The following is a 55754-nucleotide window of genomic DNA, read 5'->3' as shown; positions in this document are numbered from 1 at the left end:
GGCGACTCCTTCCGCCTGGCCGTACTCGCCGGTTGCCGCATCCGCGACCCCGAGCTGGTGCAGTTCCACCCGTCCGGTCTCATCGCGCCCGAAAACGCGGCGGGCACGCTCGTCTCCGAGGCGGCGCGGGGCGAGGGCGGGATCCTGCGCAACCGGCTCGGCGAGCGGTTCATGGCGCGTTACGACCCTGAGCGGATGGAGCTGTCCACGCGCGACCGGGTCGCGCTGGCCGCCTACACGGAGATCAAGGAGGGGCGTGGGACCCCGGACGGCGGCGTGTGGCTGGACGTGTCACACCTGCCGCGCGAGACGATCATGAAGCGGCTGCCGCGCGTCTACCAGACGCTCATGGAACTGCAGATGCTCGACATCACCAGGGAGCCGATCGAGATCGCGCCGACCGCGCACTACTCGATGGGCGGTGTCTGGGTACGGCCCGCAGACCACGGCACCGGGGTCGACGGGCTCTACGCGATCGGGGAGGCCGCCAGCGGTCTGCACGGCGCCAACCGCCTGGGCGGCAACTCCCTCATCGAGCTCCTCGTCTTCGGCCGCATCGTCGGCCAGGCGGTGGCGGAGTATTCCGCGGGTCTCGACGCCCAGCGCCGCTCCGCCGAGACGCTCGCCGCGGCGCGGGAGGAAGTGGACGAGCTCCTGTCTGCCGACGGCCCGGAGAACGTGCGGTCGCTGCAGCGAGCGCTCCGCGACATCATGACGGAGCACGCCGGAGTGGTACGCGACGAGGGCGGCCTGCGAAAAGGCCTCGCCGAACTGGCCGCGGTCGAGGCGCGCATCAGCGGGATAGGCGTGCACCCGGACATCGCCGGCTTCCAGGACCTGGCGCACGCCTTCGACCTGAAGTCCGCGGTGCTCGCCGCGCAGGCAACCATCGAAGCCGCGATCGAGCGCCGCGAGACCCGCGGCTGCCACAACCGCTCCGACTACCCGGAACTCGACCCCGCGCTGCGGGTCAACCTCGTGTGGTCCGGTCCCGGGTCTGTGGAGCGGGAGGAGATCCCGCCGATTCCCGCCGAGATCGCGGCGCTCATGCGCGAGGTCTCGACCGCGGGAAAGCTCGTCGAGTAGCCGGATCTTGTCACAAGTGCCGGGGCTGTCCTGTCTTAGCTGCCTACGCACTCGCTGCCCGCCAGGGCGAGCGCTTCGCCCGCCTGTTCGCCACCGGCCAGATCACCGTCCGGCTGACCCACGCGGTCAGCAGGCCGGCCGTACATCCCTTGGAGGAGACATGAGCACCCCGAACGGTGAGAACGAGTTCCTGTACGAGCTCCACGTCGAGGTCGAGGAGGAGCTGAGCATCGCCGAGGCCAGCCACCCGGAGGAGGAGATGGAGCGGCCGGTCACCGAGTGGCTGTACGACCCGACGGACGTCGAGCGCGAGGAGATCGGCCTGCGGGTGCTGCGCGACGCGATCGAAGTACTGGAGGACGGCTCGCGGCGGGGAGACGACGTTGCCTGAGCCGCGGATCGACACGCTCGCCAGCCTCCGCGAGCACCTGCAGTGGGCGATCGAGCTGGAGCACGCGACGCTGCCGCCGTACCTGACGGCGCTGTACTCCCTCGACTCCGAGCGCAACCCGGCGGCGGTGGAGGTGGTGAGCAGCGTCTTCGTGGAGGAGATGCTGCACCTGGCGCTGGCGGCGAACCTGCTCAACGCGGTCGGTGGACGGCCGCTCCTGGACACGCCGGGGATGCTCCCGCCGCATCCTCGGCGGTTGCCGCACAGCGAGTTGGAGGTGGCGCTGCTCCCGTTCGGGCCGCAGGCGCTGGAGATGTTCCTGCGCCTGGAGCAGCCCGCGCCGCCGAGCGCGCCGCCGGAGGACGACGGCTACGAGACGATCGGCCAGTTCTACGCGGCGATCGAGCAGGGGCTGCGCTACCTGTGCGAAACGCTCGGCGAGAAGGAGGTCTTCTGCGGCGACCCGGCCCGGCAGGTGGGTGGCGCCCACTTCCGGCACACCGGCGGCGGGCTGATCGAGGTCGTCGACCTGGCCTCGGCGCTCGCCGCGCTGGAAGAGATCGTCGAGCAGGGGGAGGGCACCGCCCGCAGCGAGGTCTGGGACGGCGACCAGGACGAGGTCGCCCACTACTACCGCTTCATGGAGCTGAAGCTCGGCCGCCGCTACCGGCGCGGGGACACCCCCGAGTCCGGGCCCACCGGCGAGAAGATCTCGGTGGATCTCACCGGGGTGTCCCCCGTGACGCCCAACCCCGCGAACCGCGTCGCGCAGGAGGAGTTCAACCACACCTACTGCGCGATCCTGCACCTGCTGGAGCTGGCCTTCAACGGCAGCCCGCGAATGCTGGCCGTCGCCACCGGCGAGATGTACGCGCTCAAGGCCCAAGCGCGGGAGCTGATGCGGCAGGGCGGCCCCACGTTCGAGTACGTCACGCCGGAGCTGCGCCGCTGGAGCACCGGTGACCAGCAGCGCGTCGTCGTGCTCCGCGACGGCCCGTACGTCGTGTACGGCCGCATCCCCCTGCGGCGCAAGCGGAAGATCGTCTCCGCCGAGCAGAAGAACGCGCTCACCTGGAAGACCGGCGAGCCGCTGGAGACCGAGGAGACCTACGCGCTGTGCCGCTGCGGCCATTCGAGCGCCAAGCCGTTCTGCGACGGGACTCACGCCGTGATCGGCTTCGACGGCAGCGAGGCCACGCCGATGCGGCCCTACCAGGAGCTGCAGCACGTGCACGACGGCGTCGGCATCTCCGCGCAGCGGGTGGGCGAGCTGTGCATCCACGCCGCCTTCTGCATCGGCAGGACCAGGCCCATCGCCAAGATGCTCGACGACACCGCCGACAGCGACGTGCGCTCGAACATCATGGGCCGCATCGATCACTGCCCCTCCGGCTCCTACAGCTACGCCCTCGAACGCGGCGGTGAGACGATCGAAGCCGACCTCCCGCGCGCCATCTCAGTGCTGGAGGAGGAGGACGGGCTGGCCAGCGCCCTGTGGGTGACCGGCGGCATACCCGTCACCCGGTCGGATGGCCGGCCTCTGGAGACCAGGAACCGGATGACGCTGTGCCGTTGCGGCCACTCCGGCAACAAACCGCTGTGCGACGGCACCCACCGCGAGATCGGCTTCCACGAGTGAACAACCAGAAAGGCAATCCCATGAACCAGCCCGTCATCCTCCTCGTCCACGGCGCCTTCGCCGAGTCGGCCAGCTGGAACCGCGTGATCCAGCGCCTGCACAGCAACCAGCTCACCGCGGTCGCCGTGGCCAACCCGCTGCGCGGCGTCGAGGAGGACGCCACCTACCTGTGCGATGTCATCGCCGGCATCGGCGCTCCCGTGGTCCTGGTCGGCCACTCCTACGGCGGCATGGTGATCAGCCAGGCCGCGGCGGGCAACCCGGCCGTACGCTCCCTGGTGTACGTCGCGGCCTTCGCCCCCGAGCCCGGCGAGAGCGCACTGCTGCTGTCGAGCAAGTTCGAGGGCAGCACGCTCGGGCAGGCGCTGCTGCCGTACCCGGTGGCCACGGGCGGCAACGAGTTCCGTATCGATCCCGCCAAGTTCCACCACCAGTTCTGCGCCGACCTCGACGCCGAGGAGGCCGGGCTGATGGCGGCGACCCAGCGGCCGGTGACCGAGCGGGCCCTCTCCGACGGCCTCGCCGTCGATCAGGCGCCCTGGCACACCATCCCGTCCTGGTTCGTGCACGGCGACCAGGACCTCAACATCCCGGCCGCCGCGCTGCGCTTCATGGCCGAGCGGGCGGGCTCACGCGGCACCCGCGAGGTCGCCGGCGCCTCGCACGCGGTCGCCGCCTCCCAGCCCGACGCCGTGACCGCGACCATCCTCGACGCCGCCGACCACGCGCGAGGCTGACGCGGCCCTGCCCAGGTCGGCGGGTGAATCGATATGGGGAACATGAACGCGGAATCCCTGGACCGGGCGGCGTCCGTCTTCGTCGGGCTGCGCCCTCGGCTGTTCGGCATCGCCTACCGGATGCTCGGCAGCGCCGCCGAAGCCGAGGACATCGTCCAGGAGGTGTGGCTGCGCTGGCAGGACACCGACCGCGAGACCATCGAGAACCCGCCGGCCTTCCTGGCGCTGGTCACCACCCGGCTGGCCATCAACCTGGCCCAGTCGGCGCGCGTGCGGCGCGAGTCCTACATCGGCCCCTGGCTGCCGGAACCCGTCGACACCAGCCTCGATCCCACCGTTGGCGCGGAACGCGGCGAAGCGCTGGAGCTGGCCTTCCTGCTGCTGATGGAGAGGCTCAACCCCACCGAGCGCGCCGCGTACGTCCTGCGCGAGGCCTTCGACTACCCCTACCCGCAGATCGCGGAGATCCTCCGGCTCACCCCGGTCAACGTCAGGCAGATCGTGAGCCGCGCCCGCAGGCGCCTGACCGCCGTACGGCACGAGCCCATCGACAGGCTCGAGCACCGGCGCCTGCTCGAGACCTTCCTCGACGCCGCCCAGACGGGAAACGTCGGAGCCTTGGAGGAGCTCTTCGCCGCCGACGTCGTCAGCTCCTCCGACGGCGACGGCATCAGGGGATCGTCGAAGTTCCCCGTGCTGGGCAGCGAGCGGGTGGCCAGGTTCGTGGCCGCGTTCGCGCCCAGGTTCTGGCCGGGCACCGCCATCACGTGGGTCGAGATGAACGGCCTGCCAGGCGTGCTCGTCAACCGGGACGGCAGCGGCGTCGCCCTGCTCGCCGTCGAGGCCTCCAGGGAGGGGATCCACCACCTGCTGTGGATACTCAACCCGACCAAGATCGAAGCCTTCGAGCGGTCTCGTAGCCGCTTTGTCACAACGTAACGGGCTGTCCGGTCTTACCTGCCAACACCGAAGGAGGCGGCAGACCATGACCGAGGCGGGCGCCGAGTCGCTGGCGGAGATGCTCGACGAACGGCAGCACCTGCTCGAGATCGCCCTGTGGATGTTCGGCTCGGACACCACGGCCGACCACATCGTCCAGGAGACCTATCGCCGCTGGTACGCCCTCGACCAGGAGGAACGCGCCGCCATCGCGGCGCCGCGCGCCTGGCTGACGCGGACAGCGGGAAGCATCTGCCTGGAGCTCCTCGCCGACCCCGCCCCCGACCACGTGCCCGGCGGCCCGGTGACCCCGGCCCAACCCGTGCCGGGTCCGACCTCGCACCAGGCCGGGTATGGCCAGGCGATGCTCGCCAGGCACGACCGGGTGGCTCGCAGGTTCGCCGCGGCCTGCCAGGCGGGCGACACCGAGGCGCTGCGGGAGGTCCTGGCCGCCGACGCGATCGTCGTCAGCGATGGCGGCGGCAAGGTACGCGTCGCCGTACGGCCGGCCTACGGCGTGGACGCGGTCGCACAGGTTGTCACGGCGCTGCTGATCGACCAGCCCGGAACCGATCTGGCCATCGGATCGGTGAACGGCAGGGCAGGGCTCGTGCTGCGGCGGGCGGGCAAGGCCGTGGCGGTGGTCAGCGTGAGCGTGGCCGGAGCCGAGGTCACGGCGGTGTGGATCGTCCTCAACCCCGACAAACTCCAGCGTTGGCACTGAAAGGCATACCGGTGAACGACCAGATCCTGTCCACGGACCACGACTACAGCGGGGCGGAGTTCAAGCCGCTCTACTCCACACGCGTCGCCGTGACCGGCGGCAGCTCCTCCCACGGGCGGGCCAGCGGCCAGGCCAGGTCCGCCGACGGCACCCTCTCTCTGGAGCTGCGGATGCCCGACGAGCTCGGCGGCGACAACCCGGGGCCGAACCCCGAGCAGCTCTTCGCCGCCGGATACGCCGCCTGCTTCCATGGCGCGCTCAGCCTGCTGGCCAGGCGGCACCTGCTCGACCCGGCCACGATCTCGGTGGAGGCCACCGTGGCCTTCGGCCGCGATCCCGCCGACGGCGGCTACCAGCTGCGCGCCGACCTCGTCGTGAACTGGCCGGGCGTGGAACCGGCGACGGCCGCCCCGCTGCTGGAGCAGGCGACCGCGCTGTGCCCGTACGCGAAGATGACCCGGCAGGGCATCCCCGCCGGCATCAGCCTCGCCTCCTGACCCTGCCTCACCCGGCCCGCCGTTCGCGGGCGGCGCGGATGCGGCGGCGCTCCTCGGAGGTGGCGCCGCCCCACATCCCGTCCGCCTCGCCGGTTTCGACGGCCCAGGTCAGGCACTGCACTCGCACCGGGCAGCCCTGGCAGATCCGCCGGGCGAGCGCGAGGTGCCAGGCGGGCAGGCCCTCCCAGGAGAACGGGAAGAAGAGCTCGGGGTCGCTGTCGAGGCAGGCCCCGCGGTCCGCCCAGCGCAGGGGCGTGATGGGTGCTGTGTTCATGGTCGCCACCTGGGTCTCGGATGCCAAAAGGACCGGCCCGCGCGGCGCGGGCCGGTCCTGTCTGCGTCAGCGGGTACGGCGGTCAGCTTCGAGGATGGCGTCGGTGACGGCGCCGGGGTGACTGACCGAGATCGCGTGCGAGGACTTCACCTCGACGACGTGAGCCTTGGCCCGCTTGGCCATCCACCGCTGGCCGTTGGGATCGATGGCCTTGTCCTGGGTGGTGATGATCGCCCAGCTGGGGATCTTCTTCCACGCCGGGGAGCCGGACGTGCCGGAGTAGGCGGCCACGCCGAAGGGCCGCTGCTCGGCGGCCATCCTGCGGGCCTGGGACAGCGGCAGGTCAGCCGCGAACACCTTGGGGAAGCTGGCCTGCTTGATGTACAGGTCGACGCCCTTGCCCGCGGTGTCGGTGTAGGGACGCTGGTCCAGCGTGGCCGGGCCGAGCAGGCTGCCCGGGTATTTCTTGGGGTCCAGCACGGTCTGCGTGCTCTCGCCCTTGTCCAGCAGGAACGCCGCCACGTACACCAGCGCCTTGACGTTGGAGGCCTGCCGGGCGGCGTTGGTGATCACGCTGCCGCCGTAGGAGTGGCCGACCAGGATCACCTCGCCGCGCACGTTCCTGACGACGCCGGCGATGTAGGCGGCGTCACCCGACAGGCTGCGCAGCGGGTTGGCGGGCGCGATCACCGGGTACCCGCGCCGCTGCAGCTGGGCGACGACCCCGTCCCAGCTGCCGGCGTCGGCGAAGGCGCCGTGGACGAGCACCACCGTGGGCAGGCGGCGCGCGGAGCTGTCGGCCATGGCCGGGGTGGTGGACACCGCGACGGCGGCCAGGCCGAGAGCGGCGGCGGTACCCCGCCAGGCGGTCGATCGACGAAGCATGAGAAACCCTTTCGACAAGGAAATCAGGGCCAACGGCCGATTTGCGTGCTCCACCGTTCCAGCCGCGATCGTCAGGGACATCGCACGAAGACTTGAGATCACCCTCCCGGCTTCGCACCTGGCGGCGGCGGGGGCTTCATGCCGAATGTCAAGCATCCATGCGATGTCGCCGGATCTCGCCCGGCGTTTGCTGGGGTCTCCGACTGACGCTGACTCTCGCTGGAGAAACGATGATGACCGTCTGCCAACGCCACCGGGACAAGGGCGAGTCGATGTTCGTCACCACTCGCCCCCGGTTGTTCGCCATCGCCTACCGCTTTCTCGGTGACGTGGGCGAGGCCGAGGACGTGGTGCAGGAGACCTGGCTCAGGTGGGAGCGCGCCGACCGCTCGATCGTCGTCAACCCGCCCGCGTTCCTCGCGATGATCACCACCAGGCTCGCCCTGAACGTCGCCCAGTCCGCCAGGAAGCGCCGCGAGACGTACGCGGGTCCCTGGCTGGTCGAGTGGGGCGACAGCAGCGCGGGGCTGGAGACGGCGGCCGAGCAGCACGAGGCCGTCGACCTGGCGGTCCGGCTGCTGCTGGAGAAGCTGACGCCCGCGGAACGCGCCGCCTACATCCTGCGCAAGGCCTTCGACTACCCCTACCGGCGCATCTCCGAGGTCCTGCACCTGGCCGAGGCCCACGCCCGCCAGCTCGTACGGCGCGCCCACGAACGCCTGTCCTCCGACCGCAGCCGGCCGGTGGACGCCACCACGCGCCGGCAGCTCGTGCAGGCCTTCCTCGACGCGGCGCGCACCGGCGACCTCGGCGACCTGGAAGGGCTGCTCGCCGCCGACATCCCGCTGAGGAAGACCGCATGAGCGCCGTCGACGCCGTACGGCAGGGCTACGGCACCCCGCAGGAACGACCGATCACCCACGCGGACGCCGACGAGCTGCGGGACGCCGCCGCGGTGCTCGAGGGCAGGGCGGGGACCACCATCACCCGCCGTTCGCCAGGAATCGCAGCAGCGTGCGGTTGAAGCGCAGGGGGTGAGTGGCCTGGCAGACGTGCGGCGCGCCCTGGATGACCTCCAGGGCGCCGCCCCCGACCAGCTCACCGGTGGCGGCCAGCGGGGCGATCTCGTCGTGCCCGCCGTGGATGACCAGCGCGGGCACGTCCATGGCGACCTCGCCGCGCAGGTCGCTGCGCGCCAGTGTGGCCAGCCCGGCTCCGAGCGCCCGCGGCGAGGCGGCCGCGGCCTGGGTGCGGTAGTGGTCGAGGTGCTGCTCGCTCAGCAGCACGTGCCCGTCGGCGCGGAACATCCGGGTGACGTACGCGTCGACCATGGCGAACCGGTCGGAGCTCAGCCGTGTCTCCAGCCGGTCGAACTCGGTGGCGCTCCACGGGCCCTGCGGGTTGTCGTAGGACCGGTAAAGGTACGGCAGCGCCGCCCCCGCCAGCACGACCCGGCCGATCCCGGCGGCGCCGTACCTGCTGAGGTAGCGGACGATCTCCGCGGCCCCCATGCCGACGCCCACCAGCGCGGGCTCCTCCAGGTCCAGCCGTTCCAGCACGGCGCGCAGGTCGTCGGCCAGGGTGTCGTAGTCATAGCCGTCCCATGGGCGGGAGGAGTCGCCGAAACCCCTGCGGTCGTAGGCGATCACCCGGTATCCGGTCTCCACCAGCGCGGGCAGTTGTGCCGCCCACATGTGCCTGGACAGGGGCCAGTCGTGCAGCAGGACGACGGGGCGGCCTTCGCCGTAGTCCTCGTAGCAGAGCTCGACCGGGTTGCGGCCGTCTTCGCCGATGGGCAGGTAGGCCATGAGGCCGTCTCTTCCTTTCCGATGGGTCGCGGTTCAGCCGTCGTGCTCGACGACCAGCCGGGTCAGCTCCACGCGCGAGTTGACGTCCAGCTTGGTGTAGGCATGCCGGAGATGGGTGTTGACGGTGTGCGGCGACAAGAACAGCCGCTCGGCTACCTGCCGGTTGGTGGCGCCCTGGGCGACCAGCCGGACCACCTGCAGCTCTGCGGCGGTCAGGCTGTCCCAGCCGCGGGTGGCGCCGGATTTGCGGCCGCGGCGGCGGATCCCGGCCTCGCGCAGGCGCTGCCGTACGCGGGCCGCGTCGCGCTGGGCGCCGGCCTGCTCGTACAGCTCCAGCGCGGTCTCCAGGTGGCTGACGGCCGCCCGCCGGTCCGTGGCCGCGAGCGCGCGGCCGGAGTCCTCAAGCGCCGAGGCCCGTACGATCGGCCGCGGGAAACCGGCGAACGTCTCGGCGGCCCGGGAGAGCAGCGTCGCGTCGCCGTCGAGCAGGCCGCGGGCGTGCTCGGCGACGGCGGTGAGGAAGGGGAAGTCCGGGTTGCGCCCGGCCCTGTCCTCGGCCACGCGTACCATGTCCGCGGCGGCCTTGCGCTCGCCGGCGCGCAGTGCGATGCGGACGAACACCACGTCGTCGGCCGAGTCCACCGGGGTGCTCGCGGCCGCGCCGCCCGGCACCGCCGCCCGCGCGTACGCCATGGCGCGGGCCGGGTCGTTCTCGCCGTCGGCCGCCAGCGCGAGCATCCAGGCGCCCGTCCTGGCCACCGACGGGGCCTCGTCGCCCGCCATCCTGCCGCCGTCGGCGACCAGGCGGGCGATGCCGGGCTGGTCGCCGGTGTACAGCGCGGCCCTGCCCAGGGCGTAGCCGGCGGTCAGGTCGGCGGCGTTGCCCGCCCCCTGGCTCTCCAACACGGCCTCGGCCTCGGCGCGGGCGTCGGCGAGCCGTCCCGCGTCGAGCAGGATGCGGGCGCGGTACATCGACCACAGGTTGACGATCGCCGACTGTCCGTGCTCGCGCGCCCTGCGCAGCCCGAGGTCGATCTCCTCCAACCCGCGCAGCGACTCGCCCGCAGAACTCCACAGGAAGCTCTGCCAGGAAGGCTCGGGGATCCACAGCGAGTGCACGATGCCCGCGTCGTCGGCCAGCCGTACGGCCTCGTCCTGGCGGTCGAAGGCGTGCCGCCAGTTCGTGCGGTGGGAGGCGAGGCTGGCCTCCACCGCGATCGCGGTGGCCTCGATGGCGCGGTTGCCGCAGGAGGCGGCGGCGCGCAGCGCGGGACCGACCACGCGGCCGGTCTCCACGGTGTCGCCGGCCACGATCAGCGCGAGGGCCTGGAGGGTGAGCAGCCGCGCCCTGGTCGTCGGCGACAGCCCGGGCAGGGCCAGCGCAAGGCGGCACTGCCTGACGGCCTCGGCGAAGGAGCGCTGGCTCGACACCCTGGCCAGGCTGAGCCGTACCTGTGCCTCGGCTTCCGGATCCAGCAGCCCGACCAGGGCGTCGTCGGCCACCGACTGCGCCTCCAGGTCGTGGCCGTTCAGCCAGAGCAGGATGATCCTCTCCGCGATCAGCGCCGGGCGGTCGGGGTGGCCGGCCGGGGTCAGCTCCAGGGCGCGGGCGCTCAGCGTGACCGCAGTGGCCGGTGCGGTGGGCGCCAGGTCGGTGGCGGCCCTGCGCAGCAGCGAGACGGCCTCGTGGTCGCCCGGCTGGGCGACCTTGGCCAGGTCGGTGGCCACCTCCATGACCGCCGCGCCGCGCCGCAGGCGCACGTCGACGGCCTGGCGGCGGACCAGGTTCTTGAACGCGGCGGGCACGCTGATCCTGACGGCCTCGCGGACCAGCTCGTTGCGGAGCGCGAGCCGCCCGCCGGTGTCGGTCAGCAGGTCGGCGCCCACCGCCTCCTGCAGCGGGCCCATCAGCTCGACGGGCGAGCACTTCAGCAGCTCGGCCAGGACCTCGACGTCGACGTCGCGGCCGAGCATGGCGGTGAAGCGGACACTGTCGCGGGCCAGCTGCGAGAGCTGGTCCAGCCGGTGCCTGACGGAGGAGCGGAAGCGCATGGGGATGCGCCCGGCGGCGCGCAGGTGCGCCATGCCGTTCCTGACGGTGACGGCGCCCTCCTCGCGGATCCCGTTCAGCAGCTCCACCAGGAGCAGCGGGCGACCGTCCGCCTTGCGGGCCAGTTCGAGCAGCGCGGGCTCGGCCACAGCCTGCAGGACGTCCTGGGCCAGGAGCGCCACGGCCTCCGTCGACAGCGGCCGCAGCACGATCCGCTCCACCTGCCAGGCGCGCGCCGGGCCGCCCTGGTACGGCTCGCGCCCGGCCAGCACCCACAGGATGGGCGCCCCGGACAGGCGGGCGGGCAGCGTGCGCAGCGCGCTGCGGGTGGCGGCGTCGCACCACTGCAGGTCGTCCATGACGATCACCAGGGGTGTCTCGGCCGCCGTCCGCGCCAGCTCGAGCTGCAGCTCCCGCAGCAGCCAGAACCGGTGGTCCTCCGCCTGGCTCAACGCCAGCAGCTGCGCCCGCGCCACCAGCGGCGCGGGGCCGGACAGCAGCGCGTCAAGCAGCGAGGCCAGCGGGAAGGCCGGCCCGTCGGGCACGCCCGCGCCCGCGTGGACGCGCAGCCCCGCGGCAGTGGCCAGGTCGGCGATCTCGGCCAGCAGCCGCGACTTGCCCGCGCCCGGCGCGCCCTCGATCAGTACGGCGCCGCCCTGCCCTCGCCGCAGGGCGTGCAGCCGGTCACGCATGATCAGCAGCTCGGATTCTCTGCCGCGCAGCGGCAGCACGGAGAACTGCAGGTCCTCGGAAAGCTCGGAGATGCCCGCTGTGGCTGTGCCGGTGCGGCTCATGCGCTCGTCCTTTCCGTGGAGGGCCAGCTTCCACATCTGTCAGTTCCGGAGGGGGCGCGTAGATCAATGGAAGCAAGTAGTTCAGTTTTGGACGAGGCAGAACGACAGGCAGAAGTAGCCGGTTCCGCCTCCCACCTGACGGAGGTGGTGAGGCTGCTGGAGGCGTCGGGAGACCCGCGGCGCGTCGCCGAGGCGGCCAAGGAACCCGGAGCAGCTGGCCGTACCATGAAAGATCGCACGATCGTGTGATGTGTCGCGTCGCCCCCGGATGGCACGGTGTCATCGCCCGCCTCCCGCCGGGGGAGGCCGACCTCGGGGTCACGTATGGCTGTCTGGTTCGTCACGGGCGCGGCGCGCGGCATCGGCCACGAGGTCGCCCGCGAGGCGCTCAGGCGCGGGCACCGGGTGGTCGCCACCGGCCGTGACCTGACGACTGTCGCGGACGCCTTCGCCGGGGCCATCGGCGAGGTGCTCCCGCTCGAGCTGGACCCCTCCCACCCGGAGCCGGCCGTCGAGCAGGCGATGCGCCGCTTCGGCCGGATCGACGTGCTCGTCCACGACGCGGCCAGGACCGCCCGCGTCCCGCTGCGGGAGACGACGGACGCGCAGGCACGCGCCCTCTTCGACGCCAACGTGGTCGGGATGCTCGCCGTGACCCGCGCGGTGCTGCCGGTGCTCACCGCGCAGCAGACCGGGCGGATCGTCGCGGTCGGGTCGGCGGCAGGCTTCTCCACCCCGGCGGGCTCTGGCCTGTACGGCGCGACGATGGCGGCCGTCGAGGCGCTGTGCGAGGCGCTACGCGCGGAGATGGACGACACCGGCGTCTGCGTGACCGTCGTCGAGCTCGGCCACTTCAGCAGGTTGCCTGCGGCCTTCGACCGCGGCACGCTCCCGCCAGGGGATCCGCGCAAGGCGGCCGCCGCGATCGTCGACCTGCTGGACGTCGACGACTCCCCGCTGCGGCTCCAGCTCGGCGCCGACGCCGTCGCCCGCGTCGAGGCCAAGCTCGAACGGGTGGCCCAGGAGCTCGACCAGTGGCGGCCGGTCTCGTTCAGCACCGGCGCCGATGAGTACCTTCCCGGGCAGAACGGCCACCGGCCAACGGAAGGCATGTGACACCTACGACGCCCATCGGAGGGCAGCTTGAATGCTCGCGAAACGGAGGCCGGCACCGCGTCGGAGTACGGCCGGTACCGGCTGCGCGGGCGGCAGTCGGAGGTAGCCGCCCTCCGGGTCCGCCTGGCCGCGCTGTCGCGCGGGCGGGGCGCGACCGTGCTCATCCAGGGCAGCCCGGGCATCGGCAAGACCCGCATGCTCGCCGAGGCACGCCACATGGCCGAGGAGGCGCGGCTCCGCGTCATCCACGGCGGGGGCGACCCTGACGCCCAGACCATCCCCTTCGGCGCGCTGCTGGGCGCGCTGCACTCCGGTGGGGAGCGGATCCTCCCCGCTCCTGCGACCTCCGCCGGGCGCTACTGGCTGCTGCAGGAACTCCAGGAGTACCTGGAACGCGCCGCGCTCGCCGCGCCGCTGGTGATCGCCATCGACGACCTCCAGTGGTGCGACGAGGGCACCCTGCTGGCCCTGCGTACCCTGCCGCAGCGCCTGTCCCCGCACCCCATCACCTGGATCCTGGCCGCCAGGACCGGGCCGCTCACCCCCAACGCGCGCGCCACGATCTCCGCGCTGAACCTGCCCGGCGGCCACCTGCTCACGCTGGCCCCGCTGGCGGGCAAGGCCGTCGCGGCGATGACCGGCGACCTGCTCGCGGCCACCCCCGACCCCGGCATCGTGGAGCTCGCGCAGCAGGCCGATGGCCGCCCGCTGCTGATCAACGAGCTGATCAACGGCGTGCTCGACGAGGGGGCGGTCACCGTCACCGACGGCGTCGCGCGGCTGACCCACCGGCGCCTGCCCCTGCGCTTCCACGCCTCCATCCAGCACCGCTTGGAGCAGGTCTCCCCGGCCGCCAGGAAGGCCGCGCAGATCGCCTCGGTCCTGGGCAGGACCGTCTCCCTCGACCAGCTCGCCGAGCTCACCGGCGAATCCGTCGTCACGCTGCTCGGACCGCTGGAGGAGCTGCTCCTGGCCGACCTGCTGGCCGAGACCGACGGCGCGCTGATGTTCAGCCACGACCTGATCCGTGAGGCGATCCGGGCGGCGCTGCCCGCGACGCTCCGCAAGGCGCTCCGCCGCCAGGCCGTGGACCTGCGGCTGGCCCAGGGGATGCCGGTCGTGCGGATCGCCGCCGATCTCGCGGAGACCGCCGAGCCCGGCGACGGCGCCGCCGTAGGGCTGCTCCGCCAGGCCGCCCGCGACCTGGCGATCGTCACGCCGTCGGCCGCCGTGGAGATGAGCCGCCGCGCGATCGAGCTGTCGGCCCTCGACCCGGTGCGCCAGGCGGGCCTCATCGCCGAGTCGCTGCCGCTCTTCACCAGGACGGGCCGCGCGGGCGAGGCCCTGGCACTGGCCGAGACCGCGCTGCGCCGGCCGCTGCCCGTCGACGTCGAGGCGGGCATCCGGCTGGGCCTGGCGCTCGTGGCCGGCCAGCAGTCCTTCACCGAAGCCGTACGGCACAGCCGCGCCGGAATCGCGCTGCCCGGGTTGCCGCCTCGCACCCGGGCCCCGCTGATGTCCCTGCTCGCCTTCAACCTCGCGCTCATCGATGCCGAGGAGATCGCCGAGGCCGAAGGCCTGCTCCCCGACGCGCTCGCCACCGCCGACCAGGTCGCCGATCTGGCCTCGCGCGCCACGCTGCTGGGCGTGAGCTCGATCGTGGCCGAGCACAGGCTCGACGTCCACCGCGCGCTCGACCTGGCCGGCCAGGCGGTCGCCGCCTCGAGCGACGCCCGCTACGCCGATGTGCTGTGGCTGCCGGGCGTCTGGAGGTCCCTCCTGCTCAGCTTGCTGGGGCGGGTGGAGGAGGCGCTGGCCCAGGCCGACGACGGCGTGCGCAGGGCCAGGCACCATGGCCAGGCCGACCAGCTGCGGCTGTGGTGCATGGCGCGCTGCCGCATCTACCTGGACGCGGGCAGGCTCGGCGACGCCAGGGCCGAGGCGGAGGCGGTCCTGGCCATGTCCGACGAACTCGGGCCCGGCAACTTCGATGACATCACGGCCCGCTACGTCCTCGGCCGTGTCGCCCTGCACACCGGCGACCCTGCCGAGCTCGCGCGCGGCGAGGAGTTCGCCGCGTCCATCATGCGGGTCGAGGCCGGGCAGATCCGGCGGGCGGGCGCCTGGCTCGCCGCCCAGGCCGCCGCGGAGGGCGGCGACCAGGCGCGGGCCATGGAGCTGACAACCGAGGCCGTCGGATCCTACCACCGGCCCGCCTCCGCGCTGTCCTGTCCGGCGGACCCGGCCGACGAGGTCGCCCTCGTCCGCCTGGCGCTGCGGGCGGGGGATCGCGACCGGGCGGTCCTGGTCACCGAGTTCGCCGAGACCCGCCACCGCCTCAACGCCGACATCCCCGTCTTCGCGGCCACCGCGCTGCACGCCCGCGCCCTCGTGGACGGCGACGACGTCCTGCTCGACCGCGCCGTCGAGCTGTACGGGGACATCCCGCGGCCGCTCGTGCTCGCGGCGGCGCTGGAGGACACCGGCACGGTCGGCCACCTGGACACCGCCCTGCGGCTCTACGAGCAGGCCGAGGCCGAGCACGACGCCACCCGCGTCCGCGACCGCCTCAAGGGCCTGGGCGAGCGCCGCTCGCGTGCGGTGTCCGGCAGGCCGACCGCGGGCTGGGACAGCCTGACCGCCTCCGAGCTGCAGATCGTCAGGCTCGTCGCGGGCGGCGCCACCAACAAGCAGGTCGCCGATCGGCTCTACCTGTCGCCGCACACGGTCAGCACGCACCTCTGGCACGCCTTCACCAAGCTCGGGATCAGCTCGCGCGTCGAGCTCACCAGGCTCGTCCTCGAACACGAGGCCGCCTGTCACAAGTAAGGGGGGCTGCCCTGTCTTAGCTGTCGACGGGGCGCACACGAGCGCCCCCGAAGGCAGAAGGGGGCCGACAGTGAAAATCGTAGTGATCGGCGGGACCGGGCTCATCGGGTCGAAGCTGGTGAAGAAGCTGGGCGAGCACGGCCACGAGGCCGTGGCCGCGTCGCCGAACACCGGCGTCAACACGCTGACCGGCGAGGGCCTGGCCGAGGTGCTGAAGGGCGCCCAAGTCGTGATCGACGTGTCGAACTCGCCCTCCTTCGAGCGCGAGGCCGTCATGAAGTTCTTCCAGACCGCCACCGGCAACCTGCTGGCGGCCGAGGCGGCCGCGGGCGTGGGCCACCACGTGGCGGTGTCGATCGTGGGGACCGAGCGGATGCCGGAGAACGGCTACTTCGCGGCGAAGATCGCTCAGGAGAAGTTGATCGAGAAGTCGGGCATCCCGTTCTCGCTGGTGCACTCGACCCAGTTCTTCGAGTTCGCCCGCGGCATCGCCGACGAGGCCACCGTCGACGGCAAGGTGCACATCGCGCCGGTGCTGTTCCAGCCGATCGCGGGTGACGACGTGGCCCAGGCGGTCGGCAGGACCGCGGTGGGGGCGCCGCTGAACGGCCGGATCGAGATCGCGGGACCGACACAGTACAAGATGGACGAGTTCTTCCGCAGGGCGCTGGCCGCCTGGGGCGACTCCCGCAGGGTCGTCACCGACCCGCTGGCGCGCTACTTCGGCAGCGTGCTGGGCGAGCGCTCGCTGGTGCCGGGTGATGGTGCGCAGTTGGGCACCATCACCTATCGCGACTGGCTCGACCAGTCCACCGCGAAGTAGGGGCCGCGCCATGGACAAGCCGCGATCGAACGCGTGGCAGACCGCGCTGACCGTGCTGCAGGAGGCGCAGCCCCCGTTCATCCCCGAGGGCGCGCACGCGATGACGGTGGTGATCGAGTACCCGCCCGGAGACCCGGGCGCGCCTCCGCACCGCCACCCCGGTCCCGCCTTCGGCGTCGTGCTCGAGGGCGAGATGCTGATGGAGCTGGAAGGAGAGCCCGAGCGGGTGATCCGTGCCGGCGAGGCGTTCTGGGAGCCGGGTGGAGACGTCATCCACTACCAGGACGGTAACAACCGCGACGACGTCCCGGTACGGTTCACGGTCACCATGCTGTGCGAGCCGGGCAAACCGATGTTCACGCTGGTGGAAGAGGCCGAGCTGGCCCAGCGCAAGGACCGCCGCGCGCCGCGCCCGTCCTGAACCCGGCGAAGTACCCGCAGCGTGACGGCACCGGCTGCCGTCATCGCTGCCTGATCCCAGGATCGAACCAGGCTGCCGGCCCAAGCCTGCCGAGCCGGGCAGTGCCGTACGAGCGGCGCAGGATCTGTTCGACACCACCTACAGCACCCTGCTGAACCTGCTGGAGCAGGCCTTCAACGGCGACCCGAAGCGGCTCACGGACGCCACCCGCACCATGTTCACGCTCAGGGCCCAGGCGCAGGCCCTGATGGCGCTGTCCGGCGGCGCCGGTCCCACCTTCGCCTACGTGCCGCGCGAAGCACGTAGCTGACCCATAGCGAAAGAAGGCACATCATGAACAAGCACATCCTCGAGCCCGCCGCCTGGGAGCTGGCGCAGGCCACCTCGAAGCCGCCGTTCCTGTACGAGCTCGGCCCCGAGGGCGCCCGCAAGGTGCTCGACGACCTGCAGGCCGCCCCGATCGCCAAGCCGGACGTGGACGACAAGTGGATCGTCGTCCCCGCCGCGGTCGGCAACGTGCGGGTGCGGATCGTCAAGCCGGTCGGCTCGACGGGCACGCTCCCCGTCGTCCTGTACGTGCACGGCGGCGGCTGGGTCATCGGCAACGCGGGCACCCACGACCGGCTCGTGCGCGAGCTCGCTGTCGGTGCGGGCGCGGCCGTCGTCTTCGTCGAGTACGACCGCTCGCCCGAGGCCCGCTACCCGGTGGCCCTCGAGCAGGCTTACGCCACCGCCCACTGGATCGCCAAGTTCGGCGCCGAGGAAGGGCTGGACCCCTCCCGGCTGGCCGTCGCGGGCGACTCGGTCGGCGGCAACATGACCGCGGCGCTGACCATCCTGGCCAAGCAGCGCGGCGACGTCAGGTTCGTGCACCAGTCGCTGTACTACCCGGTCACCGACGCCGGCCAGGACACCGACAGCTACCGCGAGTTCTCCGACGGGCCGTACCTTACGGCCAAGGCGATGGCCTGGTTCTGGGACGCCTACACCACCGACCCCGCCCAGCGCGCCGAGATCACCGCCTCGCCGCTGCGCGCCTCCCTGGCCGACCTCGAGGGCCTGCCGCCCGCGTTCGTCATCGTCGACGAGAACGACGTGCTGCGTGACGAGGGCGAGGCCTACGCCCGCAAGCTGATCGCGGCCGGGGTGCCCACCTCCAGCGTGCGCTACAACGGCACGCTGCACGACTTCATGATGCTCAACCCCGTCCGCGCCACCGGGGCCACCAGCGCCGCCATGGCCCAGGCCATCGACGTCCTCAAGACCGCCTTGCGGTGAGAATCGGCGCCGGTGTCGTCGACTACGCGCTGATCTTCGTCTACTTCGCGGTGGTCCTGCTCGTCGTCCTCGGCTTCCGGCTGCCTCAATCGACGCTGCCCCGCGACTCCGCGGCTCTGAGCGACGGGTTTCAGGTGGGTGGGGTCCAGGCCAGGAGGTCGTCCAGCGGGCCGGTCAGGAGGTGCGGGGCAAATTGCCAGGTCAGCGCTACGCCGAGATCGCGCAGCCGTACGGCCAGCGGGTTGCGCAGCCGTACGACGCGGCAGATCGCGGCGGACTGGGCCACCACCTTGGCGGTGCGTGCCAACCGGGCGGCGGTGTAGGAGGCCAGGCCATGCTCTTCGCCTGCGACATGGGCCAGCACGACGGCGTCCTCGATCGCCTGGCAGGCGCCCTGGCCCATGTTGGGCGTCATGGCGTGGGCCGCGTCGCCGAGCACCGCGATTCTGCCCCGGTGCATGGCGGGAAGCGGGGTAGGCAGGTAGTAGACGTCGTTCCTGATGATGTTCGCCGGCGGAGTGGCGGCCACGAGGGCGGGGATGGGCGCGTGCCAGTCGCCGAACAGGCGCAGCAGTTCCGCCCGCTGGTCGCCCCCGCCGCCGCCGGCAGGAACGGCGTCGGTGCCGTAGCAGTAGGCCAGCCCGTCGGCGAGCGCCATGTAGCCGAACACCTTGCCGTCGCCCCATGTCTCGAAGGTCTGGCCCGGCACGCCGTGGCCGGGGACGAGCATCCGCCAGGCGGTGATGCCGGCGTAGCGGGGTCCCGGGTGACTGGGGAACAGGGCTGCCCGGATGGGGGAGTGGATCCCGTCGGCGGCCACCACCAGATCGGCTGTCACCTCGTCCTGTTCCTCCTGGCCGGTCCGGAAGGTCACGCGGCCGGTGTCGGGATCGGCGCCGGTGACCGTGGTGTTCAGCCGGATCGTGCCCGGCTTGAGGCGTGCCGCCAGCGCCTCCACCAGGTCGGCGCGGCGTAGGAGCACCACCGGGTCGCCGTGCCCGGCGGCGGCCTCCTCGGTCATCCGCACCAACCAGCGTCCGCTGGCGGCGCGCCGTACACCTCCGACACCGCGGATCGCCGACAGCGCCCGTACCTGATCGCCGACGCCGAGCACATTCAGTGCCTTGAGCGCGTTGGCGAAGACGGACAGTCCCGAGCCCACAGGTTCGATGGACGGCGCGCGCTCGAACGACGTCACGTCCCATCCTCGCTGCTGGAGCGCCACCGCAGCCGCCAGCCCGCCGATCCCCGCCCCGATCACCACAGCGTGCGCCATGACCTCTCCTTACTACGAACGTAGTTAGATCTACTATGATCGTAGTATCACAACGAAAGGGGCGCCATGAAATCGCAACGTGCCGAACTGGTCGCCGATACGGCCATCACCGTGCTGGCCGAGCGTGGCGTCCACGGCCTGACCCACCGCACCGTGGACGAGACTGCCGGACTCGCTCCAGGCTCCGCCTCCAACGTGGCCCGCACCCGACTGGCGTTGCTGGAGCTGGCCCTGGAACGGCTCGCCGAACTCGACACGGTGGCGTTCGGGTTCGGCGCGGAGCCTGTGGTGCCGGAGGGGATAGCCACAGCGGCGGTGCTCGACATGTTCGCCGCGATGACCGCCAGGACGCTTCGCGTCCGGCTCACGTCCGAGCGTCGCCAGAGCATCGCCCGCCTTGAGCTGGCGATGGAGGCCACTCGGCACCCGGGCCTGCGCGAGCTTTACGACGCGGTGGGCCGCCGGCTCCGCGATCCGGTGGTGGCGATGTTCACGGCGCTCGGCTCACCGGATCCGGCACGGCACGGCCAGCAGGCGGTGGCGTTCCTGGAAGGTGTGATGTTCGACGCCCTGGCCGGGGCTGGGACCGAGCCGGCCGAGGAGGGCATCCGGCTGGGAGTCCGGGAACTGTTCAGGGGCATGCTGGGCCAGTAGACCGGGGCTGCTGCTGCCGCTGATGGTGCAGGATGTGGCCTATCATCCCCAAGTGTATTTTGAGCTGCTGGGACCGGTACGTTGCCTGCGAGGCGAGGAGGAACTCGACCTGGGCTCCCCTCAGCAACGCCTGACCCTGGCCGCCCTGCTCCTGGCCGGAGGCCGCGTGGTCGGCCTGGAGCAGCTGATCGACATTGTGTGGGCCGACGAGCCGCCCAAGTCCGCGGTGAACGTCGTGCGGCAGTATCTCTCCCGGCTGCGCGCGATCCTGGGCACCGAGATGATCGAGTCGGTTGCGGGCGGATACAGATGCACCGGCACCACCGATGTGGCGGACTTCCACCGGTTGCTGAGCGAGGCCGCGCAGGCGCCGGTGGCCGAGGCCCACACGCTGCTGCATCGGGCGCTGGAGTGCTGGCGCGGCGAGCCGCTCGCAGGTCTGCCCGGCGCCTGGGCGCAGGGACAGCGCGTACGGCTGGCCGAGACGCGCCTGGTCGCCCTGGAGTCCAGGGCCGATGCCGACCTGGAACTGGGCCGGCACGCCGAGGTGATCGCCGAGCTGAGCACGCTGCACGCCGCGCACCCGATGCGCGAGCGGCTGTCCGGCCAGCTCATGCTGGCACTCAAACGGGCCGGACGGCCGGCCGAGGCCATCGCCGTCTACACCGACACCCGCCTGCTGCTGGCCGAGGAGTTCGGTGTGGACCCGTCCGCCGAACTGGCCGCGGTCTACCAGCAGATCATCGCCGATCGGCCGATCATCGCCGCGGGAGCCGCCGGGCCTCGCCCGGCGCAGTTGCCGGCGGGTGTTCCCGACTTCACGGGCAAGCGCGATGTCGTCCGGGATCTGGTGGAACGGCTGCAGGTGGGCACGGGCACGATGCCGGTCGTAGGGGTGTCGGGCCCAGGCGGGATCGGCAAGAGCACGTTGGCGATCCACGTGGCGCATGCCGTACGCAAGAACTTCCCTGACGGTCAGCTGTATGCCAACCTCCGCAGCGGGGACCTCGCCCCGCAGGAGGTGCTGGCCGGTTTCCTGAGGGCGCTCGGCTGCGCCGATCGTCAGATTCCGCCTGCCCTGCCGGAGCGGGCGGCGCTGTTGCGGTCCCTGCTCGCCGACAAGCGGGTGCTGGTCGTGCTCGACGACGTCGCCGACTCCGGCCAGGTCGAGCCGCTGCTACCGGGCTCGGCGACCTGCGCCGTGATCATCACCAGCCGCGTGCGACCGGCAGGCATTGCCGGTGCCCAGCTGACGATCCTTGACCTGCTGCCGGCCGATGAGGGACTACAGCTGCTCGAACGCGTCACCGGCCCGGCGCGGGTGATGGCCGAGCCGCGGGCCGCGGCCGACCTGGTTCAGGCGTGTGGCGGATTGCCGCTGGCGGTGCGGATCGTGGCTTCCCGGCTGGCTGCCCGGCCGAGCATGCGGCTGGAATCTCTGGCGGTACGGCTGGCCGACGCGCAACGCCGCATCAACGAGCTCAAGGCCGGGCAGGAGACGGTGGCCTCCTGTTTCGCGCTCGGCTACGAGCCGCTGCCCCCGGAGCAGGCCAGGGCGTTCCGGCTGCTGGCGCTGGCCGAGGGGCCGGACCTGCCGGTCGAAGCGGCGGCCGCGGTGCTCGGCGTCGCCCTTGTCGAGGCCGAGGAGGTGTGCGAAGCCCTGGTGGATGTGAGCCTGCTGGAGACCAGCGCGCCGGGCCGCTACCGCTATCACGACCTGCTGCGCCTGTACGGCAGGAGCCTTGCCGCCGACGACGAGCAAGCGGCCGCGTCGCAGCGGCTCTTCGAGCACTACATGGCCGGCATTCGCGGCGTGTGCCGGGTGGTGCTGCCGGGCTTCGTGCACCCCACCGGGGCGGGTCGCCCTGAGCTGAGCTTCTCCGGAGCGCCGTCGGCCCGCGCCTGGATGCGGGCCGAGCAGGCCAACGTGGCCGCCACGATCGCGGGCTCCGGCCGCGAGGGTCTGCTGGGCGAGGTTCCCCTGCTCGCCGAGGTGACCGGGTTCGCCGAGGTCGAGGACGTCATCTTCCTGCCCGCGGTGCTGCTCGCGATGGGCCTGGGCGCGCAGCGCATGGCGGCGACGGACGAGGCGATCGCCCTGTTGTCCGAGGCGCTCGCACAGGTCGACGCCCATGTGCATCCCAAGATGAGCGCGATGATCCACGCCCTGCTCGCCATGGCGCTGGCCGATGACGGCTCCATCACCGACGCCCGGCGCCACGTCGAGCAGGGACTGAAGTTCGGCAGGCTGGCGGGCGACCCGCACAGCCTCGGAGTCAACCAGATGGCGCAGGGGATCGTGTGCTTCCGCGCGGGCGAGCTGGACCAGGCAGCCGAGCACCTGCTGGCCAGCGCCGAGACCTATCGCCTGGGCGGCCTGCCGCTGCGCGTCGCCTGGCCCGCGAACCGGCTGATGCTCGTCTACCTGGCGGCCGGCCGGCCCAAGGACGCCGTGGCCGTCGGCGAGGAGGCGGTACCCCTGGCCGAAGCCATGCACGACCCCCTGCTGGCCGGGATCATGCTGGCCCGGCTGGGCCAGGCATGGGAGGAACTCGGCGACACCCAGCAGGCGCGGCGCCGCCGTACCGAAGCAGCCACCGTCCTGCTGCCCTACCAGCTCATGGACTGACCCCGGCGCGCCCGCCCTACGGCGTGTTTCCCTGCTCGGCCGCGTTCCACAGGACGGATATCGGCGTGCCCTCCGGTGTCGATCGGTTCTCGAATTCGTCGAGGAGGGCGTCGATCCGCTGGTCGAGTTCCGTGCGGGCCTCGGCGTCGAGGTGCAGGATCGCGCGTCGGGTGTGCTGGTTGGGGGGCGGGCCGTTCTCGACGAGTTCAGCGCGGTGGGCATCGACGATGGCCAGGTCGATCTGACCGGTCAGTTGGTCCGCATCTGTACCGAGGTCGAGACGCCAGGTTGCACCGGTGGCGCGGTAGGGGCGTTCCCATGCTCCATGGTCGCCCTGACGGGGTGGCTCGACGATGAGGAAGCCGGCGTCGGTGAGGGCTCGCACTCGGCGCAGCAGTGTGGCCGGCGAGACGCCGAGCCGCTGTGCGAGCTGCTGGTTTGTCTGTGATTTCTCCAGGCAGAGGCGCAGAATGCGCCAGCTCAGCGGGTGTGTCAGAGCGCGCAGGTCTTGCGGGGTCGCCCGCCGGCGCGGTTCCGGTTCGGCCATCGACAGCGTTGGTTCAGCCATTGACAGCAGTATAACCGATGTTCATTATTGGCATCGATTTCACTTTGTGGAAGCAATCGCAAAGGGCGGTGGCATGTCGATCGAGGACATCAAGGACTACGTGGCGCGTAACCGGGTGCGGCACGAACAGGAGCTGGCCGACTGGATCGGGGTGCCGAGCGTCAGTGCCACCGGGGAGGGCATGCCGGAGGCAGCCGAGCACGCCAAGGGATTGCTGGCCGCAAGCGGCCTGGCGCCGCGGATCGTCGAGACGGGCGGGTGGCCGCTGGTGGTCGGTCACGCGCCGGGTCCCGAGGGCAGCCCGCACGTGGTGATCTACGGGCACTACGACGTGCAGCCCGCTGGTCCGCTCGAGCAGTGGGACAGCCCGCCGTTCGAGGCCGCGATCCGTGATGGCCGGATGTATGGGCGCGGCACAGGCGACAACAAGGGGCAGCATTTCGCACAGCTGCTCGCCGTGCGCGCGCTGCGCGCGAGCAAGGAGGGGCTGCCCTGCTCGGTGACGGTCCTCCTCGACGGTGAGGAGGAAATCGGCAGTCCGCACCTCGCGGCCACGCTCGCAGGGATGCGCACGGACCTCGACGCGGACGTCGCGGTGTGGAGCGACGGGCCGGTTCACGACAGCTACGAGCCGACGGTATTGCTCGGCGTACGCGGTGCGGTGAGTTTCGAGATCACGGTCCGGGGCGCGGATACCGCGTTGCATTCGGGGAACTGGGGCAACGTCGCGGCCAACCCGGCGTGGGAGCTGGTGTGGCTGCTGTCAACGATGCGGGCACCCGATGGCCGCATCCTCGTCGAGGGCTACGACGCCGGCACCACCGGGTTGACCACGGCCGAGCGTGCGGCACTCGACGCGCTGCCCGTGGCCCCGCAGGAACTGCTCGCCGGGATCGGGCTCGACCGCATGGACCCGTACGGCGATGCCGGGGTCAACGAGCGGTTGGCGTTGCCCACCTTCAGCATCAACTCGCTCACGTGCCTGGACAATCAGGAGCACCGGTCGGTGATCCCGTCGGTCGCTGTCGCCCGTTGCGACATGCGGCTCGCCACCGGCCAACGGGCCGCCACGGTCGTCGATGCGGTGCGCAAGCACGTGGCCGCCCGGCTTCCGCACGCCGAGGTCGTCTTCAAGGCCATGATGGAGCCCTCGCGTACCTTGCCGGACGCGCCCTATGCGCAGGCGGTGCTCGACGGGGTGAACGCCACGGCGGACAAGCCGGCGCTGTTCGCGCCCGCGATGGGAGGCAGCCTGCCGATCGCGGGCATCACCGACGGGCTCGGACTACCCTGCTATGGCATTCCGCTGGCCAACGTCGACGAGCGCAACCACGCTCCCAACGAGAACTTCGAACTCGCCCGATTCCATGACGGCATCGTGACCGCGGCCGCGGTCCTGCGCAGCATCGGTGGTGCAATATGACCAGCAAGTGGCGGCCCGTGGCCGCAGCATCAGTCGGGAACGCGCTGGAATGGCTCAGCTTCACTGCGTACACCCTGGCTGCCAGCACCATCGCGAAGCAATTCTTTCCCAGCCAGGATGAGAAGAGCTCGCTGCTCCTGGCATTCGGCACCGTCGCACTGGCCTATGTCGTCCGCCCGGTCGGCGCGCTCGTGCTCGGCGCCTACGCCGACCGCGCGGGCCGGATGCCCGCGCTGATGGCCTCCATCCGCATCATGGTGCTCGCCACGGTGGTTATCACGTTCCTGCCCAGCTACAACACGATCGGTATCGCCGCACCGATCGGCATGGTGCTCGCGATGCTGCTGCAAGGCTTCTCCGCGGGCGGAGAGTTCGGCAGCGCCACCGGCTATCTCGTCGAGCAGAACGCCAACCGGCGCGGCTTCATGGCCAGCTGGCAGGGCGCCAGCCAGGCCTTCGCCACAGTTCTGGCCACCCTGCTGCTCGCGATCACCAGCGGCACCCTGACTGGCGCGCAGTTCGAGGCGTGGGGCTGGCGAGTTCCCTTCGCGTTCGGTCTGCTGCTCGGCCCTGTCGGCTATTACATCCGCAAGAACCTCAGTGAGACACCGGAGTTCAGCCAGGCGCGCCGCACTGACCAGCTGAAGCAGCCCGTCGCACAGACACTGCGCTCACACAAGGCCAGGATGGCGCTCTGCATCGGGATCCTCGCAGTGTCCACTGCCTACTCCTATCTGATCACCTACATGCCGACGTACGCCATCCGGCAATACGGTCTGCCCGCGTCGACCAGCTTCACCACTGTCATCATCACCGGCTCCGTCATGGTGCTGATCGCTCCGCTCGCCGGCCACGTCTCCGACATCATCGGCCGCACCAAGATGCTCACCATCGCGGCGGCGGGCATCGCCGTCTCCGGCATCCCGCTGTTCCTGCTCTTCCGAGCCGCGCCGAGTTTTGCCACGATGGCCATCGTCATGACGCTGATGGGGCTGATCAAGCCCTGGTACACCGGCCCCCTCGCCGCCCGCATGGCCGAACTCTTCCCGACCACGGCCCGGGGAACCGGCCTGTCCATCAGCTACAACGTGGGCGCCATCATCTTCGGCGGCCTCACACCGGTCGCCGTCACCTGGTTGCTCGCAACCCTCGACACGCCCCTCGCACCCGCGTTCTGGCTCGTCGCGCTCGCCGCGCTCTCGTTCGTCGCCGTGCTGGCCAGTAACCGCTATGTCCACACGACAAGCCAGATCGATCCGACAAGCCAGCACGAAAAGGTGTGAAGGCACCTCTGGTCCGCAGGTCGTCCGGAGGCGCTTCCGGCTTACCGAAACGCCTGCGACGCCGACCGTGCTCGGTGACCCCCGGCCGGGTGTTCCGGCGGGGGTCACTCGGCAGCATCAGCGCAGCCGAGCCTCATGCTGAGCAAGACCTCGCGACGCCTGTCCGGAGCGTCGCGATTGCGGGTGTCGAGATCGCGCGCCGCGCCGCACCCGTTACCCGCACCGATCGACGATCCGACCGCATCGCCGGCCTCTACGTGCGACCAGGCGTCGTCGGAGGTCATGTCCGTGAGAGGTCCTGGTCCGGAGCGGGCCGGAACCCTGAGCACAGGACGCGCAGCCACACGATCCTGTCGTCGGCGATCGCGTAGTAGGCCTGCTGCTCGACCAGGTAGCGGGTGGACCCTGTGCGGACCTGCAAGCGATAGGCCAGGTGTTCGCGGTCGCCCATGGAGTCGGTGGCGACGTGGAGGAGCCGTTCGATGTGGTCGTCGGGTTCGAACCAGCGCCCGAGAATGATCTGATCGACGACCTCGTCGGCGCGGCCGGAGTCCCAATGGGTTCCGGGGGTGAGAGCCTTGAAATCGACCGAATCGCCGAGCAGGGCTCGCAGCGCGTCACGGTCCTTGGCGGCCAGGGCTTGGGCGAACTTCTCGCCGAGTGCGTGCCCTGTCACCGGCCGTTCTCCTCTGCCTGGAAGGTCACGGGGCGGCCGTGTTCCTTCCAGACCTTGAGGCCGCCGTCGAGGTGAGCGACGTCGGTGTAGCCGAGATCCTGCAACGACAGGGCGGCCAGTGCGGAACGGCCGCCGGACGCGCAGTACAGGATGGTCGTGGCGGCGGGATCGAACTCGGGCCGGTGGTAGGGGCTGGCCGGGTCGGCCCAGAACTCCAGCATGCCGCGCGGGGCGTGGACAGAGCCCGGGACGCTGCCGTCGCGCTCGACCTCGCCGGGTTCCCGCAGATCGATCAGGGTCACCGTGCCGGACTCCAGGGCCTGGGCCACCTCGGTGACCGACAGGTTCCGAACCTGCGCTCGAGCATGGGCGACCATATCGGTGACGGAGTTCCCCATAAGACGTCCTTTCTGTGCGACTCCCGACATCACACAACAACCTCCAAGCGAGCACATCCGTGCTCAGTACGGAACTTTTCTGGGGGTGAACAGGGCATGGTGGACGCTGTGATACCAGCGGCATTGCGAGAGGCAGGGGTCACAAAGCGGGAGGCGGAGGTCTTCTGGCTGGTCGGCGAGCGCCTGGCGAACCTGGAGATCGCCGACCGGCTCGGGCTGTCGGAGCGGACCGTGGAAAGCCACGTGTCGTCCCTGCTGCGCAAGCTCCACCGTCCGACCAGGAGGGACCTGATCGAAGTCGCGGCGCGGCTCCGGAACCGAGTTCACGCTCTGCCCAGGCCGCTGTCGTCGTTCGTCGGCAGGGAGCGCGAGCTCCGCGACCTCGGCAGTCTGGTCGTCGATGCACGTCTGGTGACCCTGACGGGGCCCGCGGGCGTCGGCAAGACGCGCCTCGCTCTGCGATTGGCCCACGAGGCCGCCGGGTTGCCGCCCGCGGTGCTGGTCGATCTCGCCTCGGTCCCGCCCGGCGGGCCCATCGACCGCGCGTTCGCCGACGCCCTCGGCACCGGCTCTGACGGTAGGGCCTTGGGCCCGCAGATCATCGCCGCGGTCCGAGCGCGTGCGTGCTGGCTGCTGGTCGACAATTGCGAGCACGTCACCGACGCCGTCGCTGTCCTGCTGGCCCACCTGCTACCGGCGGCACAGGGCCTGCGCGTGCTGGCGACCAGCCACGGGCCGCTGGGCGTGGACGGCGAGGTCGTCTATCACCTTCCCCCGCTGCCGGTTCCCGATGCGGCAGCCGAGCCCGGCGAGATCCTGGACTGCGCTGCCGTACAGCTGTTCACCGACCGCGCCGACGCCGTGGCTCCCGGCCTCACCATCACATCAGCCGATGCGGCAGCGATCGCGATGATCTGCCGTCGCCTGGACGGATTACCGCTGGCCATCGAACTGGCCGCGGCCCGCACCCGGTTCGCCTCGCCCGCCGAACTGCTGCGTCTCCTCGACAACCGCTTCACGCTACTCACCGACGCGCCGCGTCCTCATCGCCACCGCACCCTCGAGCAGGCCCTGCGATGGAGCTACGACCTCCTGGACGACGACGAGCGCCTCCTGCTGGACCGCTGCTCGGTCTTCCCCAGCGAGTTCGACTACGACACCGCGCTCCGTGTGGTGGCGACACCGCCGCTCACCGACCTCACCCGGGTCTTCCCCCGGCTGCTGGACCGCTCGATGATCTCCACCCGCCGCCAAGGCGGGACCACGCGGTACCGGCTGCTCGACAGCATCCGCCAGTTCGCCCACCACCGGCTGGCCGAACGGCAAGAGTACGAGCAGATCCAGGACCAGCACACCCGCTACCACCTGACGTACGCCGTAGCCCTCGTTCCCGAACTGAAGGGAGGAAACCAGACAGCGGCCCTGCGCTGGTTCACCGACCACTGGACCGATCTGCGCGCAGCGATGCACCGCTCCCTCGACTCCGGCGACACCGCCGCCGCGTGGGAATTCCTCGCCGGCGTCGGCACCGCATGGGAGACCCTCGGGGCACGCGGCGAACTGTTCCCCTGGCTGGACGCGCTCCTCGACCGGCCACTCCCAGAAGGCCCGGCGGGTGTACGCGCCGCGACCACCTCCTGCCTTCTGCTCTGCTACCAGGACATCGACCGGGCGCTTGAACTAGCGGGCTGGGCGGCGGAACACGCGGTGACCGAGGAAGAACAGGCATTGGCGGCACTGGCGACCGGATGCGCGACCATCCACCGCCGCGACAGCGCCGCCGCGGCCACAGCACTCCACAGCGCGGCCGCCGCGTTCGAGCGGCTCAGCGACCACTGGCACCGCGCTCTGGCGTTGTCCGCTCTCGGCAATATCGCAGCCGACACCGCGACAGCGGTCGACCATCACAGCACCGCAGCAGCCCTGTTCGGACAGCTCGGCGACCGTGTGAAACGCGCCAACTGCCTCAACCACCTCGTCAGCAGGCTCATCCGCGACGGCCTTCGCCTCGAAGAAGCCGAAACCCTCCTCGACGAGGCCCACGACCTGGCGCTGCAAACCGGAAACGACCACGAACGCCTGCACGCCGAACTCCACCGGGCGACCCTCACCCAGCTCCGCGTCGACCAGGCCGCGGCACAGTCCCTCTTCGCCGGCCTTCTCCCTGAATTCCACCGCATTGGAGATCTCCGCTGCGAGACCCGCTGCCTCTTGGGTCTCGGCCGCGCCGCCGCCCGCAGTCACCACCAGCGTGCGCGGCGCCATCTGCTCAAGGGCCTCGACATCGCGATCGCCGTCAACGATCACCAACTGATCGTTGACGCCCTGCTGCTGCTCGCCGAGACCGAACACGCCGCCGGACACCCCGACCGATCAGCCCAGCTGCTAGGAGCAGCCACACTCGCCGAGCCCCGCGCAGCAGACGACGACAGGCTCCTGCTCGCGCTCCGCGCCGAGCTCGGCGACGAGGCACTCACCGCGGCACTCGCCTCCGGCCGCCGAATACCCCACACCGGCCTGCTCGAGCTCCTGATGACCGAGAACACCAGCGACACCGACGAATGATCCCCGGAAGCCTCGCGCGCTCGTTCACCTGCGCAAAAGCGAGACGCTCACCGTGTGGGGCTCGACGGCCGGGTGCTGCTCCTCGCGGTGGAGGCGGCCGACGCGCTGCTACGCGCCCACCACGAGGAGCCCGACATGGTCGAGGAGATCAGGGTTCTGTTGCGGTTCTACCTGTCAGCGCGCCTGGGACCTGTGCGCGAAGGCTAGCCGTTGACCGTGTCGAGGCCGGGCCAGTCGCGCGTCGCCGTACCGAAGTCCTGGAAGAGGAGCCATTCCCTGGAGCCGTTGATGACGTGGCCGGTGACGGTCCCTGTGGCACGGACCGCCGCGGCACCGTTCTCCAGGCTGAAGACGGGGCCGCCGCTGTCACCTCCCCGGCTGGCCTGTCCGCTCGCGACCGCAGAGATCAGGTCGTAGTAGCATTCCCAATTGCCGTAGATGTCGTTGTCGCAGATCCGGTCGTACGTGGCGTCGACGGATAAGCCACACCGCGCGCCCGAGGTCGTCCCGGAGAAGCACAGCTGCTGACCGATGTAGGCCCAGCCCCAGCCGACCACGGGCTTGGTGAAGTCGCTGACGTCCGGCACCCCGTCCCACATCCTGCCCGACACGTTGGTCTGGATGAGGAGCAGGTCGTGGGCGGCCTTCTCGTGGGTGGCCTGGCCGATGACCTCGCCGGCGCCGTCGCGGAAGGTATCTCCTGGCGCACCGCAGTGGCCCGCGGTCAGCAGCCACTCGTCGTAACCGATGTGCACGCCGAACCCGCCCGTGCAGTTGTAAGAGCGGCTGCTGTTGACGCCGCAGATCGGTCCTCCGAACCTGTCGTTGCGGATGGCGACGCCGCTGTACCAGCCGGGGCTGTCGTCGCAGCGAACCGACGTCTTCTTCATCGGTTCGCTCTCGGTGACGGTGACAGGCACGTCGACGGCGGGGGCGGCCAGCGCGTGCGGTCCGCCCGGCCGTACCAGGGCCTCCAGGCCGCTGCCGTCGGCGAGCACCTTGACGCCGTGGATCTGGCCGCCGTGCTCCACGCCCGACGACTGCCACAACTTCGCGGCGGCCGCCTTGAGCTCCTTCTTCGAGTACGCCGCGGCTCGCATCTCGACCGGCACGCCGGCCTGGCGGACGGCCTTCTGGATCGCCTTCGGCGGGGTGCCCTTCCACCAGACGAGCAGCTTGCCGTCGGCGGCTTCGAGACCGGCGTACCCGGCGTCGGCGCCGTCTTCCACGAGGTTCCTGATCCTGGTCGCCACCGGGGTGAGCGACTCCTGCCGCGCCATGGCCGCCAGGTCCGCGGCGGAGGCGTAGTCGGGTGGCCCTGCGGGAGCCTGCGGCACCGGCTTGTCGACGGGAGTGGCCGCGAAGGCGGGGCCTAACCCCATGACGGCCATAGACACGGCCATGAACGTGGCGGCCGCACCCTTCCTGATCACTCTGACCAGTTCCTTTCTGGGGGTTTTGTTGCTGTTTGCGCCGCATGGGGCGCGAGGGGATCTGTAGCCTGTCGCCAGGACATGGCAGATGGATGGCAGACCGGTGACACCCACCGATTCCGCGCATCTGAAGGGAGCGGCAAGGGTGGAGATCCGGCTGCTGGGGCCGCTCGAGGCGACCGGCCGGCACGGTGCGCTCGTCCCCGTGACCTCGGCCAAGCAACGCGTGGTGCTCGCCACGCTGGCACTGCGTGTCCGCCAGGTGGTGTCCGTCGAGGATCTGGTGGACTTCCTCTGGGAGGACCGGCCTCCGGCGACCGCGCGGGAGACCGTACGCAGCCATGTCATGCGACTGCGCAGAGTGCTGGCGGCGAGCGGGTCGGCGTCGCTGGTGACCCGGGCGCCGGGCTACGTCCTCGACCTCGCGCCCGAAGCCATCGACATCCACCAGGTGCAGGCGTTGCGCGCGCGGGCCTCGCGGGCGGCCGCGGGGCAGGACGCGGCCGGTGCAGCCGCCCTGCTGACGGACGCGCTCGCCCGGTGGCGGGGGCCGTTGCTGGCGGATGTCGACTCGACGATGCTGCGCTCGCTGCACGTCAGGGCATGGGAGGACATCTGGCTCCAGACGATGGAGGCCCGCATCGACGCCGATCTGGCGCTGGGACGCCACAGAGAGGTGCTCGGCGAACTGCGCTCCCTGACGGCCACGCACCCGCTGCGGGAACGCTTCCGCGGCCAGCTGATGGCCGCGCTGGAAGCCGCCGGGCAGCGGGCGGAAGCGTTACGCGAGTACCAGGAGGCCCGCCGGACGCTGGTCGAGGAGCTGGGCATCGAGCCCGGCCCCGACCTGCGGGAGGTCCACCTGCGCATCCTCGCCGCGGAGAGTGCCGAGGGCGACGCCCCCGTAGCGGTGCCTTCGGCTGGCACGACCACGCCCGCGCTGCTGCCTCTGGACGTGTACGGGTTCACCGGCAGGAGCGACGAGCTCGCCCGGCTGGACGCCCTGCTCGACCTGGCCGGTGAGCAGCCCACCGCGGTGGTCGTCGCCGCCCTGTCCGGCACCGCGGGGGTCGGCAAGACCGCGCTGGCCGTGCACTGGGCGCACCGGGTTCGCGACCGCTTCCCCGACGGGCAGCTGTACGTGAGCCTGCGCGGCTTCGACCCGAGCGGGCAGCCGATGACACCGGCGGAGGCGGTGCGCGGTTTTCTCGACGCCTTGGGCGTGCAGGCGGACCGCATCCCTCCCGCGTTCCAGGCGCAGGTCGGTCTGTACCGCAGCCTGCTCGCCGAGCGCAGGGTGCTGATCGTGCTGGACAACGCCCGTGACGCCGAGCAGGTCCGCCCGCTCCTGCCCGGGTCGCCGGGCTGCTTGGTGGTGGTGACCAGCCGCAACCAGCTGGCCGGCCTCGTCGCCGCCGAGGGCGCGCATCCGCTCCCGCTCGACCTGCTGCCCGTCGCCGACGCCAGGCAGCTGCTGGCCCGCCGCCTGGGCGCGGACCGGGTCGCCGCGGAACCGGACGCCGTGGCGGAGATCATCGCCCGGTGCGCGCGGCTTCCCCTGGCACTCACCGTCATCGCGGCCCGCGCCGCCATCCAGCCCGGCTTCCCGCTGGCCGCTCTGGCCGCCGAGCTCCACGCCAACCTGGACGCGTTCGACGCCGGCGACCCTGCCACGCAGGTGCGGGCGGTGCTGTCGTGGTCCCACCGCGCTCTCAGCGCCGCGGCGGCACGGCTGTTCCGGCTGCTCGGCCTGCATCCCGGACCCGACCTGGGCGTGCCTGCCGCGGCGAGTCTGGCGGGCGTCCCTGTCGCCCGGGTACGGCCGCTGCTGACGGAGCTGGTCCGCGCCCACCTCCTCACGGAGCACGCTCCCGGCCGATACGCCTTCCACGACCTCCTGCGCACCCACGCCACCGAGCTCACCCACGCTGAGGACACCGAGGCCGAGCGGCGCACCGCACTGCACCGGCTGCTCGACCACTACCTGCACAGCGCTCGGGTGGCCGCGCAGGCGCTCAACCCGCACCGCGACCCGATCTCCCCGCCTCCGCCCCTGCACGGCGCCGTCCGAGAGGAACCCTCCGGCCATGAGCAGGCACTCGCCTGGTTCACCGCCGAACAGACCGCCCTCCTCGCCACGACTACGCAGGCCGCCGACACCGGATTCGAAGCGCATGCCTGGCAGCTGGCCTGGACTCTCGCGGACTTCCTCGATCGCCGGGGCCGTTGGCACGATCAGGCCGCCGTCCAGGCCAAGGCGCTGGAGGCCGCGATCCGGGCAGGCGACCGCCGCGGGCAGGCCTACGCCCACGGCAATCTCGGCTGGGCCTACACCGTGCTGGACCGCCCTGACGACGCCCGCACCCACTTCCTGCTCGCCCTCGAGCTGTACGGCGAGCTCGGCGAGCCCACCGGCCAGGCCCTCGTCCACGGCAACCTGTCCACCGCGCTCGGCTGGCAGGGCCGCCATTCGGACGCCCTCGGCCACGCCCAGCAGGCCCTCGGCCTGTACCGGACGGCAGGTCACCGGACGGGACAGGCGCGGGCGCTCAACGCCGTCGGCTGGTTCCACGCGTTGCTCGGTGACTACCGCGCCGCCCTCCACCACTGCCGGCAGGCCCTTGCCCTGCACCAGGAGATGGGGGACCGGCACGGGCAGGCCAGCACCTGGGACAGCATCGGTTACGCCTGCCACCACCTCGGCCGGTATCTGATGGCCGTTTCCTGCTATCAGCGCGCCCTCGACCTGTTCCGCGAGCTCGGCGACCGTTACAACGAAGCCGACACGCTCACCCGGCTCGCCGACACCCACCTCGCCCTCGCCGAGCCCGATGCCGCCCGTCGCACCTGGCAACGTGCCCTGGCCATCCTCGACAAGCTCGGCCACCCCGATGCCGACGGGGTCAGGGCCAAGCTCAGCGTCGCCGCGTGACTCAGGAGGTGGTCTCGCGCCAACGGTTGGCGATGGGCAGGCGCCGGTCGCGTAGTCATCCAGCAGCCGGTCCAGGACGTCGTACTCCGGCAGCGAGTCGGTGTCGCGCTGGTTGCAGGGACACGTTCGAGAGCATCTGTCTCGTGCCGCACGCGGTCAGCGTCACGCGGATCCGTGCCGAGGCACACTCCGACGTCTCACCCTTGGATGTCACACTTCGGCCGCGCGCCGAGTCTCAGAAGCATGAACCGAACGAGACGTGACGTGCTGGACGTGATCGGTGCGGGATTCCCGCGCACCGGCACCACCTCGATGAAGGCGGCGCTGGAACGGCTGGGCTTCGGCCCCTGCAACCACATGTTCGACCTGCTGAGCAACCCCGCCCAGCTCGACCGGTGGCTGACCGAGCCGCTCGACCCGGGCAAGGCCCTGGAGGGCTACCGATCGGCCCAGGACTGGCCGGCCAGCCACTTCTGGCGCGAGCTGGCCCTGGCCAGCCCCGAGGCCAAGGTCGTCCTGACCGTCCGCGACCCGCGCCGCTGGTACGCCAGCATGCAGATGCTCCTCACCAGCGGCCCCCTGCACATGCGCGAGCAGGACCTGCCCGAGGAGGCCGCCGCCCTCGCGACGGCCATGCGCAAGCTGGTCCCGTTGCTGGACGGTATCGGCCAGTCGTACTTCGGCGAGGGCTGGCACTTCACCGACGGTATGCCCGACGAGGGGGTCGCCGTGGCGGCGTTCCAGCGGCATGTCGCCACCGTCCAGGAGAGCCTGCCCGCGCACCGGCTGCTGGTGTTCGACGTGCGTGACGGCTGGGAGCCGCTGTGCCGGTTCCTCGGCGTCTCGGTACCGGTGGGCGAGCCGTTCCCGCACCTGAACGACTCGGAGGCGCTGCGACGGACCTTCGAGCACCTGATGGCCGGCGGCAACCTCTCCGCCCCGCCGGGGAGCGAGACTTAGAGCCCGCGCAGATAGGCGGCGTAGAAGACCGGGGCAACAAGGCGGGCACAGGCCCCAGTGATCATGTAGTTGCGACGCTCTGTGACCACTGGCGAGACCTGTGCCAGTCCTTTGTTTCAGGCGGCCTGCCTGGCCAGCCTGTGCAGGGTCCGCGCGGCAGGTGATCCGGGGTCGGCCGTGATCAGGACGACTTCCTGGTCATCCTCGGGTACGAGCAGGACGTCGCAGTTCAACCGCAGCGTGCCGGTCTCAGGGTGGTCGAGGGTCTTGGTGCGGTGCCCGGGGGCGTGGACCGGACGCGTCGCCCAGATCTGCCGGAACTCCTCGCTGCCGGCGTGCCCTCCCACTGCCTGGTACAGGCTGTCCTTGGCAGGGCGCCCACAACCAGGGAACCGTAGTTGCCATGAACGAACGCACAGCTCTGGTCACCGGTGCCAACAAGGGCATCGGCCAGCATATCGCCCGGCTGCTCGCCGCCGAGGGCCTCACCGTGTACGTGGGCTGTGCCGCTTCAAAATCCACGCATGGCACCTGACCTGGTGGTTGTCCCTGTGGCGATCAACCAAGCTTGAGCGCCTGCCGCTCGGCGGCAGCGCGAGTGTCGCGCCGCCGTCAGGTGGCGCGCAATAGTTCACGATCGTGCCGTTGTCCGATGCGCGCGGCCCCGGTAGGCCGTTGAGCCGAACCGGTGCCGGCCTTCCGTCGCAGGTTGGCGTACGGTGAGCCGCATTTCGGGATTTCGGGAGCCTCGCCCCACCCGCGAGGGCGGGCACGTAGACGCCCACCCGAACCTGCGCACGCGAGCCCTGCGATTGCCCGCCCCTTATCCCTCGGCGGGGATGTCCAGGGCCGTGCCGTACAGGCGTGAAACTCGGAGTCTGATCACTACGCGACGTTCGTTCACCAATTGCCGGAAGAAGGCGGTCTCCTCCGCAGGCTCCTCGAAGCCGGGGGTGAGCGCCAGCAGTTCCCTGCCGGTCGCGTCTCCTGGCTCCGTGGTCACCTCTGACACCTCCGCATCTCCCTCGGCGACGGCGAACGACCAGATGTCTGGCCCGTTCACGTGCAGGGCGAGGCGGGGGTTGTTGCGTACGTGACGCACCTTGAGCCGGTCGTTCGTGGTGGAGATCCGGATGATCCGCTCGACGGGGTCCCAGTGGTAGAGGACGGTGGACAGATGGGGGTGGCCGCTGCGCTTGACGGTGGCCAGCACGCCGAACTGCTGGTCGCCAATCAGGCGGGAGAGTTCCGCATCGGTGAGGATTCGCGGTGCGGGGCCGGAGCCCGTCTCGTTCTCGGTCATGTGAATCAGTCCCTCGCTGTGTTGGTTGAGAAAGTGGTCAGGCGGCCGGGCTGAGCTGGGCAGCAGGCTGGGCGGCGGCGTTCGGCTTGGGCTGGCGCAGGACGAGGAGCGCGACGGTGAAGGCGGCCGCGAGCAGGGCGGCGGCGATGGCGAAGGCCACGTGATAGCCACCGGTCAGCGCGCTCGCCTGCCCCTGGCCTGCGGCCAGCAACTGCTCAGTGCGGGTGGCTGCCAGAGTGGACAGGACGGCGACGCCGAAGGCCATGCCGATCTGCTGGGTGGTGTTGAACAGCCCGGAGGCCAGGCCCGCATCGTCGGCCTTGGCGCCGGACATGCCGAGCGCGGTCAGTGCGGGAAGCACCAGACCGCCGCCCGCGATGAGCAGCATCACCGGGAGCAGGTCAGTGACGTAGTCGGCGTGCACCGGGATGCGGGCCAGCCAGCCCATCGCCCCGAGCAGCAGCACCAGGCCTGTCAGCAGGACGGCGCGCTCCCCGAAGCGGGTGTTGAGCCGGGCCGAGACGAATAGGGATACCCCGCCGATGGCCAGCGCCGCAGGCAGCATCGCCAGGCCGGTCTTGAGCGCGCCGTAGCCGAGAACCTTCTGCATGTAGAGCGCGACGAGGATCTGGAAGGCGAACATGGCCGACAGCGTGAGGATCTGCACCAGGTTGGCGCCGGACACGTTGCGGGAGCGGAAGATCCGCAGCGGCATCAACGGCGCCTTGGCGGTCGCCTGGCGCAGGACGAACGCGGCCAGCAGGGCGAGCGACACCGCGCCGAGCCCGAGGGTGTGGGCCGCGAGCCAGCCGTACTGCTCGACCTTGACCACGGTGTAGATGCCCAGCATCAACCCGCCGGTGACCAGCACGGCACCGAGGATGTCGGCGCCGCCCACGAGTCCGGCCCCGCGGTCGCTGGGCAGTGCCCAGATCGCCAGGGCGATCGTGGCCAGCCCGATGGGCAGGTTGATCATGAAGATCCAGTGCCAGCTGAGCAGGTCGGTCAGGACCCCGCCCAGGACCTGGCCGATCGAGGCGCCGGCCGCGCCGGTGAAGCTGAAGACGCCGATGGCCTTCGCGCGCTCCTTGGCCCCAGTGAACAGCGTCACCAAGATGCCCAGCATGACGGCGGAGGCCATGGCACTGCCGACGCCCTGCAGGAATCGGGCCACGATCAGCATGCCCGGCCCGGTTGCCGCTGCGGCCAGCAAGGACGCTGCGGTGAAGACCGCGTTCCCGGCAAGGAACATGACTTTGCGGCCGATCAGGTCGCCCAGCCGGCCGGCCAGCAGAAGCAGCCCGCCGAAGGCGATCAGGTACGCGTTGACGGTCCAGCTGAGCCCGGCGGGCGAGAAGCCCAGATCCCGCTGGATGGCCGGCATCGCCACGGTCACGATGCTGCCGTCCAGGATTGTCATCAACATCGCGGCCGACAGCACGGTGAGTGCCAGCCAGCGCGATCGGGGTGCGGTATGCGACATGGGCCTTCTCCTGCTCCATAGAGACAGGAGGAACCGTAGCAGATAGTTCCGTTGCAGACGATCCGTTATGGATCTATTTACCCTTTCTGTCGAGCCCTCCGTACCGCTTGCGGCACCTCGACAGGGGTCGCCAGATGCCCGGTGACCAGGCGATTCATCGCACGAAGGAGCATCTCGCGCTCATCCTCCGGCAGCGCGCCCAAGGCCGCCTTGTGCACGCCGTCGACAATCTCCTGGCTTCTCCCGGCCACTTCCGCGCCCCTCGGGGTGACCGCGATGATCCGGGCTCGCCGGTCCGTGCTGGACGGGCGACGCTCGGCCAGCCCCGCCTTCTCCAGAGCGTCGACGGTGACCACCATCGTGGTCTTGTCCATATCGCCGATCTCGGCGAGCTGGATCTGCGTTCGCTCCTCCTCCAGGGCGTGAACGAGCACGCAGTGCATACGCGCTGTCAGCCCGATCCCGGCCAGCGCGGCCGCCATCTGGGTTCTCAGCGCGTGACCGGCATGGTCCAACAGGAACGACAGGTCCGGTTCGGTACGGGCAGGCGCCATGGCAGTCATACCTGCAGCCTAGCAACTAGTTCCATTCTGGATTATCTACTTCCTTCCCATATGGCGGCGAGAGGTGGCGCAGGTTCGTATCCGGTGCGGGATTCACGCATCCGACGCCGAATCCAGGGCGCTTGCGGTGAGAGTTCTTCGGCGAGAGCGAACCGAGGGTGGTTGCGTCGGCCGGACGTGGAGCATCTCACCAGACACGTCACCACATTCGCCAAGATGCTCATCCACCGCACCGGCAGCCAGGACCTGGAGGGCCGGCTGGCCGCCGTCGACGCCCTCCCGCACCTGCGGTCTTTCGCAGGCGGCCTCCGCCGCGACTACACCGCCGTCCTCAACGGCCTGTCCCTGCCCTACCCATCAGGCGCCGTCGAAGGCTGAAACTGCATACAAGTTACATGGAATCAGGCAGCTGGGATGATCATGTCCCTCCGGTCTTGTCACGTACTTGAGGGGCAGTGTTGGGCGTGGTGGGGGAGGAGAAGTGGCCGATCCTGGGGCGGCACGGAAGGGCGCTGAGTGGCTGCGCATTTGGGTTGATCTCGGTCGGGCGCCGCGGACGATCGATGCCTACGCGCGCGGGCTCGCGGAGTATCTGGTCCTGGCCGATTCCCGCAGATCTCCACGATGATGTCGTTGTCCTGCTGGTCGGGCCGCCGGTCGCGGTCGAGTGGTTCTCCCTGACAGCCCCGCTCGGCGTGTCCGACATATGGGCGGAACAGCGGGTGGCCGGGGTGGTGTTCATGACCGTCCCGATGGTGGCTCTCGCCCTGCTGGCCGTACGGCTGGCGTGGTGGGGAAGGAGCGCGGCGCGGGGGTCGCGGCGCGGGCGTGAGGATCTCACGCCCGATCGGTGCGCTCATAACTGGTTGACGCCCTGCCGAGGCTCCCAGACTGGACCTTGATCGCAATCCCACGCCGAGGAGATGTCATGGTCAGGGGTCCCTAGAGCTCAGCCGCTCGGCCTCGGCACGCCCCACCTCCGTGACTCGGCGCAGGATGTCGCCGAACGCCATGCCGGGGATCCGCCAGGCCTCGGAGTAGGCGGGCTGGGCGTCGAGCTTGAGCGCGACCAGGGCCGCCTGCGGTCAGCGGGGTCGGCCCGTACGACGAGGCCCGCCTTCTCCAGCCGGGTCGCGGAGCCGGGGGCAGCCCGGTCAATTTGCGATCTCGCCGGTGCTCAGTGGCTCGGGCTTCAGGCTGAGCAGGCCAAGGCACTGCAGGTCGGTGGGGTGCATGCCCAGGTGGTCGGCCATGGCCTGGTTGAACCGGGTCCATGCCGCGTAGTGACGCCTGCTTTCGGCATCGACCTGCTCCAGTAGTTCCGGTTTGTCTTGTACGCAACACCAACTCCGAAAGGAGGAAATCCCGTGACCACCCTCACCACCGCCCCGAAATCCCGCTGGGCCATCCTCGCCGTCATCCTCATCGCCGACGTCCTCGACCTGCTGGACGCCACGATCACCAACATCGCGGCGCCGACCATCGCCAGGGACCTGAACGGCGGTGAGGCGCTCATCCAGTGGCTCGGCGCCGGTTACGCCCTCGCCCTCGGCGTCCTGCTCGTGGTCGGCGGCAGGCTGGGCGACAAGTACGGCCGCCGCCGCCTGTTCCTCATCGGGCTCACCGGCTTCACCGTGGCCTCGGTCGCCTGCGGCCTGGCTGTCAACCCCGAGTCGATCATCGTCGCCCGGTTGCTCCAGGGATCCTTCGGTGCCCTGTTGATCCCTCAGGGCTTCGGCATCCTCGGCTCGGTCTTTCCCCGCGAGGAGATCGGCAAGGCCTTCAGCGCCTTCGGCCCCACGCTCGGGCTGTCCGCCGTCGCAGGGCCCATCCTCGCCGGGTTCCTCATCGACGCCGACCTGTTAGGTCTCGGCTGGCGCCCCATGTTCTTGATCAACATCCTGCTCGGCAGCGCCGCCATCATCGCCGCGCTGCGACTGCTGCCCCCCGACGACGGCGACCTGGCCGTCTCGGTCGACGGCGTCGGCTCGGGCCTGCTGGGCGCCGCCATGCTCGGCCTGCTGTACGGTCTGACCGACGGCTCGGCCCACGGCTGGACCGCCGTATCTTTCCTGTGCATGGCCGTCGGGCTTGTGTTCTTCGCCCTGTTCTGCCGCCGCCAAGTCACTGCGGCCAGCCCGCTGATCCAGCCGTCGCTGCTGAAGAATCGCGGTTTCACCTCGGGACTCGTCCTGGGGCTTGTGTTCTTCGCCGCCGTCTCAGGGCTGCTGTACGTGCTGTCGCTGTTTATGCAGAACGCTCTGGGTTACACGCCCACGCAGGCGGCCCTGGGCCTGGCGCCGATCGCGGTGGGCATCGTCATCGCCTCCATCGCGGGCTACCAGCTCATCGCCAAGCTCGGCCGCAACCTCATCTTCATCGGCCTGCTCCTCACCCTTGCGGGGACCGGCTGGCTGCTCACTCTCGACCCCACGACCGGCGGCTGGGTGCTCGCGCTGCCCGTGCTGCTCATCGGCCTGGGCATGGGCGCCTGCTTCGGCACCATCTACGACGTCACCATCGGCGACATCGAGCCCACCGAGGCCGGTAGCGCCAGCGGCTCCCTGGGCGCGGTCCAGCAACTGGCCAACGGCATCGGCGCCGCCGCCGTCACCACCGTCTACTTCCACACTGCCCCCGCGATGACCTCCAGTCTCCTGGTCGTCGTCGCCGTAGTCCTCGTCAGCTGCGCGCTCGTCTGGCTGCTGCCGCGCAACGCCCAGCCCCAGCATCACTAAGGAGTTTCCGAATGACCATCCTCGTCACCGGTGCCCGTGGCGCCGTCGCCCGCACCCTTGTCTCCCTCCTGCGCGAGCAGGGCCTCCAGGTCCGCACCGGCTCCCAGAAGCCGGAGGAGGCAGCGGGCGCCGTCCTGCTCAACCTGAAGGACCCAGCCACCTTCGCCGCCGCGCTGGAGGGTGTCACCTCGGTCTTCCTTTACGCCGAGTCCTCGCACATTGACGCCTTCGTCGCCGAAGCGACCAACGCCGGTGTCCGGCACATCGTGCTGCTGTCCTCCAGCTCCACCTTGTCGCCGGACGCCGCCGACAGTCCCCTCGCCAAGGACCACCTGGACGCAGAGAACGCCCTGATCGCCTCGCCCATCACCACCACGATCCTGCGCCCCGGCACCTTCGCGGGCAACGCGGCCTCGTGGTCCTGGCCCATCAAGTCCGGTGGCCCGGTGAACCTGGTCTACCCCAACTCCCATGTCGACCCGATCCACGAGGCCGACGTCGCCGAGTCCGCGTTCGCGGTCCTGACCAACCCCGAGCTGGCCGGTAAGGCCTACCTGCTGACCGGCCCGCGCTCGGTCACCTTCGCCGAGGAACTCGACCTCATCGCCGAGGCCATCGGCAAGCCCATCGTGGTCAACACCGTCAGCCGCGACGAGTGGAAGGCCGAGATGGCCGAGTACATGCCGGGCCACTTCGCCGAAGCCCTGCTCGACTGGTGGCAGACCAACGACAACGTGCCCGCCGAGATCACCCGCACCGTCGAGGAGCTCACCGGGCACCCGGCCCGCGACTTCGTGGTCTGGATCCAGGACCACGCGGCCGAATTCAAGAACTGATCTTGCGATACGGCGAGCCTTCCGGTGTCACGGGAGGCTCGCCGCCGGTTTGCGCAGCGGCACCTCGGCCCACAGCTCGAACGTCTCACCGGAGAACTCGACGCAGAGACGGCCGCCGACGTCGTGGAGCCGGTCGCCGAGATTGCCCAGTCCGGCGCCCGCGCCTTCGTCTTCGTCTTCGCTGGAGGGTCCCGTCGCCCCGTCGTTGGTGACGCGCAGCCGTACAAGATCGGGCTCTGTGTCCACCTCGATGCTGCACAGGCGCGGTTTGCTGTGGCGCAGGACGTTGGTGACTGCCTCCCGCACGACCATCGCCAGGGCGTGGTCCAGCTCGGGTGGCAGCAGGGCGGGGGCGGCGGTCACCCGGGACTCGACCCCGGCCGAGGTGAGCAGCGACCGGGCCCACCTCAGTTCCTCGGTGAGTGAGACCCGGGAGCCGGTCACGCTCAGCGCTTCGACCTCGCGGGCGGTGCGCCTGGCGAGGTCTGCCACCTCGCGCAGTTCCCGTTCGGCTCCCGTCCGGTCGTCGCCGAGCAGTTCCACGGCGAGCTGCGCCTTGATCAGCACGGCCGACAGGCTGGAGCCGATCACGTCGTGCATGTCCCTGGACAGCCGCAGACGTTCCCTGACCTGGGCCATACGGGACACCTCGGCGCGGGCATCCCGCAGCTCGACGGCGATGCGGGCGAACCGCGCGTGCCCGTAGACCCCCAGGCCGAACAGGAGTGAGGCAGCCGGGTAGTACGCGAACACCCCCAGGCTGGTGTCGCCGGTCATGGCGCTCACCAGCAGCGTATCGCCGGCGATGATGACCGCCAAGGACACCCAGGACCAAGGCGATGGCACCAGGAGCAGCATGGAGGCGCCGAGAAACGGCACGATCCCGATCCAGGCGCCTCCCTGGATGTAAAGCGCAGCGCAGACGAGCACTCCTTGCAGCGCAAGCGTCCATTTCCATGCCCTGGGCGGGCCGCCTGTCCCGGTGGGCAGGGAGTGGCGCAGTTGCAGCACGAAGAAGGCGGCGGCGCCCGCGAACGCGATCACGACGTTGGCCACTCCCGCCCGGTGGGTGATGGCGTAGTCCACGTCATACCCGATCGTCACGCAGAGCACGGCCGTGATGATCGCCCTGGCGAGTCGCGGCTCAGCGTCGCCCTGGTCGGCGGCCGTCACCTGGCCGACGGAAGGGGTGCTCCGATAGCGGGAGGCCGCCTCGCGCGCGTTGGCCAGGGTCCTGCTCGCGTCCGAGATGATCATGACTGCCTCGTTTCGCGCCCGGCCCAGGTGCGAGGCGACCAGCGTGGCCGCGTTCTCGCTGCGCCGCACGATCTCCGCCAGCTGCGCGGCCATCCGCTCGTGCAGGTCATCGATCATCATCAGGCGTTCGCGGGCGACGGCCATCCGTACCAGGTTCCGCCGGGCGCGATGCAAGCGGACGATCGCGTCGGCGAGCCGGGACATGCCGAACACCAGCAGGCCGCCGGTCGTGATCATGAACATGGCGTGCACGGTGATATGCCCGTCGAGGTGCAGGCGGGTGATGGCCGCCACCGTTCCCGCGGCCGTCAGGCCGTAGCCGAGCCACGACCACGGGGCTCGGAGCAACAGCAGGGTGGAGCCCGCCAGGAAGTCGGGCAGCACGGCTGCCGTGTCGCTGAGCAGGAAAGTGGGGGCGAAGGTGAGCAGCGCTTGGACGGACAGGGTCCAGAAGCGGTAGCGGGAGGTGAACCGGGCGAACCTGGGCAGCGAGTGGATCACTTGGATCACCAGCAGGACCGGCCGGATCAGGAGGTATTCCATGGAGGAGAGTAAGTAGCTCCACGAAGGGAGCGTCCAGAACATGTCCCGCACGTAGACCAGACCCAGCACGACAAGGAGCAGCAGGAGCGCCCGGCGTTCGGCGCGGTCACCCTCGGCGTCCTGCGTCACCCGGTCACAGCCAGCCGGACTCGGTGGCTATCCGGATGGCGTCGATCTGGTTGCGGGCGTTGAGCTTGGACACGATCGCGCTCAGGTAGTTGCGCACCGTGCCCGTGGAGAGGAAGAGTTGCCCGGCGATCTGGCTGGCCGAGGTCCCGGCGGCGGCCAGGCGCAGCACGTCGGTCTCGCGGGGGGTCAGCGGGTTACCAGGCAGGTCGAGCGCGGCCACGGCCAACTGCGGGTCGATCACCCGTTCGCCCCTGGACACCTTGCGGATCGCCTCGCCGAGTTCGGCGGGAGGAGCGTCCTTGCTGATGAATCCGGTCGCCTGGGCGGCGAGGGCGCGCCGGAGGTTTCCCGGGCGGCCGAAGGCGGTCACGATCAGCGTCCGGCACTCGGGGAGCTGTTCGCGCAGTTCGGCGGCCGCGGTCAGGCCGTCCATGCCGGGCAGTTCGATGTCGATGACCGCCACGTCGGGGCGGTGCTCCAGCGCGGCGGGGACGATCCAGTCGCCGGAGTGGACCTCGGCGACCACCTCGATGTCGGGCTGCCGTTCCAGTAGTGCGACCAGCGCGGCCCTGATCATGTGCATGTCCTCGGCCAGGAGTACCCGGATCACACTGCCTCCTGTCTGAGATCTCACCCGTGAATATCTCATGACTGGAGTCGTTATGTCGTACCTGTCCAAATGGTGTTTCATCGCCTAAGATCTGCAGTTTTCACCATGGCAGTCAGCAGGAATGACTCGTCCCATGTTGTGATGTCGAGGCGGCCGCCGGCGGCTTCGAGGCGTTCGGTGAGGTTGCCGAGTCCGGTGCCCTCTCGGCGCGGCGCGGTCACCCCGTCGTTGGTGATGCTCAGCCGTACAAGATCGGGACTGGAGACCATCTCGATCCGGCAGTGCTTGGCTTTGCTGTGGCGCAGGACGTTGGTGACGGCCTCCCTGACGACCATCGCCAGGGCGCGGTCCAGGTCGGGTGGCAGGTTGACGGCTGTGTCGATGTCGGTCTCGATGCCCGTCGAGGTCAGGATCGCCCCGGCCGAGACCAGTTCCTCGGCGAGGGAGATCCGGGAGTCGGCGTCGCTCAGCGTCGCGACCTCGCGGGCCGCGCGCCTGGCCAGACCCGCCACCTCGCGCAGCTCCCGCTCGGCCCCCGCCCGGTCGCCATCGAGCAGTTCCATGGCGAGCTGTGCCTTGACCAGCACGGCCGACAGGCTGGAGCCGATCACGTCGTGCATGTCCCTGGACAGCCGCAGCCGCTCCCCGACCTGGGCCATGCGGGCCACCTCGGCGCGGGCGGCCCGCAGTTCGACGGCCGTGCGGGCCAACCGGGCGGTGCCGTACATGGCCAGGCCGAATCCGGCGACGGCCTGCGGGTAGTAGGCGATGTTGACGAGAGAGTAGTGGCCGAGAGCGATCTCGACCGCCGCGATGCTCGCCGTAACGGCCCCGAAGAGCGCCCAGGACCACGGGGGCGGCATCAGCAGGAGCAGGGAGGCGCAGAAGAAGGGCACCATCCCGACCCAGCCGAGGTCGTCGACGAGGAACGTCGCGTAGGTGAGCCCGCCCTGAAGGCAGAGCGTCCACACCCAGCCCCTGGGTCGTCCGCCCCCGCTGACGGGCAGGGAGTGGCGGAGCTGGAGCGCGAAGAACCCGACCGCGCCCGCGAGCGCCGTGGCGACCGGAGCGGGGCCTGGGCGGTGGATGAGGATCCAGCTCATGTCGTACGTGATCGAGAGGGCGAGCAGGACCATGATGATCATCATGGCGAACCGCGGCTCCACGTCACGGGGGCCGACCGTAGGCGGCGGATCGAGGGAGGGTGACCGGCGGTAGCGGCTCGCCAGCTCGCGCGCGTCGGTCAGCGCGATCCTGGCGTCGGCGATGATCGCCGACGCGGCCAGCCTGGCGCGGCCCAGGTGGGAGGCGGCCAGCGCCGCCGCGGCCTCGCTGCGCCTGGCGAGCTCGGCGAGCCTGGACGCCGTCCGCCCATGGAGATCGCTGATCACCGTCAGGCGCTCGCGGGCGATGGCCAGTTTCACCAGGGCACGCCGTAGGCGGTGCAGACCGACGATCACGTCGGTGAGGCGCGAGATGCCGAAGACCCACAGGCCGCCGACCGCTGCGAAGATCACATAGTACGACAGGGTCAGCCCGTCGAAGTCGGAGTGGATGCCGATCGCGCCGACCCCCGCGACGGCCAGGCCGTACCCGATCCACGACCAGGGAGCCCGGAGCAGCAGGAGGCAGGAGCCTGCCAGGAAGCCTGGCAGGTTGCTGGTGTAGGAGCTGAGGAAGAACGGCGGCAGGAACGTGAGAACGGCCTGGACGGGCAGGGTCTTGAAGCGGTGGCGGGCGCGGAAGGCGGCGAAGCGCGGCAGCGAGTGGGTGAGTTGGAACGCCAGCAGGACCGGTCTGACCAGGAGGAGATTCACGGCGAGGGCCGGGCTCCACGAGTCGTAGGACTCGATCTGGCCCGTCATGTCCCTCAGGTAGGCGAGGCCCAGCACGACGAGGAGCAGCAGGACCGCCCCGCGTTCGGCGCGGTCACCCTCGGCGTCACCGGTCAAGCCGCCTCCAGCAGTCACCCGTGAATATCTCACGACTGAAGTAGTTATGTCGCAACTGTCCGAGTGGTGGCTCGTCGCCTCACACTGATCGCGATCCGCATTCCCAAGGAGTCGCGATGACCCCAGCCATCGCACGTATCGAGGAGACAGACGTGACCGGAGTCAGGACAGCACTTGTTGTCGGGGGCGGCATCGCCGGACCCGTGACGGCCGTGGCGCTGCGCAAGGCGGGCATCGAGGCGACGGTCTACGAGGCCCATCCGGCCGCCGCGGACGGGGTGGGCGCCGCGCTCATGGTGGCGCCCAACGGGTTGAACGCACTGGAGATCATCGGGGCGGCCCAGGTCGTGCGCGCCGTCGGCCAGCCGGTGCCCGGCATGGTCATGGGCGACGCCCGTGGCAACCGTTTTGTCGAGTCCCCGGGGCTGGACGGCCTGCCCGCCGGCCAGGCCATGGCCCGCTCGGACCTCTTCCGCGTGCTGCATGACCACGCGGTGGCCCAGGGCATCCGGATCGAGCACGGCAAGCGGCTCGTCGCCGCGGAGGAGACCTCTGACGACGTCACCGCGCACTTCGCCGACGGCACCACTGCCACCGCGGACGTCCTGATCGGCGCCGACGGCATCAGGTCCACGGTCCGCACGCTGATCGACCAGGACGCGCCAGGACCCGAATACGGCGGTGTGCTGAGCTTCGGCGGCTACGCCACCGGCAGCGGGGTGCGGCTCGAACCCGGCGTCATGTACTTCACCTTCGGCACCGCCTTCCTCGGTTGCTGGGGCGCGCCCGACGGCCGCATCGTGTGGTTCGGCAGCCTGCCGAGCCAGGAGCCGATGACGGTGGCCGAGGCCCGCCAGGTGCCGGCCGCCGACTGGCTGAAGCAACTGCGCGACCTCTACGCCGCCGACGCGCCCGCCGAGGCCCTTCTCCAGCACAGCGACCCCGAGACGATGTTCATCACTGGGCCGATGGAGATGATGCCGCCAGTGCCGCACTGGCACCGCGGCCGCATGGTGCTGGTCGGCGACTCGGCCCATGCGCCCTCGTCCAGCTCGGGCCAGGGCGCGTCGCTGGCCATCGAGAGTGCTATCGAGCTGGCCCGCTGCCTGCGCGACCTGCCCGACGCGCCGAGCGCCTTCGCCGCCTACGAGAACCTGCGCCGTCCCAGGGTGGAGGCCATCGCCGCGGCCGCGGCCAGGACCAACAAGCAGAAGGCGGGCGAGCAGGAGGCCGCCCCGCCGCTCGCGGCCTTTCCCACGGCGGAGCAGATGTTCGGCGCCGTGCAGCGCCACCTCATCGACTGGGACCAGACCGTCACCCCCTAACAATTGGCGTGACCTGCGGGTCGACCGAGGTGGCGGTCCAGGGCAAGATTAGTTTCTGTGTCTCTCCGTCTCCTGTATCTGGTCACGGTTCGGCTGGCTGGCGCTACTGGGCCGAAGTGAGATAGCCAAGAATGTCGAGATCATGGTGCTCAGGCATGAGGTGGCGGTGCTGCGGCGTCAGGTAGCCCGGCCGAGACCGGATCGGGCGATCCTGGCTGCGCTGGCGCGGTTCTTACCATCCGTCCTGCGCGCTCACCGGCTGATCACGCCTGGCACGCTGCTGGCCTGGCACCGCCGCCTGGTCCGACACGCTTGGACGTATCCGAACCGGCCCGGCCGCCCGAGGACGAGCAAGGAGATCCGGAACCTGGTCGTGCGCCTGGCGCGGGAGAACCCGGCCTGGGGATACCGCAGGGTCCACGGCGAGCTCGTCCGGCTCGGCTACGAGCGATCTAGGGCCTAGAGGACCATGTTCGAGAGTCGCAGACCGTAGGCGATTCCGCCCCCTGGAAGCCCCGAAGGGTGCTAGCGCTAGCACCCCTCCCCGCTAGCGCTAGCACCTCCGCTAGCAGCCCGAATGTGGATCTACCAGCGGGCTAGCACGCTAGCACTCTGACCTGCCTTAACCCGAATCAGGCGTGAAACGCGGGTTCCGCACCCCTCTTGGCGGCTGCTCACGCACGGTCACGGCGATCACTGGTTCAACACCGGCTTGCTGGCGGAACGGTTCGGCGCACGCGTCGTGGCGACCGAGGGAACGATCGGCCAGATGCACGTCAACGTCGCCGCGCGGCCGTTCGTCTGGGACAAGGTCTTCCCGGGCATTCCGGAGTCCCCGGTGACCGCGGTCACGGTGCCGGACAACCGGTTCACCCTCGAGGGCAAAGACCTCGCCATCGTCGAGGTCGGGTACACCGACACCGACGCAGACACTGGCGGACGCGATCGTCGAAGGCATTCGCCGTGCGGCATGACATCGGTAGAGTGATCGTATGAAGTCTTCGAAGACTATGGATACGGAGCGTGCCTCCGTCATCGGATGAGCGCGCCGGTGCGGGTGAAGACCCGCGACGATCTGCGCGGCCAACGTCGGCGCAAGGCCCACAGCTGCTGGGACCACCTGATCGCCGCTCCGCTGTGGCCCATGTACGGGGTCAATCTCGGAACTCTGCTACGCACCTGTGATGCCGTCGGTGCGTGCCTTGCGGTGCCACGTTATCCCTGGGTGCCAGAGGCGCTGGCCCGAGGCAATACCCTGAGACAGCCGGCCTGCGTCCACTACACCGCCGATCAGGTCTCCTGGCTGGCGCGCGAACGGGCCCGGAAGGACACCACGATCGTCGGCGTGGAGCTGGCGGACGAGGCGGTCCGGCTCGCCGACCTGCCGCCGGCCCGGGGCCGGACCGTCGTGGTGCTCGGGCACGAGCGGGAGGGCATCCCGCCGGACGCGCTCGGCCTGCTCGACGTCGCGGTGGAGATCCCGATGATCGGCACCGGCGCGAGCCTCAACGTGGCGGTCGCCGGGTCGCTGGTGCTGTACCGGCTGGCCGGGCTGGTGTGACGGAGGGGGCCGGAGCGCTCCGGCCGCCGCCCGGTCTCTCAGTTGTTCAGCTCTTGCACTCGTCTAGCCTGTGGTGGAATGCATAGTAGTTGTCGACGTACGCGCCGTAGACGTAGTAGTTGCCCCAGAGGTTGTACGAGCCGATGCGGTAATAATAGACCTCCGAGGTCCGATACCAGACGTTGCCCTGGTTGGCGATGTCCTCGCCCCGGATCCAGCAGATCAGGTAGACCTCGTCGGGGGTGTACAGGTCGTGGAACCCATGCTTGCCGCTCGTGCTGCTGGGTCCGTTGTAGATGCCGACGCCGTGACCGTCGTCCACTGTCTCCCAATCAGCAGTCCATGCGTTCGCGGTGCCGGCTGTTCCGAGCGTAATACCGAGCGCTAACGCGGCTCCACCGAGTGCGGAGGCGACTCGCCTACCTGTCTTGATCTTCACTTGGTTCCTCCTTGGATCTGCCCTACTGCCCTGCGCCCCAGTTCCGCCCGGCAGCGATCAAACGTTATGGACAGCCGTCCTCGCCGTGTCCTACGAGCAATGGTTTCTCTAGACCATTTCACCCCGTCGAGCAGGCCGCCCCATGCCGACCTGCACGTTCACCCGGCCCGGACCTCTAGACCAACCGAATTACACGAAACGCAGGTCCGTACACTCCCGGCATTGGAATCCTCCTGCAGGGAGTACCGCTCCAGGTATCGGGAGGCGTCGTGTGGAACAGCGGGGCACGGGTCCGGTCCCCGAGTTGACCGAGTTCATCGCTCCACTCGGGGAGTTGCGGCTGTGGGCGGGAACGCCGTCCAACCGGACGCCGGCCAAGCAGGTCGGCCCACGTATGCGGCCACCGGCCTCGTCTCATGCTCCACGGTGGCGGACGTGTTCAAGGCCGGCCGCCGACGCCTACGTGTCGCGCTGGCGCCTGGCCTTAACAACACGGCGCCAGCGTCATGACGGGGGATTGAATATTGTCGTGTGACACGCCATTCTTGACGTACGACTCGGCGATGTAATACCGACCCCAGCCGGTGGAGTAGTGGTAGAACGTGGAATTGTACACGCGAGTGCCTGGGAACGCGGTGTAGGATTCTGTGACCTGATTGACCTGATTCCACCCACCCGAGGAATTCTGCTTATAGAGCGTAAGTACCAGGGTGGCAGCTCCAGGTCCGCCAAACCAGGTAAATTGATCACCGCCACCGGTGCTGTAAGCCATGGCGATGTTGTTGTAACTGTCGTAGCCGATGCACGGCCGCAGGGTGTAGCCGAGGGCGTCATTATAGGCGGCTCGACAACCTGTCCCCGTGGCGATGGTGCTGGTGGCTGATGCGTGCGGGGCGACAGAAGCTACCACTGCGCTCGCGGCCAGGGTCGCTAGCGTGGTGGCGAGTGCCTTGCGGGCAACCAACATCACAGTTCCTTTCGAGGTGACAGCTGCCGGGTTCGCGATGTCCCGAGGATCAAATACCGCGAGGCAGTCGTCCATGGTTTGTGGTTCGGACCGAAACGATTGACATCCGTGACCTTTTGTGCAGGACCGTCGGTACCGCCATCTATTTGCCCGAACGACTAGGCCGTGTTTCAAAATGGTTGTGAGGTCGCTATCGCCGCGATCAACCAGTGGCTCCGCGACTTATGACACACGGCCTAGTACGGAATGTAGATCGGCGGGCTCTGGACGTCGCCGTGACGATGGCCGCTCTCCTGATTCAGGCGTGGTAGACCCAACTACCTGGAGCGTCAGCGGCCAGAGAGGGAGCCTTAGGAAGCGGCGTCTCCCACCTGGCAGGCGCGGCGATCGCGATCGCCGTCCCTATCGTCGCGGCTACCCCCACGAGGGCGAGGGTCTGACTGAAACGCATCATGTGCTCCTTGTTCTGGGGTTAGTTGTCATCGTCGCTCTGCCTATTGCGGCGGCGAGAGTTGCACGGCAGCCGGCTGTCTTTTACTCCGATGTTCCTTCCTGGCTGGGCCCGCGACGGCGGTAGCCGCGAGCACTCCCTCGGTGCGGTAGGACCAGGGTGTCCGGGCCGACCGGATGAAGTCACGTTTCTCGTACGAACCCGTACACCCCCATCTCGCCGGGCGGCCATGCCGGCGCCGGAACGCGACTAGGCCGTGTTTCATAAGGCGTTGAGCCACTGGTTGATCACAGCGATGGTGACAACGGCTTCGTAGCGGACGGCGAGCTTGTCGTAGCGGGTCGCCATGCCTCGATTACATTTGAGCAGGTTGATGCCGCACTCCGCAGCGTGGCGCAACCGGTAGAGCGCGGGGTCGAAGGCGGGCGGGCGAACGGCCCCGCCAGGTGATCTCAACCCGCTACCGCTACCAACGCAGTGATCATGGCCCACGATAGGCCCACAAGATCGGTGCGTCCCTGGTGCGTAACCAGTGGCATACGTTCGAAAACCGTGGCACACGATGGCACTCGCCGGAAAGCAAAATGACCCGCGTTTCCGCAGGTCATTGCTGTGTTTCGCCTGATCGACGAGAGGTGCCCCCTGTAGGATTCGAACCTACGCACCCGGCTCCGGAGGCCGGTGCTCTATCCCCTGAGCTAAGGGGGCCCAACGGTCCCCAAGGCTATCAGTACTCGGCCACCACTCGGCACCACGATAAAGGTCCGGGAACACATCCGTCGAAAACCGCGCGTGACCACCGTGGTACCGGTTAGCTTGGCGGCCGTGGGCGAGGTGCTGGGCAGGGTTCTGGTCGTGGACGATGACGAGGTCATCCGTCAGCTCATCGCGGTGAATCTCACCCTGGAGGGGTTCGAGGTCGAGACCGCCACCGACGGGCAGGACTGCCTGGAACGCGTGCAGGAGGTCAGGCCCGACGTCGTCACGCTGGATGTGATGATGCCCTGCCTGGACGGGTGGGTGACGGCGCACCGGCTGCGCACCGGGGAGGCGACCAGCCACATCAAGGTCGTCCTCATCACCGCCCGGGCGCAGGACGACGACCGCAGGCGCGGCCTGGGCATCGGCGTCGACGCCTACCTCACCAAGCCGTTCGATCCCGCCGAGCTCATCCAGGTGGTCCGCGAGCTGGCCGGCCGTACCCGCGACTAGGAAGACCGGCACCGTAAGGTCTTCTTATGAAGCGAGCAGACGTGGCCCCGATCGAGAGTTGCAGCACCCGGGTCGTCGATGCCGAGCGGGTCGCCGCGGTAAGCACGCGGATGCCCGCCGAGACCGACCTGGCCGACACGGCCGACGTCTTCGGGTTGCTGGCCGATCCCGGCCGCCTGCGGCTGCTGCTCGCGCTGCTCGAGGGCGAGCTGTGCGTGTGCGACCTGGCCGTGGTCAGCGGCCTGAGCGAGTCCGCCACGTCCCACGCCCTGCGCCTGCTGCGCGCCCACCGGGTGGTGTCCGTACGGCGCGCGGGCCGGATGGCCTACTACCGCCTCGACGACGCCCACGTCCGCATGCTCCTGGACCTGGCTGTGGCACATACCGAACACACCCAGGCAATTCACCCAGAACGCCAGGAGTGATCGTCTTACGCTACGTGAGACGGATCACGGGGCGGAAGGATGCACATGGCGACGCTGAAGACCAGAATGGCCGCGGCTCTCAAGGGAGAGGTGCGCGCCGACGAGCTCGAGGCCTACCGGCGCGCGGGCGGGATCGTCTACGCCGAGCTCCAACAGCTGGAAGCGGCGGGCGAGCAGTTACCCTCGCGAAGGCTGTGCACGTGGAACGCCTTCGTCCTGCAGTCGATCGGCGAGCACCTGCTCGACGCCGACTACGCCGCGGATCCCGGCACGGCCGGATACGTGCCGCCGGTCACCGCCCGCCAGGTCGGCGCCTGCTTCGCCCAGGTGGAGGGCTGGGTCTCGCGGGCCAGGCAGTCCGCGGGCAACCCCGCCTACCGCGTCGACAAGGAGCTGCGTCTCCCGGCCGACCTGCCCGCGTGGGCGGAGGCCGACCCCTGCCCGCTGCCACACCTGAACGGCATGCTCGCCGCCGCCCGCGCGATCCGCCTGCACGCCGAGGTCGCGCTCGGCGGCTTCGAGGAGCGCGCCACGACGTGGGACCGCGAGAGCCTGCAGCGGCTGCGCCAGCTCGCCGCCGAGGCCGCCACCGCCGCGGACTACGCCGAGGGCCTGCTGCACAACGACCCGGGCCCGCGCATGCACGAGGCCATCGAGCAGCGCCTGCAGCGCGCGCTGGAGCTCTACTACCACCTCGGCCAGCTCATCGCGATGCCCAGCCTGATCGCCTCCTACACCGGTGTACGGCAGGCCGCCCCGCCAGCCCAGGTACCCAGGGTGGACCCGGCCGGCTTCGATCCGTGGTGCCTGACCGATCCGCAGAAGCGCCACACCTGGCAGGCCGACCCGCGCGCCCGCCAGGCGATCAAGGAGATGTGGGACTACGATCCCGATCCGGTCGCCACGCTGCGCGTCCAGGCGGAGATCGACGCCGCGCTGCGCGCCGGGACGATCGCCTTCGCCACGAACGAGCGCGGCCAGCCGTACGGGAGCTACTACTGCTGCCCGTTCAGCGCGATCTATCTGGTGCGGATGCCGGTCGTCATCGCAGGCAAGCAGCTGCGGGCGATGCAGCAGTTCGCCTACGAGGTGTCGGCCGAGGACGTGCCGAGGGGCGGGCGGTTCAAACGGGAGCTGATCGTGGCCACGTTCTACCCGACGGACGAGGTCGACTACTGCGACCCGGACGGCCTGCACGGAGATTGACACGGCGGCGACCGGGCCGACACACTCACATATGAAGAGTCGTTCAAGTGTGGAGGTGCGATGTCCGGGCACGGTCACGGTCATGGCCACGGCGTCAGCGCCGAGGCCGACCGCCGCTACCTGGGCGGAGCCCTGGCGCTGATCGTCGGCTTCATGGCCGTCGAGGTCGTCATCGGCGTCATCGCCCAGTCGCTGGCGCTGATCTCCGACGCCGGCCACATGCTGACGGACGCCGTGGCCATCGTGTTCGCGCTGATCGCCATGCGGATCGCGGCCAAGCCTCCGCAGGGCGGCTTCACCTACGGGCTCAAGCGGGCGGAGATCATCTCCGCCCAGGTCAACGGCATCACGCTGCTGCTGCTCAGCGCCTACTTCATCTATGAGGGCGTGGCCCGGCTGATCGAGCCGCCGGCGGTCGTGGGCGCCTACGTGGTGGCCACCGGCCTGGCCGGGATCGCCGTCAACGTGGGCGCCACCTGGCTGCTGTCCAGGGCCAACCGGGCCAGCCTGAACGTCGAGGGCGCCTACCAGCACATACTCAACGACCTGTTCGCCTTCATCGCCACCACGATCGCCGGCGCGATCATCTGGTGGACCGGCTGGGCGCGCGCCGACGCGATCGCCGCCCTGGTCGTGGCCGGGCTCATGCTGAAGGCCGGGTGGGGGCTGGTGCGCGACTCGGGCCGGGTGTTCATGGAGGCCGCGCCCGCCGGGATGAACCCTTCCGAGATCGGGCAGCAGACCGCCGCCCTCGACTGCGTCACCGAGGTGCACGACCTGCACGTCTGGGAGGTCACCTCGGGTTACGCCGCGCTGTCGGCGCACATCCTGGTCGACCCCGGCGCCGACTGCCATGCCGTACGGCAGGCCGCGGAGCGGATGCTGCACGACACCTACGGCATCGAGCACACCACGCTCCAGGTGGATCACGCGGCGCCGGCCGTACTGACGATCGGGGAGAGCCAGGCGCACTGCGCCGACCCGCACGGGCCGACGCACAAGGCCGGCTAGCGCTGCTGGGTGAAGCGCAGCAGGTTGCCCGCCGGGTCGCGGAAGGCGCAGTCGCGCACGCCGTAGGGCTGGTCAATGGGCTCCTGCACGACCTCGGCCCCCGAGACCAGGATGTGCTCGAACGTGGCGTCGCAGTCGTCGGTCTGGAAGACGGCCCGCCCGAGCATGCCCTTGGCCATCAGCTCCGAGAGGGCCTCACGGTCGGACGCCGAGGCGTTCGGGTTGGCGCTCGGCGGCTCGAGCACGATCTCCAGCTCGGGCTGCGACACAGGGCTGACCGTCACCCAGCGCATGCCTTCGAACTGCACGTCGTTGCGTACCTTGAGCCCCAGCACGTCGTGGTAGAAGGCGATCGCCTTGTCGTGGTCGTCGACGGCGAGGAAACAGTGCGAGAGCCTGAGGTCCATGTCGGCAGACTACGAGCGCTCCGCCGGGTTGGCTTCTCCGTTTCTGACGGGTCGGGTGAAGATCTTGGCGAAGCACGCCGGGATCGCCGCGCCGTCCTCGTGGTCGCGCGCCCGGTAGGCGGAGGGTGTCTCCCCGATCAGCTCGGTGAAGCGGGAACTGAACGAGCCGAGCGAGGAACAGCCGACCTCGAGGCAGACCTCGGTCACGCTCAGATCGCCACGCCGCAGCAGCGCCTTGGCCCGCTCGA

55 protein-coding genes and 1 tRNA gene (2 of these 56 running past the window's edge) are annotated in these 55754 nt (G+C 70.2%); 34 read left to right on the top strand and 22 right to left on the bottom strand.

The genetic code is table 11. From position 1 onward, the window contains the following. From ACIBHX_RS28020 to ACIBHX_RS27990, 7 genes are all read left to right on the top strand, one after another. Positions 1 to 1086 carry the 3' portion of an L-aspartate oxidase gene (locus ACIBHX_RS28020; RefSeq protein ID WP_397070247.1) on the top strand. The gene continues 645 nt to the left of window position 1, outside the view, so 1086 of the gene's 1731 nt are visible here — the last part of the coding sequence; its start codon lies beyond the left edge, outside the window; its stop codon occupies positions 1084 to 1086. A gap of 160 nt (positions 1087 to 1246) precedes the next feature. After that, positions 1247 to 1477: a hypothetical protein gene (locus ACIBHX_RS28015; RefSeq protein ID WP_397070246.1), complete on the top strand. Its 231-nt coding sequence runs from the start codon at positions 1247 to 1249 to the stop codon at positions 1475 to 1477. Then, the gene (locus tag ACIBHX_RS28010; RefSeq protein ID WP_397070245.1) at positions 1470 to 3116 is read left to right on the top strand and encodes a ferritin-like domain-containing protein; all 1647 of its coding nucleotides are present in this window, start codon (positions 1470 to 1472) and stop codon (positions 3114 to 3116) included. Before ACIBHX_RS28015 ends, ACIBHX_RS28010 begins: the two co-directional genes overlap by 8 nt. A 20-nt stretch (positions 3117 to 3136) precedes the next feature. Beyond that, the gene (locus ACIBHX_RS28005) at positions 3137 to 3853 is read left to right on the top strand and encodes an alpha/beta fold hydrolase (RefSeq protein WP_397070244.1); all 717 of its coding nucleotides are present in this window, start codon (positions 3137 to 3139) and stop codon (positions 3851 to 3853) included. A 42-nt stretch (positions 3854 to 3895) separates the two neighbouring features. Beyond that, positions 3896 to 4792, top strand: coding sequence for an RNA polymerase sigma-70 factor (locus tag ACIBHX_RS28000; RefSeq protein ID WP_397070243.1), 897 nt, complete (start codon positions 3896 to 3898; stop codon positions 4790 to 4792). A 46-nt stretch (positions 4793 to 4838) separates the two neighbouring features. Further along, positions 4839 to 5516, top strand: coding sequence for a hypothetical protein (locus tag ACIBHX_RS27995; RefSeq protein ID WP_397070242.1), 678 nt, complete (start codon positions 4839 to 4841; stop codon positions 5514 to 5516). 11 nt (positions 5517 to 5527) lie between these two features. Next, positions 5528 to 6013, top strand: a complete 486-nt coding sequence (locus ACIBHX_RS27990; protein WP_397070241.1) for an Ohr family peroxiredoxin — start codon at positions 5528 to 5530, stop codon at positions 6011 to 6013. Positions 6014 to 6020: 7 nt separating this feature from the next. Here the strand turns inward: ACIBHX_RS27990 and ACIBHX_RS27985 are convergent, their stop codons facing one another. Next, on the bottom strand, positions 6021 to 6287 hold the full coding sequence (locus ACIBHX_RS27985; RefSeq protein WP_397070240.1) for a WhiB family transcriptional regulator: 267 nt from the start codon (positions 6285 to 6287) through the stop codon (positions 6021 to 6023). A 66-nt stretch (positions 6288 to 6353) separates the two neighbouring features. Continuing rightward, a complete protein-coding gene (locus ACIBHX_RS27980) occupies positions 6354 to 7172 on the bottom strand; it encodes an alpha/beta fold hydrolase (RefSeq protein WP_397070239.1) in 819 nt (272 codons plus the stop codon). 230 nt (positions 7173 to 7402) lie between these two features. Here ACIBHX_RS27980 and ACIBHX_RS27975 point away from each other — a divergent pair, with 230 nt between their 5' ends. Next, the gene (locus tag ACIBHX_RS27975; protein ID WP_397070238.1) at positions 7403 to 8035 is read left to right on the top strand and encodes a sigma-70 family RNA polymerase sigma factor; all 633 of its coding nucleotides are present in this window, start codon (positions 7403 to 7405) and stop codon (positions 8033 to 8035) included. Beyond that, positions 8032 to 8196: a hypothetical protein gene (locus tag ACIBHX_RS27970; protein WP_397070237.1), complete on the top strand. Its 165-nt coding sequence runs from the start codon at positions 8032 to 8034 to the stop codon at positions 8194 to 8196. Before ACIBHX_RS27975 ends, ACIBHX_RS27970 begins: the two co-directional genes overlap by 4 nt. Here ACIBHX_RS27970 and ACIBHX_RS27965 read toward each other — a convergent pair. Both ACIBHX_RS27965 and ACIBHX_RS27960 read right to left on the bottom strand, forming a co-directional pair. Continuing rightward, positions 8156 to 8980 carry an alpha/beta fold hydrolase gene (locus ACIBHX_RS27965; RefSeq protein WP_397070236.1) on the bottom strand — a complete coding sequence of 275 codons (825 nt, stop codon included), beginning with the start codon at positions 8978 to 8980 and terminating at the stop codon, positions 8156 to 8158. The genes ACIBHX_RS27970 and ACIBHX_RS27965 overlap by 41 nt on opposite strands. A gap of 33 nt (positions 8981 to 9013) precedes the next feature. Then, positions 9014 to 11824, bottom strand: a complete 2811-nt coding sequence (locus tag ACIBHX_RS27960; protein ID WP_397070235.1) for a helix-turn-helix transcriptional regulator — start codon at positions 11822 to 11824, stop codon at positions 9014 to 9016. 324 nt (positions 11825 to 12148) lie between these two features. Between ACIBHX_RS27960 and ACIBHX_RS27955 the strand changes: the two genes are divergently transcribed. The 5 genes from ACIBHX_RS27955 to ACIBHX_RS27935 all read left to right on the top strand — a co-directional run bounded on the left by ACIBHX_RS27955 (position 12149) and on the right by ACIBHX_RS27935 (position 18291). Then, positions 12149 to 12940: an SDR family NAD(P)-dependent oxidoreductase gene (locus tag ACIBHX_RS27955; RefSeq protein ID WP_397070234.1), complete on the top strand. Its 792-nt coding sequence runs from the start codon at positions 12149 to 12151 to the stop codon at positions 12938 to 12940. A gap of 27 nt (positions 12941 to 12967) precedes the next feature. Continuing rightward, positions 12968 to 15769: an AAA family ATPase gene (locus ACIBHX_RS27950; protein WP_397070233.1), complete on the top strand. Its 2802-nt coding sequence runs from the start codon at positions 12968 to 12970 to the stop codon at positions 15767 to 15769. A gap of 70 nt (positions 15770 to 15839) precedes the next feature. Further along, on the top strand, positions 15840 to 16592 hold the full coding sequence (locus ACIBHX_RS27945; protein WP_397070232.1) for an SDR family oxidoreductase: 753 nt from the start codon (positions 15840 to 15842) through the stop codon (positions 16590 to 16592). A gap of 10 nt (positions 16593 to 16602) precedes the next feature. After that, positions 16603 to 17013 (top strand): cupin domain-containing protein, encoded by a 411-nt coding sequence (locus tag ACIBHX_RS27940; RefSeq protein WP_397070231.1) that lies wholly within the window; start codon positions 16603 to 16605, stop codon positions 17011 to 17013. Positions 17014 to 17346: 333 nt separating this feature from the next. Next, positions 17347 to 18291: an alpha/beta hydrolase gene (locus ACIBHX_RS27935; RefSeq protein WP_397070230.1), complete on the top strand. Its 945-nt coding sequence runs from the start codon at positions 17347 to 17349 to the stop codon at positions 18289 to 18291. A gap of 130 nt (positions 18292 to 18421) precedes the next feature. Here the strand turns inward: ACIBHX_RS27935 and ACIBHX_RS27930 are convergent, their stop codons facing one another. Further along, positions 18422 to 19567, bottom strand: coding sequence for an FAD-dependent monooxygenase (locus ACIBHX_RS27930; protein WP_397070229.1), 1146 nt, complete (start codon positions 19565 to 19567; stop codon positions 18422 to 18424). 66 nt (positions 19568 to 19633) lie between these two features. Here ACIBHX_RS27930 and ACIBHX_RS27925 point away from each other — a divergent pair, with 66 nt between their 5' ends. Next, on the top strand, positions 19634 to 20221 hold the full coding sequence (locus tag ACIBHX_RS27925; RefSeq protein WP_397070228.1) for a TetR/AcrR family transcriptional regulator: 588 nt from the start codon (positions 19634 to 19636) through the stop codon (positions 20219 to 20221). A gap of 52 nt (positions 20222 to 20273) precedes the next feature. Further along, positions 20274 to 22850, top strand: coding sequence for a BTAD domain-containing putative transcriptional regulator (locus tag ACIBHX_RS27920; RefSeq protein WP_397070227.1), 2577 nt, complete (start codon positions 20274 to 20276; stop codon positions 22848 to 22850). Between the two features lie 16 nt (positions 22851 to 22866). On the opposite strand, the gene ACIBHX_RS27915 is transcribed toward ACIBHX_RS27920, so the two are convergent. Continuing rightward, positions 22867 to 23418: a winged helix-turn-helix transcriptional regulator gene (locus ACIBHX_RS27915; protein ID WP_397070226.1), complete on the bottom strand. Its 552-nt coding sequence runs from the start codon at positions 23416 to 23418 to the stop codon at positions 22867 to 22869. A gap of 73 nt (positions 23419 to 23491) precedes the next feature. On the opposite strand from ACIBHX_RS27915, the gene ACIBHX_RS27910 reads away from it, so the two are divergent. Both ACIBHX_RS27910 and ACIBHX_RS27905 read left to right on the top strand, forming a co-directional pair. After that, positions 23492 to 24841 carry a M20/M25/M40 family metallo-hydrolase gene (locus tag ACIBHX_RS27910; RefSeq protein WP_397070225.1) on the top strand — a complete coding sequence of 450 codons (1350 nt, stop codon included), beginning with the start codon at positions 23492 to 23494 and terminating at the stop codon, positions 24839 to 24841. After that, positions 24838 to 26124, top strand: a complete 1287-nt coding sequence (locus tag ACIBHX_RS27905; protein WP_397070224.1) for an MFS transporter — start codon at positions 24838 to 24840, stop codon at positions 26122 to 26124. The genes ACIBHX_RS27910 and ACIBHX_RS27905 overlap by 4 nt, the downstream gene beginning before the upstream one ends. Before the next feature lie 104 nt (positions 26125 to 26228). Here ACIBHX_RS27905 and ACIBHX_RS27900 read toward each other — a convergent pair whose 3' ends face one another. From ACIBHX_RS27900 to ACIBHX_RS27890, 3 genes are read right to left on the bottom strand one after another with little or no spacing between them, the layout of a single operon-like run. Next, on the bottom strand, positions 26229 to 26408 hold the full coding sequence (locus ACIBHX_RS27900; protein ID WP_397070223.1) for a hypothetical protein: 180 nt from the start codon (positions 26406 to 26408) through the stop codon (positions 26229 to 26231). Continuing rightward, positions 26405 to 26800, bottom strand: a complete 396-nt coding sequence (locus ACIBHX_RS27895) for a hypothetical protein (protein ID WP_397070222.1) — start codon at positions 26798 to 26800, stop codon at positions 26405 to 26407. The genes ACIBHX_RS27900 and ACIBHX_RS27895 overlap by 4 nt, the downstream gene beginning before the upstream one ends. After that, positions 26797 to 27198, bottom strand: a complete 402-nt coding sequence (locus ACIBHX_RS27890) for a rhodanese-like domain-containing protein (RefSeq protein WP_397070221.1) — start codon at positions 27196 to 27198, stop codon at positions 26797 to 26799. The genes ACIBHX_RS27895 and ACIBHX_RS27890 overlap by 4 nt, the downstream gene beginning before the upstream one ends. Positions 27199 to 27294: 96 nt before the next feature. On the opposite strand from ACIBHX_RS27890, the gene ACIBHX_RS27885 reads away from it, so the two are divergent. Together ACIBHX_RS27885 and ACIBHX_RS27880 are read left to right on the top strand one after the other, a co-directional pair. Beyond that, positions 27295 to 29763: an ATP-binding protein gene (locus ACIBHX_RS27885; RefSeq protein WP_397070220.1), complete on the top strand. Its 2469-nt coding sequence runs from the start codon at positions 27295 to 27297 to the stop codon at positions 29761 to 29763. Positions 29764 to 29817: 54 nt separating this feature from the next. Next, positions 29818 to 29970 (top strand): hypothetical protein, encoded by a 153-nt coding sequence (locus ACIBHX_RS27880; RefSeq protein ID WP_397070219.1) that lies wholly within the window; start codon positions 29818 to 29820, stop codon positions 29968 to 29970. On the opposite strand, the gene ACIBHX_RS27875 is transcribed toward ACIBHX_RS27880, so the two are convergent. Then, positions 29967 to 31196, bottom strand: a complete 1230-nt coding sequence (locus ACIBHX_RS27875; protein ID WP_397070218.1) for a hypothetical protein — start codon at positions 31194 to 31196, stop codon at positions 29967 to 29969. The genes ACIBHX_RS27880 and ACIBHX_RS27875 overlap by 4 nt on opposite strands. Positions 31197 to 31341: 145 nt before the next feature. Between ACIBHX_RS27875 and ACIBHX_RS27870 the strand changes: the two genes are divergently transcribed. Then, a complete protein-coding gene (locus ACIBHX_RS27870; protein WP_397070217.1) occupies positions 31342 to 34128 on the top strand; it encodes an AfsR/SARP family transcriptional regulator in 2787 nt (928 codons plus the stop codon). Between the two features lie 267 nt (positions 34129 to 34395). After that, positions 34396 to 35088: a sulfotransferase family protein gene (locus ACIBHX_RS27865; protein ID WP_397070270.1), complete on the top strand. Its 693-nt coding sequence runs from the start codon at positions 34396 to 34398 to the stop codon at positions 35086 to 35088. Between the two features lie 116 nt (positions 35089 to 35204). Here the strand turns inward: ACIBHX_RS27865 and ACIBHX_RS27860 are convergent, their stop codons facing one another. After that, a complete protein-coding gene (locus ACIBHX_RS27860; protein ID WP_397070216.1) occupies positions 35205 to 35435 on the bottom strand; it encodes a hypothetical protein in 231 nt (76 codons plus the stop codon). A gap of 56 nt (positions 35436 to 35491) precedes the next feature. On the opposite strand from ACIBHX_RS27860, the gene ACIBHX_RS27855 reads away from it, so the two are divergent. Beyond that, positions 35492 to 35623, top strand: a complete 132-nt coding sequence (locus ACIBHX_RS27855; protein ID WP_397070215.1) for an SDR family NAD(P)-dependent oxidoreductase — start codon at positions 35492 to 35494, stop codon at positions 35621 to 35623. Between the two features lie 288 nt (positions 35624 to 35911). On the opposite strand, the gene ACIBHX_RS27850 is transcribed toward ACIBHX_RS27855, so the two are convergent. The 3 genes from ACIBHX_RS27850 to ACIBHX_RS27840 form a co-directional block, all read right to left on the bottom strand. Beyond that, the gene (locus ACIBHX_RS27850) at positions 35912 to 36391 is read right to left on the bottom strand and encodes a PPOX class F420-dependent oxidoreductase (protein ID WP_397070214.1); all 480 of its coding nucleotides are present in this window, start codon (positions 36389 to 36391) and stop codon (positions 35912 to 35914) included. Positions 36392 to 36428: 37 nt separating this feature from the next. Beyond that, a complete protein-coding gene (locus ACIBHX_RS27845; protein WP_397070213.1) occupies positions 36429 to 37874 on the bottom strand; it encodes an MFS transporter in 1446 nt (481 codons plus the stop codon). A gap of 77 nt (positions 37875 to 37951) precedes the next feature. Further along, positions 37952 to 38437 carry a MarR family winged helix-turn-helix transcriptional regulator gene (locus ACIBHX_RS27840; protein WP_397070212.1) on the bottom strand — a complete coding sequence of 162 codons (486 nt, stop codon included), beginning with the start codon at positions 38435 to 38437 and terminating at the stop codon, positions 37952 to 37954. A gap of 216 nt (positions 38438 to 38653) precedes the next feature. On the opposite strand from ACIBHX_RS27840, the gene ACIBHX_RS27835 reads away from it, so the two are divergent. The 3 genes from ACIBHX_RS27835 to ACIBHX_RS27825 all read left to right on the top strand — a co-directional run bounded on the left by ACIBHX_RS27835 (position 38654) and on the right by ACIBHX_RS27825 (position 42011). Then, entirely contained in the window at positions 38654 to 38815 is a 162-nt protein-coding gene (locus ACIBHX_RS27835; protein ID WP_397070211.1) for a hypothetical protein, read from the top strand. A 989-nt stretch (positions 38816 to 39804) separates the two neighbouring features. Then, positions 39805 to 41175 carry a DHA2 family efflux MFS transporter permease subunit gene (locus tag ACIBHX_RS27830; protein ID WP_397070210.1) on the top strand — a complete coding sequence of 457 codons (1371 nt, stop codon included), beginning with the start codon at positions 39805 to 39807 and terminating at the stop codon, positions 41173 to 41175. An 11-nt stretch (positions 41176 to 41186) separates the two neighbouring features. Continuing rightward, positions 41187 to 42011, top strand: a complete 825-nt coding sequence (locus tag ACIBHX_RS27825) for an NAD(P)H-binding protein (RefSeq protein WP_397070209.1) — start codon at positions 41187 to 41189, stop codon at positions 42009 to 42011. A gap of 27 nt (positions 42012 to 42038) precedes the next feature. Here the strand turns inward: ACIBHX_RS27825 and ACIBHX_RS27820 are convergent, their stop codons facing one another. The 3 genes from ACIBHX_RS27820 to ACIBHX_RS27810 all read right to left on the bottom strand — a co-directional run bounded on the left by ACIBHX_RS27820 (position 42039) and on the right by ACIBHX_RS27810 (position 46502). Continuing rightward, positions 42039 to 43940: a histidine kinase gene (locus ACIBHX_RS27820; RefSeq protein WP_397070208.1), complete on the bottom strand. Its 1902-nt coding sequence runs from the start codon at positions 43938 to 43940 to the stop codon at positions 42039 to 42041. A gap of 4 nt (positions 43941 to 43944) precedes the next feature. Next, positions 43945 to 44550, bottom strand: coding sequence for a response regulator transcription factor (locus tag ACIBHX_RS27815; RefSeq protein ID WP_397070207.1), 606 nt, complete (start codon positions 44548 to 44550; stop codon positions 43945 to 43947). A 77-nt stretch (positions 44551 to 44627) separates the two neighbouring features. Then, entirely contained in the window at positions 44628 to 46502 is a 1875-nt protein-coding gene (locus ACIBHX_RS27810; RefSeq protein ID WP_397070206.1) for a histidine kinase, read from the bottom strand. Positions 46503 to 46618: 116 nt separating this feature from the next. Here ACIBHX_RS27810 and ACIBHX_RS27805 point away from each other — a divergent pair, with 116 nt between their 5' ends. The 4 genes from ACIBHX_RS27805 to ACIBHX_RS27790 all read left to right on the top strand — a co-directional run bounded on the left by ACIBHX_RS27805 (position 46619) and on the right by ACIBHX_RS27790 (position 49388). Further along, positions 46619 to 47827: an FAD-dependent monooxygenase gene (locus tag ACIBHX_RS27805; RefSeq protein WP_397070205.1), complete on the top strand. Its 1209-nt coding sequence runs from the start codon at positions 46619 to 46621 to the stop codon at positions 47825 to 47827. A 142-nt stretch (positions 47828 to 47969) separates the two neighbouring features. Next, the gene (locus ACIBHX_RS27800; RefSeq protein WP_397070204.1) at positions 47970 to 48290 is read left to right on the top strand and encodes a hypothetical protein; all 321 of its coding nucleotides are present in this window, start codon (positions 47970 to 47972) and stop codon (positions 48288 to 48290) included. A 168-nt stretch (positions 48291 to 48458) separates the two neighbouring features. Then, complete coding sequence (locus tag ACIBHX_RS27795) at positions 48459 to 48815, top strand: MBL fold metallo-hydrolase (RefSeq protein WP_397070269.1); 357 nt, start codon at positions 48459 to 48461, stop codon at positions 48813 to 48815. 51 nt (positions 48816 to 48866) lie between these two features. After that, entirely contained in the window at positions 48867 to 49388 is a 522-nt protein-coding gene (locus ACIBHX_RS27790) for a TrmH family RNA methyltransferase (RefSeq protein ID WP_397070203.1), read from the top strand. Positions 49389 to 49434: 46 nt separating this feature from the next. Here ACIBHX_RS27790 and ACIBHX_RS27785 read toward each other — a convergent pair whose 3' ends face one another. The 3 genes from ACIBHX_RS27785 to ACIBHX_RS27775 all read right to left on the bottom strand — a co-directional run bounded on the left by ACIBHX_RS27785 (position 49435) and on the right by ACIBHX_RS27775 (position 51953). Then, entirely contained in the window at positions 49435 to 49827 is a 393-nt protein-coding gene (locus ACIBHX_RS27785) for a hypothetical protein (RefSeq protein ID WP_397070202.1), read from the bottom strand. A 484-nt stretch (positions 49828 to 50311) separates the two neighbouring features. Continuing rightward, a complete protein-coding gene (locus ACIBHX_RS27780) occupies positions 50312 to 50869 on the bottom strand; it encodes a hypothetical protein (RefSeq protein ID WP_397070201.1) in 558 nt (185 codons plus the stop codon). A 1012-nt stretch (positions 50870 to 51881) separates the two neighbouring features. Continuing rightward, positions 51882 to 51953, bottom strand: a tRNA-Arg gene (locus ACIBHX_RS27775). Between the two features lie 117 nt (positions 51954 to 52070). Between ACIBHX_RS27775 and ACIBHX_RS27770 the strand changes: the two genes are divergently transcribed. Genes ACIBHX_RS27770 through ACIBHX_RS27755 form a run of 4 tightly spaced genes read left to right on the top strand, consistent with a single transcriptional unit; the run spans position 52071 to position 55099 of the window. Next, positions 52071 to 52457: a response regulator transcription factor gene (locus tag ACIBHX_RS27770; RefSeq protein ID WP_397070200.1), complete on the top strand. Its 387-nt coding sequence runs from the start codon at positions 52071 to 52073 to the stop codon at positions 52455 to 52457. 26 nt (positions 52458 to 52483) lie between these two features. Continuing rightward, positions 52484 to 52882, top strand: coding sequence for an ArsR/SmtB family transcription factor (locus ACIBHX_RS27765; RefSeq protein ID WP_397070199.1), 399 nt, complete (start codon positions 52484 to 52486; stop codon positions 52880 to 52882). A gap of 45 nt (positions 52883 to 52927) precedes the next feature. Beyond that, positions 52928 to 54088 (top strand): hypothetical protein, encoded by a 1161-nt coding sequence (locus tag ACIBHX_RS27760; RefSeq protein WP_397070198.1) that lies wholly within the window; start codon positions 52928 to 52930, stop codon positions 54086 to 54088. 60 nt (positions 54089 to 54148) lie between these two features. Beyond that, entirely contained in the window at positions 54149 to 55099 is a 951-nt protein-coding gene (locus ACIBHX_RS27755) for a cation diffusion facilitator family transporter (RefSeq protein ID WP_397070197.1), read from the top strand. On the opposite strand, the gene ACIBHX_RS27750 is transcribed toward ACIBHX_RS27755, so the two are convergent. Next, positions 55096 to 55506 carry a VOC family protein gene (locus ACIBHX_RS27750; RefSeq protein ID WP_397070196.1) on the bottom strand — a complete coding sequence of 137 codons (411 nt, stop codon included), beginning with the start codon at positions 55504 to 55506 and terminating at the stop codon, positions 55096 to 55098. The two genes, ACIBHX_RS27755 and ACIBHX_RS27750, sit on opposite strands and share 4 nt — an antisense overlap. Positions 55507 to 55515: 9 nt before the next feature. Then, positions 55516 to 55754, bottom strand: the 3' portion of a protein-coding gene (locus tag ACIBHX_RS27745) for a helix-turn-helix transcriptional regulator (protein WP_397070195.1). The gene runs 181 nt beyond the window's last position; 239 of the gene's 420 nt are visible here — the last part of the coding sequence; its start codon lies beyond the right edge, outside the window — the gene reads right to left on this strand; the stop codon is at positions 55516 to 55518.

This window comes from Nonomuraea sp. NPDC050536, assembly GCF_044457685.1.
In the GTDB taxonomy this organism is placed as follows: Bacteria; Actinomycetota; Actinomycetes; order Streptosporangiales; family Streptosporangiaceae; genus Nonomuraea.
This window is presented reverse-complemented; position numbering and strand designations above follow the sequence as displayed.

Excerpts from the sequence above, each read along its gene's own strand:
- ACIBHX_RS28015 (WP_397070246.1), top strand. The coding sequence starts at position 1,247 with ATGAGCACCCCGAACGGTGAGAACGAGTTCCTGTACGAGCTCCACGTC.
- ACIBHX_RS28005 (WP_397070244.1), top strand. The coding sequence starts at position 3,137 with ATGAACCAGCCCGTCATCCTCCTCGTCCACGGCGCCTTCGCCGAGTCG.
- ACIBHX_RS28000 (WP_397070243.1), top strand. The coding sequence starts at position 3,896 with ATGAACGCGGAATCCCTGGACCGGGCGGCGTCCGTCTTCGTCGGGCTG.
- ACIBHX_RS27995 (WP_397070242.1), top strand. The coding sequence starts at position 4,839 with ATGACCGAGGCGGGCGCCGAGTCGCTGGCGGAGATGCTCGACGAACGG.
- ACIBHX_RS27985 (WP_397070240.1), bottom strand. The coding sequence starts at position 6,287 with ATGAACACAGCACCCATCACGCCCCTGCGCTGGGCGGACCGCGGGGCC.
- ACIBHX_RS27980 (WP_397070239.1), bottom strand. The coding sequence starts at position 7,172 with ATGCTTCGTCGATCGACCGCCTGGCGGGGTACCGCCGCCGCTCTCGGC.
- ACIBHX_RS27975 (WP_397070238.1), top strand. The coding sequence starts at position 7,403 with ATGATGACCGTCTGCCAACGCCACCGGGACAAGGGCGAGTCGATGTTC.
- ACIBHX_RS27970 (WP_397070237.1), top strand. The coding sequence starts at position 8,032 with ATGAGCGCCGTCGACGCCGTACGGCAGGGCTACGGCACCCCGCAGGAA.
- ACIBHX_RS27965 (WP_397070236.1), bottom strand. The coding sequence starts at position 8,980 with ATGGCCTACCTGCCCATCGGCGAAGACGGCCGCAACCCGGTCGAGCTC.
- ACIBHX_RS27960 (WP_397070235.1), bottom strand. The coding sequence starts at position 11,824 with ATGAGCCGCACCGGCACAGCCACAGCGGGCATCTCCGAGCTTTCCGAG.
- ACIBHX_RS27955 (WP_397070234.1), top strand. The coding sequence starts at position 12,149 with ATGGCTGTCTGGTTCGTCACGGGCGCGGCGCGCGGCATCGGCCACGAG.
- ACIBHX_RS27940 (WP_397070231.1), top strand. The coding sequence starts at position 16,603 with ATGGACAAGCCGCGATCGAACGCGTGGCAGACCGCGCTGACCGTGCTG.
- ACIBHX_RS27935 (WP_397070230.1), top strand. The coding sequence starts at position 17,347 with ATGAACAAGCACATCCTCGAGCCCGCCGCCTGGGAGCTGGCGCAGGCC.
- ACIBHX_RS27930 (WP_397070229.1), bottom strand. The coding sequence starts at position 19,567 with ATGGCGCACGCTGTGGTGATCGGGGCGGGGATCGGCGGGCTGGCGGCT.
- ACIBHX_RS27925 (WP_397070228.1), top strand. The coding sequence starts at position 19,634 with ATGAAATCGCAACGTGCCGAACTGGTCGCCGATACGGCCATCACCGTG.
- ACIBHX_RS27915 (WP_397070226.1), bottom strand. The coding sequence starts at position 23,418 with ATGGCTGAACCAACGCTGTCGATGGCCGAACCGGAACCGCGCCGGCGG.
- ACIBHX_RS27910 (WP_397070225.1), top strand. The coding sequence starts at position 23,492 with ATGTCGATCGAGGACATCAAGGACTACGTGGCGCGTAACCGGGTGCGG.
- ACIBHX_RS27905 (WP_397070224.1), top strand. The coding sequence starts at position 24,838 with ATGACCAGCAAGTGGCGGCCCGTGGCCGCAGCATCAGTCGGGAACGCG.
- ACIBHX_RS27900 (WP_397070223.1), bottom strand. The coding sequence starts at position 26,408 with ATGACCTCCGACGACGCCTGGTCGCACGTAGAGGCCGGCGATGCGGTC.
- ACIBHX_RS27890 (WP_397070221.1), bottom strand. The coding sequence starts at position 27,198 with ATGGGGAACTCCGTCACCGATATGGTCGCCCATGCTCGAGCGCAGGTT.
- ACIBHX_RS27885 (WP_397070220.1), top strand. The coding sequence starts at position 27,295 with ATGGTGGACGCTGTGATACCAGCGGCATTGCGAGAGGCAGGGGTCACA.
- ACIBHX_RS27855 (WP_397070215.1), top strand. The coding sequence starts at position 35,492 with ATGAACGAACGCACAGCTCTGGTCACCGGTGCCAACAAGGGCATCGGC.
- ACIBHX_RS27850 (WP_397070214.1), bottom strand. The coding sequence starts at position 36,391 with ATGACCGAGAACGAGACGGGCTCCGGCCCCGCACCGCGAATCCTCACC.
- ACIBHX_RS27845 (WP_397070213.1), bottom strand. The coding sequence starts at position 37,874 with ATGTCGCATACCGCACCCCGATCGCGCTGGCTGGCACTCACCGTGCTG.
- ACIBHX_RS27840 (WP_397070212.1), bottom strand. The coding sequence starts at position 38,437 with ATGACTGCCATGGCGCCTGCCCGTACCGAACCGGACCTGTCGTTCCTG.
- ACIBHX_RS27835 (WP_397070211.1), top strand. The coding sequence starts at position 38,654 with ATGCTCATCCACCGCACCGGCAGCCAGGACCTGGAGGGCCGGCTGGCC.
- ACIBHX_RS27825 (WP_397070209.1), top strand. The coding sequence starts at position 41,187 with ATGACCATCCTCGTCACCGGTGCCCGTGGCGCCGTCGCCCGCACCCTT.
- ACIBHX_RS27805 (WP_397070205.1), top strand. The coding sequence starts at position 46,619 with ATGACCCCAGCCATCGCACGTATCGAGGAGACAGACGTGACCGGAGTC.
- ACIBHX_RS27800 (WP_397070204.1), top strand. The coding sequence starts at position 47,970 with ATGGTGCTCAGGCATGAGGTGGCGGTGCTGCGGCGTCAGGTAGCCCGG.
- ACIBHX_RS27790 (WP_397070203.1), top strand. The coding sequence starts at position 48,867 with ATGAGCGCGCCGGTGCGGGTGAAGACCCGCGACGATCTGCGCGGCCAA.
- ACIBHX_RS27780 (WP_397070201.1), bottom strand. The coding sequence starts at position 50,869 with ATGGACGACTGCCTCGCGGTATTTGATCCTCGGGACATCGCGAACCCG.
- ACIBHX_RS27765 (WP_397070199.1), top strand. The coding sequence starts at position 52,484 with ATGAAGCGAGCAGACGTGGCCCCGATCGAGAGTTGCAGCACCCGGGTC.
- ACIBHX_RS27760 (WP_397070198.1), top strand. The coding sequence starts at position 52,928 with ATGGCGACGCTGAAGACCAGAATGGCCGCGGCTCTCAAGGGAGAGGTG.
- ACIBHX_RS27755 (WP_397070197.1), top strand. The coding sequence starts at position 54,149 with ATGTCCGGGCACGGTCACGGTCATGGCCACGGCGTCAGCGCCGAGGCC.
- ACIBHX_RS27750 (WP_397070196.1), bottom strand. The coding sequence starts at position 55,506 with ATGGACCTCAGGCTCTCGCACTGTTTCCTCGCCGTCGACGACCACGAC.